Raw genomic sequence first — 44,807 nt, 5'->3', positions numbered from 1 at the left:
GTCGTAGCGCGGCTTTTCCCCCCTCGCCCGGGCGGCCTCGCGGCGCACATCGAGTTCTTCGGGAGTGCAAACGCACCGGTATGCCTTCCCCTCCTGGAGCAGGCGTTCGGCCTCTTTCCGGTACAGTTCCCTTCGTTCCGTCTGGTAAAAGGGGCCCTCGTCCCACGTCATCCCCAGCCATTTCATCCCCTCGAGGATCGCCGTCACGGACTCCGGGGTCGATCGCTCCTGGTCGGTGTCCTCGATCCGAAGGACGAACGTCCCGCCGTGGCGGCGGGCGAAGAGCCAGTTGAAAAGGGCAGTGCGGGCCCCGCCGATGTGGAGGTACCCCGTCGGGCTGGGGGCAAAGCGCGTCACGATACCGGGCATTTCCACCTCGTTGGGAGTCGTCGCGGGGGCGGCGGAACCCTACAGCAACGCGAGACCCGCGTAGCCGACGACCTGCCCCCGGTCTCCGCTCACGTCGCCGGAAGTCGAATACTGTATCAGGCGGGCGGACCCGGCGCCAAGGGCAAGGGATGCGAACAGGACGACCGTCGCGGGGATCACGCCGCACATCGAGATCCGCTCGGAGCGGACGACCCGGAACAGGCCTTCCGGGTCGAGCGCCAGGATGCGGTCGATCGCCTGGCCGTCCTTCTTCCGCGCGACGCCGTCCGGTTCGTAGTGGGACATGTCGGAGCTCGCGATGAGGAGAGGGGGGAGGGCATCCTCTCCCGCAACCCGCGCCACGGCCTCTCCCAGCGTCCGGCAATCGGAAAGGGAGAGGTTCCCGAGGGCGACGGGGACGAACCGGAACGTCTCCCGGAAACGCCGGAGGAACGGGAGCTGCACCTCCAGGGAATGCTCACCGCGATGCGCGGAGGCGTCTTCCGACAGCAGGGGGGACTCGGCAAGAAGGCGATCCGCCAGCTCCTCGTCGATCGGCACCTCCCCCCAGGGCATCCGCCAGGACCCCCGCACCATGACGGCGGCTTTGGCGCCCACCCCCGTATGGTTGGGGCAAAAGATGATGTGCCGTTCGGGGATCTCCACCGAGGAGTAGACTTCGCCCGCCACGCCGCCCGAGTAGACGTACCCCGCGTGGGGCACGACGATCCCTTTGGCCCGGGTCTTTTCCGCGTCGTCGCGGGTGTATCGGCGGACCATGCGGTCCAGTTCCCGCGCCGTCCCCGGGTAGAATTGACCCGCCACGGCAGGATTCCGGTTCATACGGTATTGTATACCACAGGAACCCCGCAGGAGGCAGATTCCCGATTGACACAAGGTGTCGGGTTTCCTATAGTGTTTCTTTTACTTTTCGGGGAAGTGCGTCTTTTGTACATACGAACGTCCGAAATCCCCCGCGAGGGGCTGGATGTCGTCGCGAGCCGGGGAAAGGCCTGGATCCCGCGGCTTTTGGAGGGGATGAATTCCTACCCCCTCCGGTCGTGCCGGATGCTTTCGGTCACCCTCCTCCTCTTTCTGGAGGGGAGGGATCTGGAGACCAGCGGGTCCTTCGCCGCCGAGGGAGAAGGCGCGTGCGACCGTTGCACGGAGCCCGTCGCACTCCGGCTGGAGAGGGAGTTTCAGACGATTTACGTCCCGGCGGACCGGGGCCCCGCCGAGGCCGGGGACCTCGAACTGCGGGCGGGAGACCTCGATATCGCCTTTTACGACGGGGCGGGGATCGAGGTGGCGGACATCTTCTGGGAGCAGGTGGCGCTCTCCCTTCCGGCCAAGGTGCTGTGCCGGGAGGATTGCCGCGGGATCTGCCCGCAATGCGGCGCGGACAGGAATCGAACGGAGTGCGATTGTTCCGGGGAAACGAGGCAAGGGCCGTTCGGCGTATTGAAGACTTTGAGGAAAGAAAAGGAGTAGGCGATGCCGAATCCGAAGCGACGCGGCTCGAAATGCCGCCGGGACAAACGCAGGACTCACAAGAAACTGGTCGATCCCGCCCGCAGCACTTGCTCGCAGTGCAAGCAGGTGAAACGGCCCCATGCCGTCTGCCCGAACTGCGGAACGTACAACGGCCGGGAAGTCATTTCCAAGGCCTGACGCCCGTTTCTTCCTGCCTCCGATGAAAATAGCGGTCGACGCGATGGGAGGGGATCACGCTCCGGCAGAGGTGGTCCGGGGAGCGGTCCATGCGTCCCGGGAGTTCCATCTTCCCATCGTTCTCGTCGGCCGGGAGGAACGGATCCGGGAGGAGTTGCGCCGGGCGGGAGCGGGGGCGGACGAACTGGAAGTGGAAAACGCTACCGAGGCCGTGGAGATGCAGGACGCCCCGGGCGTGGCCCTCCGGAAGAAGAAGGACTCCTCCATCCGCGTGGGGCTCAACCTCGTGGCGGACGGGAAGGCTTCCTCCTTCGTGAGCGCGGGGAATTCCGGCGCGGTGATGGGCGGGGCGCTCATGATCCTCCGGAAGATCCGGGGGGTCGACCGGCCGGCGATCGCCGCGACGATCCCGACCCCCACGGGCCCCATCGTCCTCATCGACGCGGGGGCGAACGTGGGGTGCAAGCCGGTGCATCTGTTGCAGTTCGGGTGCATGGGCGAAGCGTATGCGCGGAAGATCCTCGGAATTCCTCGCCCCCGCGTAGGGGTATTGAGCATCGGGGAAGAAGAGACCAAGGGAACGGACCTCACCCGGGAGACGGCCGCCCTCTTCCGGAAGACCGGCCTGGCCTTCGTGGGAAACGTGGAGGGGAGGGATTTCTTTGTCGGCAAGGCCGACGTGTTCGTCTGCGACGGGTTTGTGGGAAACGTCGTCCTGAAGACCATGGAGGGGATGGCGACGGCCCTGGTCGATTTCCTGAAGGAGGAGATCCTCAAGTCCCAGATGGCGAAGGTGGGGGCCCTGCTGGCAGGGGGGGCGATCCGGCGGGTCAAGACGAGGCTGGACTACGCGGAATACGGGGGTGCGCCACTGCTCGGGGTGAAGGGGGGGGTCGTGATCTGCCACGGGTTGTCGGACGCGCGAGCGATGAAAAACGCGATTCGCGCCGCGGGATCGCTTCACCAGTGCGGCGTGGAAGAGGAAATCGCCCGGGCGATTTCCTGAAAGGAAGGGATGTCCCGTCCGCATGGGGGAGTTCGAAAGACGGATCGCAGGCGGGACGTCGGAAAAAAGGGGGGGGGAAGATCGTGGGATCCAGGATGATCGGGCTGGGGATGCATGCCCCGCCGAAAACGCTGACCAATAAAACACTGGAGACGATGGTCGATACGTCCGACTCGTGGATCCTGGATCGGACGGGGATCAAGCTGCGGCGTCTCGCCGAACCGGGAAGCGCGACGTCCGACCTCTGCCTGGAGGCGTCCCGGCGCGCACTGGCCGACGCGGGCGTAAGCCCCTCCGAGATCGACATCATCGTCGTCGGGACCTGCACTCCCGACATGCCGCTGCCGTCCACCGCATGCTTTCTGCAGATGAAGCTGGGCGCCTCGCGGGCCTTCGCGCTGGATCTGAACGCCGCATGCTCCGGTTTCCTCTATTCCCTTTCCACGGCGGACGCGATGATCCGCGCCGGCCGCGGCAAGAAGGCGCTCGTCGTGGGAGGCGAGATCCTCTCGACCGTCACCGACTACACGGACCGGAACACCTGCATCCTCTTCGGGGACGGGGCGGGAGCGGTGGTCCTCTCGGAGTGCCCGGAGGGGGAGGGGGTGCTGAGCTGCCATCTCCACTCCGACGGGAACCTCTGGGAGCTGATCTACGCCCCGGGAGGGGGGACGGTCCACCCGTTCGGGCCGGAGGTCGCGGAAAACCGGATGCATGCGATCCGCATGGCGGGCAATGAGACGTTCAAGCAGGCGGTGACCAAAATGGTCGAGGTTTCCCTCGAAGCCCTCAAGCACAACAACGTGGAGATATCGGACGTCGCCCTCTTCGTGCCGCACCAGGCGAACATGCGCATCATCAATGCGGTCGGCAAACGCCTCGGCATCCCCGGGGAAAAGGTGTTCATCAACCTCGAGCGGTACGGGAACACCTCCGCCGCATCGGTCCCGATCGCTCTCGCGGAAGCCCGCGAGGAGGGCAGATTCAAGAAAGGGGACCTTCTGCTCCTCGCGTCCTTCGGCGCGGGACTGACGTGGGGATCCGCCCTCGTGCGGATGTAAAGGGGGGAGGGATGGGGATCGGACTGCTTTTTCCCGGCCAGGCGTCCCAGTTCCCCGGGATGGGGAAAGAGCTCCACGACGCCTACCCGGTTGCCCGGGAGGTGTTCCGAGAGGCCTCGGAAGCGCTCGGCTTCTCTTTGGCCGACCTGTGCTTCCGCGGGTCGGAGGAGGATCTCCGGCGGACCGAGAACACCCAGCCTTCCATCTTCACCGTGAGCGTCGCCGCGTACCGCGTCCTCGCGGAGGAGGCCGGGATCCGTCCCCTTTGCGCGGCGGGGCACTCGCTCGGGGAATATTCGGCCCTTGTGGCCGCAGGCGCCCTGTCCCTCAAAGACGCCGTCTTGCTCCTCCGGTCGCGGGGAAAGTACATGCAGGAAGCCGTCCCGCTGGGGGAGGGGGCGATGGCGGCTGTGATCGGCCTTTCGCCGGAAACCGTAGCGGCGGTTTGCCGCGAGGCCGGACGCGAAGGGGTGGTCGAGCCGGCGAACTACAACGGCGGAGGCCAGATCGTGATTTCCGGGAGCGCGGCTGCGGTGGCCGCCGCGTGCGAGGCGGCGAAATCGGCCGGCGCGAAGATGGTGATGCCGCTCCCGGTGAGCGCTCCGTTTCACTGCTCGCTGATGGAGCCCGCCGCGTTGCGGCTCGCCCCCGAACTGCGGGCGGCGAAGGCCGGGATGTTCGCCTTCCCGGTGGTCGCCAACGTGACGGCGGAAGCCTATCCGCAGGGGGAGGGGGTGGCGGAAACCCTTCTGCGTCAGATCGTGTCGCCCGTTCGCTGGGAGGAGGGCGTGCGCAGGATGCGCGCCATGGGGGTGACGTCGTTTCTGGAAGTGGGGCCGGGGAAGGTCCTCTCCGGACTGGTGCGCAGGATCGAGAGGGATCTCCCGGTGGCTGCTTTCTGCGCGCCCGCGGACCTGTCCGCCGTCCGGGGCCTGGCCGGAAGAAGTTTTTCCTTGTACGGTCGCTGAGTTTGAGGGTATGAACTTCGGGGAGGGAGGGGGCAAGATGCGGCTTTCCGGCAAAGTGGCATTGGTCACGGGCTCTGCGCGGGGCATCGGGAAGACCATCGTGGAACGATTCGCCGCGGAGGGCGCCGTCGTGGTGTTAAGCGATGTCACCAACGAGGCGGCAGCGGCGGAGACGCTTGCCGCCATTGTGGGCGCGGGGGGGAAGGGAATGGTGGAAATGTTCGACGTGGGCGACGCCGCCCAGGTCGACGCCGCAGTCCAGCGCATTCTCGCGGAGCAGGGCCGTATCGACATCCTCGTGAACAACGCCGGGATCACTCGGGACAATTTGCTGATGCGCCTGTCGGAGGAGGATTTCGACGCCGTCCTGCGGACGAATCTCAAGGGGACGTTTCTACTGACGAAGGCCGTATCGAGACATATGATGAAGCAGCGCAGCGGCCGGATCGTCAACCTGAGTTCCGTCGTGGGGCAGATGGGCAATGCCGGGCAGTCGAATTATTCCGCGGCGAAGGCCGGCATCATCGGGTTCACGAAGTCGATGGCGCGCGAGCTGGCCTCGCGAGGCGTTACCGTAAACGCGATCGCGCCGGGGTTCATCATGACGGCCATGACGGCGGCGTTGCCGGAGAACGTCCGGAATGGGTTTCTCAATCAGATCCCGATGGGAAAATTCGGCACCCCAGAAGACGTAGCAGAACTCACGGTCTACCTTGCCTCCGATGGCGCCTCGTACGTCACCGGGCAGGTGATCGGGATTAACGGCGGGTTATACATGTGAAGGATATACTACCTGGAGGGAGGGCGCGCGATGTCGGTAGAGAAAAAAGTGAAGGAGATCGTGGCCGAGCAGCTCGGAAGGGACGTGAACGAAGTGACCAACGAGGCGTCGTTCATCGACGACCTGGGCGCGGATTCCCTCGACATCGTGGAGCTGGTGATGGCGATGGAGGACGAGTTCGGGATCGAGATCCCGGACGAAGAGGCGGAAAAGATCAAGACCGTCAAGGATGTCATCGAATACATCAAGGCGAACGCGAAGTAGCCGGGGGGGAGGGGGTTCCCTTGGACGGCGTCTCCCGCGCGAGGCGCCGCGACCGGTTACCGGGAGGTACGGATGCGGAGGGTGGTAGTCACGGGGCTGGGGGCCGTCACGCCGCTGGGAGTCGGCGTGGGACCCACCTGGGAGGCGATCCTCGCGGGCAAATCGGGGGTGGGGCGGATCACGAAGTTCGACCCGTCGGGTTTTCCCACCACGATCGCAGCCGAGGTCAAGGAGTTCGCGCCCGAGGACTATGTCGATAAGAAAGAGGTCAAACGGATGGACCCTTTCATCCATCTGGCCATGGCTTCCGCCCAATTCGCGATGAGCGACTCCGGGTTGACGATCGACGAGAAGCTGGCGCCGCGCGTCGGTGTGTACATGGGCAGCGGCCTGGGGGGCCTCTCGACGCTGGAGCGATACCACCAGGCCTATCTCGAGGAGGGGGTTCGCAAGATCAGCCCGTTCTTCATCCCCATGCTCATCTCCAATCTCGCCCCCGGGCACATCGCGATCCGGTACGGCGCGAAGGGGCCGAACATCACGACGACCACCGCGTGCGCCGCGTCCAGCCACGCGATCGGGGAAGCGTTGCTGGCGATCCGCCGAGGCGTCTGTGACGCGGTAATCGCAGGGGGAACCGAGGCGACCATCACTCCCATGGCATTGGGGGGATTCTGCGCGATGAAGGCCCTCTCCACGCGCAACGACGACCCCACGGGCGCATCGAGGCCTTTCGACAAGGACCGGGACGGGTTCGTCATGGGGGAGGGGGCGGCGATCCTCATCCTCGAGGAGCTCGAGTTCGCCAGAAAGCGGGGAGCGAAAATCTACGCGGAGCTGTGCGGCTACGGCGCATCGGGCGACGCGCACCATATCACGGCGCCCGCGCCGGGCGGGGAAGGTGCCGCGCGCTGCATGCAGGCGGCGGTCTCCGATGCGCGGGTGAATCCCGCGGAGGTCGATATCATCAACGCCCACGGGACGTCCACGCCCTACAACGACATGTTCGAAACCATGGCGATCAAGACCGTGTTCGGGGACCACGCGTATCAAATGATGGTGAGCTCCACGAAGTCGATGACCGGACATCTCCTCGGCGCGGCCGGAGCCATCGAGGGGGTCTTCTCCGTCCTGTCGATCCACGACGGGGTCGTTCCCCCGACGATCAACTACGAGATGCCCGACCCCGAATGCGACCTGGACTACGTGCCCAACGAGGCGCGCCGGGCGGAGGTCCGGTACGCCCTCTCCAACTCGTTCGGCTTCGGGGGAACGAACTCGTGCCTGCTGTTCGGGGCTTTCACGGGATGATCCGGTGACGGGGGAACGCCCTCTCATCGTCCTGGCGTCGGACCACGCCGGGGTGGAAATGCGAAGGAGGATCCGGGACGAGCTTCTCGCATGGGGATACCGGGTCGAGGACCTGGGCCCGGAGACGGCCGATCCCGTGGATTACCCCGAGTATGCGGAGGCGGTGGCGGGACGCGTTTCCCGGGGGGAGGCCCGGTTCGGGGTCCTCGTCTGCGGGACCGGCATCGGGATGTCGATCGCGGCGAACCGGTTCCCCGGCGTCCGGGCCGCTCTCCTGTATGACGAGTTCGCGGCGCGGCACGCCCGGCTGCACAACGACGCCAACGTCGCGGTCTTCGGGGCCCGAACGATGAGGGCCGACGAGGCCGCGTCCCGGCTCAAGGTCTTCCTGGCCGAACCGTTCGAGGGAGGCCGTCATGCCGTCCGGCTGGAGAAGATCCGCCGGATCGAGAACCGACCGGGGCAACAGGCCCCGTAGAGGAGCGGAAGCATGTCTTCCTTACGAACCGTCGACCCGGAGATCTACGAGGTGATCCGCAAGGAGACCGAACGCCAGGCCTTCGGGCTCGAGTTGATCCCCTCGGAGAACTTCGTGAGCGAGGCCGTGCTCGAGGCGACGGGCTCCGTGCTCACGAACAAGTACGCCGAAGGGTATCCCGGGAAACGGTATTACGGGGGCTGCGAGTTCGTAGACCAGGCGGAGGAACTGGCGATCGAACGGGCGAAGAAGCTTTTCGGCGCCGAGCACGCGAACGTCCAGCCCCATTCGGGGTCCCAGGCGAACATGGCCGTGTACCTGGCGGTGATGAACCCGGGGGACACGATCCTCGGGATGAACCTCTCCCATGGGGGGCACCTGACCCACGGAAGCCCGGTCAATTTCTCCGGGAAGCTGTTCCAGGTGGTCGCGTACGGCGTCCGTCCCGACACGGAGACGATCGATTTCGACCAGGTACGCGACCTGGCGCTCGCGCACCGACCGAAGCTGATCGTCGTGGGGGCGTCCGCCTACCCCCGGATCATCGACTTCGAACCCTTCCGGAAGATCGCGGACGAGGCGGGATGCATGGTGATGGCGGACATCGCCCACGTCGCGGGCCTCGTCGCGGCCGGGCTGCACCCCAACCCCGTCCCGTACTGCGAATTTGTGACCACGACGACCCACAAGACGCTCCGGGGCCCGCGGGCGGGGATGATCCTGTGCCGGGCGGAGATGGCGAAGAAGCTCAACTCCTCGATCTTCCCCGGGATCCAGGGCGGCCCGCTCATGCACGTCATCGCGGCAAAGGCCGTCGCGTTCCAAGAGGCCATGACCCCCGAGTGGCGGGAGTACCAGGCCCGGATCGTCCGGAACGCGAAGGCGCTGGCGGCGACGCTCGCGAACCGGGGGCTCCGGCTCGTCTCCGGAGGGACGGACAACCACCTGATGCTCGTGAACCTTACGGACACCCCCCTGACGGGCAAGGACGCCCAGGAGGCCCTCGACCGGGTGATGATCACCGTCAACAAGAACACCATCCCCTTCGAGACGCGGAGCCCCTTCATCACCAGCGGGATCCGCCTCGGGACGCCGGGGGTCACCACGAGGGGGATGGGAGAAAAGGAGATGGCGAGAATCGGGGACATCATCGCGGATGTTCTCTCCGCACCGGGGGACGCGCAGATGGAGAAACGGGTCGCCGCGGAGGTGCGCGACCTCTGCGAGTCCTTCCCCCTCTACCCGGAGCGGATCGCCGCCTACGCAGGAAGGTAACGGAATGAAGACCGCTTCGCGGGTCCGGCCGGACTGGGACGTCTACTTCATGGACATGGCGAAGCTCGCCGCGCGCCGCTCCTCCTGCCTCCGCCGGGCGGTCGGCGCGGTGCTGGTGAAGGACCGGCGCCTGCTGGCCACCGGTTACAACGGCGTCCCCTCCGGCGTCACCCATTGCGAGGTCACCGGCTGCCTGCGGGAAAAGTTCGCCGTTCCGTCCGGGGAGCGGCACGAGCTCTGCCGGGGCCTGCACGCCGAGCAGAACGCGATCATCCAGGCGGCCCTCCACGGTGTTTCCACCCGGGACGCCGTCCTCTACTGCACGAATCTTCCCTGCATCATCTGCGCGAAGATGCTGATCAACTCGGGGGTCCGGCGCGTGGTCTACCTCGACGGGTACTGCGACCCCCTCACGGAACAGATGCTTTCCGAGGTGGGGGTGGAGCTGGTGCGGATGGAGGGAGGCGACCCTTGAAATGCCCCCGGTGCGGCCACGGGGACAACCGGGTGGTCGATTCCCGGGCGGGGAGGGACGGGGACGTGATCCGGAGAAGGAGGGAGTGCCTCTCCTGCCGCCGCCGGTTCACCACCTACGAGCGCGTCGAGGAGGAGCTTCCTCTCGTGGTCAAGCGGGACGGGCGCCGCGAGCCATTCGACCGCCAGAAGATCATGACGGGCATCCTGAAGGCGTGCGAGAAGCGTCCGGTGAGCTATGCCGCCACCGAGCAGGTCGTGGACGCGCTGGAGGCGGAGTTCCAGGCGTCCGGGGAGAAAGAGGTGTCGTCGGTGCAGATCGGGGAGCGGGTGATGGCCGAGCTGCTCCGGATGGACGACGTGGCCTACGTGCGGTTCGCCTCCGTGTACCGCCAGTTCAAGGACATCAGCCAGTTCGTGGAGGAGATCAAAACGCTGATCGCGGAGACTCCCGAACGTCCGCCGAAGCCTTAGTGCGATGCTTCATGAATACGGCAACGTACGTGTGCGTCGCTTCCGGTGCCAAGAGACGCAACGGGTGCGATGACCGCCCCCGAAGCGGGGCATCCGCGAGCGGAGCAGCCGGTCAGGGCCCCGAACCCCGGGGCATCCGGCGGCCGGTGCAGGTGGCGGTCGCGATCGCAGCGAAGAGGAAGCCGCCCGCGAGCCCCGGGCACCGGGAGGGGGAACGCATTAGGGCATCGGCCCGATACGATACCGTATTTATGAGACGCGGCACGTAGAAAGGTGCGCCGGATGTCCTTCCCTCGTCCCGAGTTCATGCGGCTGGCCCTCCGCCTCGCGCGCAAGGGTGCCGGAAGGACCTCGCCGAACCCGGCCGTCGGGGCCGTCCTGGTGCGGGGGGGCAAGGTGGTGGGGCAGGGGTATCATCGGGCGGCCGGGTTGCCGCATGCGGAGGTGATCGCCCTCCGCGCGGCAGGGAGTGCCGCCCGGGATGCGGACCTGTACGTGACGCTGGAGCCGTGCGCCCACACGGGACGAACCGGCCCCTGCACCGGCGCGATCATCGCCGCCGGGGTGAAACGGGTGGCGGCGGCGATGCGGGATCCGAACCCGCTCGTCGCCGGGAGGGGGTTCCGGGCCCTTCGAAAGGCCGGCGTGACCGTCGTCAGCGGGTTGATGGAGGAGGAGGCGAGATCCCTCAATAGGCCCTATTGCCGGTGGATGGAATCCGGAAAGCCGTTCGTCACGTTGAAGCTGGCCGTCTCGATGGACGGCCAGATCGCCGCCTCCTCGGGAGAATCCCGGTGGATAAGCGGCGAAGCGGCGCGTAAGATGGTCCACAGAATGCGGGCGGAGGCGGATGCCGTTCTGGTCGGCGGGAGGACGTTTCGCCAGGACGCCCCGATGCTCACGGCGAGGGTTCCCCGCGGGAGAAACCCGAAGAGAGTCATCCTTACGTCCCGGCTCGACCGGGTCGCCCGAAGCAGGCGGTTTTTCGAGGAGGGAGGGGAGGTCATCGTCGCGGCTCCCCGCGGCGTTCCCCGGAAGGATGCGGACCGCCTCCGGGCACGCGGCGCCCGGGTCCTGCTCCTTCCTGCGAGAAAGGGACGGATCGGGGCGGACGCGTTTCTTGCCGCTTTGGGAAGCGTCGGGATCACCTCCCTCCTCGTGGAGGGGGGAGGCAAAACGGCAGGGTGGCTCGTCGAGGCGGGCGCTGTGGACCGGTACGTGTTTTTCCTCGCTCCGCTCCTTCTCGGCGAAGGGATCCGATCGGTCGCCGGGTTCGCCGCCCGGCGCGTGAACGAGGGGAGACGTCTGGTGATCACGAAGGTGGCGAGGGCCGACGGCGACATCGTCCTGGTCGCGGACGCCCTCCCTGGCGAGTGAGGGGAGATGTTCTCCGGCATCGTGGAAGACATCGGCTCGGTCGTTTCGGTGGTTCCCCGCGGAAAGGGCGTCGTCCTTTGCGTATCCACCGGGCTCCCCCTGGAGGAGATCCGTGTCGGCGACTCTCTCTCGGTCTCCGGGGTGTGTCTTTCGGTCACCGCGAAGGAGAAAGGGCGGTTTTTCGCGGATGTCTCCGCGGAAACGCTCTCCCGGACGACGTTCCGGGCGATCACGGCCGGGGCGCGGGTGAACCTGGAGCGCGCCCTTTCCCTCTCCGGGCGCCTGGACGGCCACCTGGTGTACGGGCACGTCGACGGGACCGGGACGGTCCGCGAAGTACGGCACGCGGGCGAATCCCGGGTATTCCATATACGGACCGATCCCTCTATAATGAAATACATTGTTTTCAAAGGGGCCGTGGCCCTGGACGGAATCAGCCTGACCGTAAGTTCCGTCCATCCCGAGGGATTCGAAGTCGCGCTGATCCCTCTCACGCTGGGAAAAACGACGTGGGGGGGGCTGCGCCCCGGGGACGCGGTCAACGTGGAGACGGACATCGTCGGGAAATATATCCTGAAACAGCTGGAAGGACGGGGAAGCGGAATTTCCCTGGAGTTCCTCAAAAAACAAGGGTTTGCGTAGAAAGGCGGCGGGCGGGATGACCCTCGCGAAGATCGAGGAGGTACTCGAGGACATTCGGGCGGGAAAGATGATCGTCCTGGTCGACGATGAAGACCGGGAGAACGAGGGCGATCTTACCATTGCGGCCGAGCACGTCACGCCCGAGACGATCAACTTCATGGCCCGCCACGGCCGGGGGCTCATCTGTCTGAGCATCACGGAGGAGCGGGCGAGGCAGCTCCATCTGCCTCCCATGGTGCAGGATAACTCCTCGCCGTTCGGGACCGCCTTCACGGTTTCCATCGAGGCCCGCAAGGGCGTCACCACGGGGATTTCGGCGCACGATCGGGCGACCACCATCCGGGTGGCGATCGCCCCGAACGCCCGGCCCGAGGACGTTGTCCGCCCGGGTCACGTCTTCCCGGTCGTGGCGAAGAAGGGCGGCGTTCTCGTGCGGACGGGGCAGACCGAGGGGTCCGTCGACCTGGCCCGTCTCGCCGGCTGCACCCCGGCGGGCGTCATCTGCGAGGTCATGAACGAGGACGGCTCGATGGCCCGCATGCCCGACCTTCGGAAGTTCGCGGAGGAGCACGGGCTCCGGATCGCCTCCGTCCGGGACCTTGTCGAATACCGCATGCACCGCGAGCGGCTGGTCAAGCGGGTGGGCGAGACCCGCATGCCCCTCCGGTCGGGCGGGGAGTTCACGGCGATCGCCTACCGGAACACGATGAACGGCGACACCCACATCGCCATGGTCAAGGGGGAGATCCGGTCGGACGTCCCGGTGCTTGTCCGCGTGCATTCCGAGTGCCTGACGGGCGACGTGTTCGGGTCGGTCCGGTGCGACTGCGGGGAGCAGCTCCGCAACGCGCTGCAGAGGATCGAGGCCGAAGGAACGGGGATTCTGCTCTACATGAGGCAGGAGGGACGGGGAATCGGGCTGGAAAACAAGATCCGCGCCTACCGGCTGCAGGACCGGGGGTTCGACACGGTCCAGGCGAACCAGCGCCTCGGATTCAAGCCGGACCTGCGAGATTACGGGGTGGGCGCCCAGATCCTCGTGGACCTCGGGGTCCGGGAAATCCGGCTGCTGACGAACAACCCGAAGAAAATCATCGGACTCGAGGGGTACGGCCTGCGCGTGGTCGAGCGGGTTGCCGTCGAGGTCCCGCCGAACGACGCGAACATCAAGTACCTGAAGACCAAGAAGAAGAAGATGGGGCACATCCTGAGCGTGGAATAAGGGAGGGGAGATGGTGCGGACAATCGAGGGCGACCTCCAGGGTCAGGGCTTGAAAGTCGCGATCGTGGCCACGCGGTTCAACGGTTTCATCACCGACCGCCTGGTGGAGGGAGCGTTGGATGCCCTGCGCCGGCACGGGGTGCAGGAGAAGGACATCACCCTCGTGAAAGTCCCCGGCTCCTTCGAGCTGCCGCTGGCGGTCCGGCGAGCCTCCGCGGGGAAGGTCGACGCGGTGATCGCCCTTGGCGCGCTCATCCGCGGAGGGACCCCCCACTTCGATTATTTGAGCGCCGAGGTCACAAAAGGGATCGCGCAGGTGACGCTCGACTCGGGCGTCCCGGTCTCCTTCGGGGTGCTTACGACCGATACCTTGGAACAGGCGATCGAGAGGGCGGGGACCAAGGCGGGGAACAAGGGGTTCGAGGCGGCCCTCTCCGCGATCGAGATGGCGAAGCTGTTGCGACAGATGTAGCGGACGCTTGTGTACCGTCTCGTAAATAGCTTGACGCACCGAGAGCGTCGATGCGCCGCGCCAGCAAGGCGCGCGACTGAGGCATACCGTTGAGTATGGCGAAGAAGCGCAACGAAGCGGGAGCGGATGCAGCGGCGCTCGAATGCCAAGGTATTTGCGAGACGGTGCACTAACGCAAGGGGCTTTGGAGGAATTGCGCCGGGAATCTCGGGAGAAGGTCTTTCAAACGCTGTTCATGATGGATTTTCTGGGGGTTGGCCCGGACGAGGCCATCCCCCTTTTTGCTCTGGTCTCCTCCCCCGCCCCGGACGAGGAATATTTCCAAGGGACGGTCCGGGGCGTGTGGGAGAACCGGGAGGAGATCGACGGCCTGATCCGCCGTGCGGCCGAGCACTGGCGGCTGGAGAGGATGACGCTCGTCGACCGGAACATCCTCCGCCTGGGGGTGTTCGAGATCTGCCTGTCCCGCGACATCCCGTTCGTGGTGGCGATCAACGAGGCGGTCGATCTCGGCAAGCGCTTCGGCTCCGAGGAGTCCGGGGCGTTCATCAACGGGATCCTGGACAAGGTTTCGGAGATCACGAGGAAAAAGGTGGTGCCGTGAGATACCAGCCGAAGGCGATCGAGGGGAAGTGGCAGAAGCGGTGGGAGGAGGAGGGGGTCTTCCGCTGCCCGGACGAGATCACCGCCCCGAAATTCTACTGCCTCGAGATGTTCCCCTACCCGTCCGGGCGCATCCACATGGGCCACGTCCGCGTGTACACCATCGGGGACCTGATCGCGCGCTTCCAACGGATGCGGGGGTTCCAGGTCCTGCACCCGATCGGATGGGACGCCTTCGGGCTGCCCGCGGAAAACGCCGCACACCGACACGGCACCCACCCCGCGCAATGGACGTGGGAGAACATCGGCTTCATGAGGCAACAGCTTCGCGAGCTCGGGATCTCCTACGACTGGGAACGCGAGTTCGCCACCTGCTCCCCCGAGTACTACCGATGGGAGCAGCTGTTCTTCCTCTGGATGCTCGACGACGGGCTCGCCTACCGGAAGCGGGCGCAGCTCAACTGGTGCGACGAGTGCCAGACCGTCCTTGCCAACGAGCAGGTGAACCGGGACGGAACCTGCTTCATTCACGACCAGGAGCGCGTTACCCAACGGGAGCTCGACCAGTGGTTTCTCGCCACCACGAAGTACGCGGAGGAGCTTCTCTCCGGACACGAGGAGCTCCGGGGGGGGTGGCCGGACAACGTCCTCGAGATGCAGCGGAACTGGATCGGGCGAAGCGAAGGCGCGGAGATCGACTTTCCCCTGGAAAACGGGGACCGTAAGATCACGGTGTTCACCACGCGCCCCGACACGATCTACGGGGCGACGTTCATGAGCATGGCGCCCGAGCATCCGCTCGTCCTCGAGTTCGCCCGAAACGCGGGGAGGGAGGTCGAGGTGGCCGCGTTCGTCGATCGGGTGGCGACGCAGGACAAGCTCGTCCGGTCCAGCGAGGAGGCGGAAAAGGAGGGGATCTTCACCGGCGGAACCTGCCGGAATCCCCTGACCGGAGTCAAAATCCCCATCTACGCCGCCAATTTCGTCCTGGCCGAATACGGAACCGGAGCGGTGATGGCGGTCCCGGCCCACGACCAGCGGGATTTCGAGTTCGCGAGGAAGTACGGGCTTCCCGTCGTGGCCGTCATCCAGCCCGACGGGGAGGAGCTGTCTCCCGGCACGATGACCTCTGCCTACGAGGGGCCCGGGCGCATGGTCCACTCCGGCACGTTCAGCGGCATGCCGAGCGAGGAGGGGAAGACAAGGATCACGGCGTATTTCGAGGAGCAGGGGATCGGCAAAGGAAAAGTCCAATATCGCCTTCGCGACTGGGGGGTGAGCCGGCAGCGCTACTGGGGATGCCCCATCCCGGTCATCCACTGTGAAGCATGCGGCGTCGTGCCCGTTCCCGCCCGGGATCTTCCGGTGGTTCTTCCCGAAGACCTGCCTTACACCCGGGAGAAAGGGAACCCGCTGAGCGGCGCCGAGGAATGGATCCGGGTCGACTGCCCGTCGTGCGGCAGCCCGGCCAGGCGGGAGACGGACACCTTCGACACCTTCTTCGAGTCGAGCTGGTATTTCCTCCGGTACATCGACCCGAAGAACGACAAGGAGCCGCTCGACCCGAAGAAGATGCGCGACTGGATGCCCGTGGACCAGTACATCGGCGGGGTGGAGCATGCCTGCATGCACCTCATCTACGCCCGGTTCTTCCACAAATACCTCCGGGACCGCGGGCTCGCCCCCGGGAACGAGCCGTTCCGCCGGCTCCTGTCCCAGGGGATGGTGTGCATGCAGACGATGGAGTGCCCCAAGCACGGGTGGCGGTATCCGGAGGAAGTCGACGGGGAGGGGAAATGCCGGCAGTGCGGTGATGTGGTGGCGGTCGGGCGCTCGATGAAGATGTCGAAGTCGAAGCGCAACGTCGTGGAGCCCTCCCTCCTCATCGAACGGTACGGCGCGGACACGGCGAGGCTGTTCTCCCTGTTCGCGTCGCCCCCCGAAAAAGACCTCGACTGGAGCGAGCAGGGGGTCGAGGGGGCGTTCCGGTTCCTCGGGCGGGTGTTCCGCCTGATCGTCCCGCGGTACGAGGAACTCTCCCGGGCCGGGGGGACGTGGGAAGATTCGCCCGAGACCCGGCGGATCCGCAGGATGACCCACATGACCCTCAAGAAGGTGACCGGGGATGTGGAGGAGCGGTATCACTTCAACACGGCGATTTCCGCGATCATGGAGATGGTCAACTTCCTGTACCTGGTCGAAGACTCCGCCTGGAAGTCCCCGGGGACGGCCCCTGCGCTTGCGGAGGCGGTAGAGACGCTTCTCCTCATGCTCTCCCCCTTCGCGCCCCATCTGAGCGAGGAACTCTGGGAGGGGATCGGGAAGGGCGGGCTGGCGTGCGCAATGCCATGGCCGCAGGTCGACCGGGAAGTGGCGCGGGCGGAGGAGATCCTGGTGGTCGTGCAGATCAACGGGAAGCTCAGGTCGCGGATCACCGTGGACGCCGAGGCGACCGAGGAGGAGATCCGTTCGATGGTCATGGCCGATCCCCGCGTGCGGGAATACACGGCGGGGCATACGATCCGGAAGATGGTATACGTTCCCAAGAAACTCGTGAGCATCGTCCTCTAGTGTTGCGTCTCGTAAATACATCGACCACAGAGTCCGACGCACGGGCTTGCGGGGGGCTTCCTCTCCGCTACGCTCGCGACCTTGCGCCCGCTCGCTGCCGGTTTCGCTCGACGCAATTCCTCCCTCGCTCCACAGGCCGCGTTGAGGAACCCCCCGCTGCGCCCTGTGCGCGGAATGGCCGCCTGTCCCGGGCGATCCCGGCGGCGGATCGATGCGTCAAGCCATTTACTAGACGCTGCATTAGGCGCATGCGATCCGTCCGGGCGTCCTTGCGGAGGGGGCCGCTCCTTCCGCCCGGCCGCTCGGCGTTCCGCGGCCTCCTCCTTTTCCTAGCCGTTTTTCTCCCCGCGTGCGGCTACACCCTCCAGGGAAGCCCGGGCTCCCGATTTACCGATCCCGGGATCCGGGTGGACCTGCGTCCCTTCCTGAACGAGTCGTTCGTCCCGGACGCCGGTGCGTTCCTCGCGTCGAAACTGCGGGAGGAGATGCAGCGGAACGGATTCCGGGGAACGTACGAGCGGAGCATGGCGGACTATCTCATCGAGGGGACGGTGCGGGAAATCCGCGAGGATGTGTCCTCGCACGGGACGGACCAGTTTGCCCTCGAGTACCGCATGACGATCATCGTGGACATCCGCGTGGTCGAGGTCAAAGGGGGACGGCTTCTCTGGAAGGAGGATGGGCTTTCCGATGCGGCATCCTACTTCGCCGGTCCCGACTTCCAGTACACGGAGTCCAACCGCCGGATGGCGTTTGAGGAAGTCTGCCGTCGCATCGGTCGGAAAATCGGCCAGACCCTGAAGGTGATCCTGTGAGCGCGGGTTCCCTTTCCTCCCTGTTCCGTTCCTGGGCTTCGGGCAAGCCGGTCCCCGCATACGTCCTGGGGGGGGAGGGGGCGAGGCTCGCGGAGATGCTGGCGGAAGGACTCGTGTCCCGGTTCCGCAAGGAAGGGGAAACGGCGGAACTCATCCACTGGAGCGCCACGGACCTGGAAAAAGAGTCTCCCGCAGCCGTCTGGCGATCCCCCTCCTTCTTCGTCCGGTGGCGCGTCTTTCTCCTCCCCGACGCGGGGGACTGGAAGCAGGCGCCCCGCAAGGAGATATTGTCCTACCTTGCGTCCCCCGACCCTGACGTTTTGCTCGTGGTCCCCTGTTCCGAGCGCAAGGCGATGACCGGGTTCTCCTCCGTGGGCGGCATACGGTCTGCCTCCCCCGGCGAGGAGGATGTGGTTGCCGCTCTGGCGGAGTTCGCCGTGGCACGGGCGGCCGAGGGAGGAAAAACCCTTTCCGGGGAAGCCGCCGTTTTCCTGGCGCGGTGGATCGGTGCCGATTTCCCCCGGTTCCGGGCGGAACTGGGGAAGCTTCTTTCCTTTGCCGCGTCGCGCGGCGAGATCGGCGAGGAGGAGATCCGTGCGGTGTGCGTCCCGGGAGGATCGGTGGACCCGTTCCGGCTGGCGGACGACCTGATGTCCCGGAACCGGAAGGGGTGCATCGAAAAGTTCCGCCGGTTTTCCGCGTCCGCCGAATCCGCCGATTACCACGCGCTGGTCGGGGCGATCGCCTGGTCGGTCCGGAGAAGGTTGGCCGCAGCCGCATCGCGGGGAAAGGGGATGCGGCCGGAGGGAAGGGGCGGGCCGTTCACGGCCGAGCGAGGAGCGGAGATCCTTCAGGCGTTGTCGCGGATCGACCGGGGCCTCAAAGGGGGGAGCGGCCTCACCCCCGAGCAGGTTTTCGAGATCCAGCTTCTGAAGCTACTTGCCTGAGGAGGGATCCTTCGGCGTTTCTCTTCCCGGGGACCCTGGCTTGCGGGGGCTTCCTCTCAGCTACGCTCGCGACCTCCGCCCGCTCGCTGCCGATTCCGCTCGACGCAATTACCCCCCAGCGTTGAGGAGTGTCCCCGCACATCGGAAGGGATTACTTGCCGCCCGCGGCCGCCTTGTGGATCGCCCTGGAAAGCCTGGCCACTTTCCGGGCGACGTTCTTCCTGTGCAGGACGCCCTTCGAGCCGGCCCGGGAAATGGCGGAAGATGCCTTCGAGAGGACCTTCGCCGCCTCCTCGACGCCCTTGCTTTCGAGGGTGGATCGTACTTCCTTGATGGCGGTCTTCACCGAGGAGCGGATGTGCCGGTTCCTCGTCCGTCGTTTCAAACTCTGCTTGTGCCGCTTGATCGCGGACTTGGTCTTGGCCAAAAGGTTCCTCCTGAGAGAACTGGAAAAATGCGGTAAACCAGCAATCTAATGCGTAGAGGGAAGAAATGTCAAAGGAAAAGAAGGGACAGGGAAGGCCGCGACGAGCGAACGGGCGCGAATCGTTCGTGGTGAGAGGGGGGAATCGGTCACTTCGTCATCTTTTTCGCTTTTTCCCAAAACAGGTCGAGCGTGGACGGATCCGTCTGCTCGATGGAACGGCCTGATTCCTCGGCGATTTTTTCCATCGCTTCGAACCGGCGCTCGAACCGCTTGTTGGCCGCGGCCATGGCGACCTCCGGGTTGACATTGAGGAACCGGGCAAGGTTGACCAGCGCGAAGAACGTGTCCCCCAACTCGTGCTCCATCTCCTCGGGGTCTCCCGCGGCAATCGCTTCTTTGAGCTCCTCGATCTCCTCCCCGACCTTTTTTTCGACCTGGCCGGTGTTTTCCCAGTCGAATCCAGCTCGAGCCGCCTTTTTCGTGATCTTGGCTGCCCGGAGAAGGGAGGGGAAACTCTCGGGGACGCCCCCGATGCGGGAGGCATGATTCCGGTTTTCCTTTGTTTTCTTGATATGTTCCCACTGAAGGGAAACCGCTTCCGGTGTTGCCGCACTGGCATCGGAGAAGACGTGCGGGTGCCTCCGCACCATCTTCTGCGAGATCGATTCGATCACGTCGGCGATGGTGAACTCCCCCTTCTCGCTGGCGATCTGGGCGTGGAAGAGGATCTGAAGGAGGAGGTCCCCCAGTTCCTCGCACAGAAGCGCCGGGTCCTTCCGGGAGATGGCGTCCACGACCTCGTGAGCCTCCTCGAGGAGGTACGGGCGAAGGGTGGCTTGCGTCTGGGCCCGATCCCATTCGCAGCCGCCTTCCCCCCGAAGCCGCGCCATGATCTGCACAAGGGACGAGAAATTGCCCATATCGAATTTTCCTTTGAGGAATGATAACATGCAATGTTTATGATGATCGAGGTTCCCAGCGGCCGTGTCCGGTCCTCTCCTGCGATGATCCTTTTCTTTTTCCTCGTCTTCCTCCTGGGGTTTCCGGTGCGTAGCGGGGCGGACGATCTTTTTCCCGGGTACGCCCCCGAGGTGCGGGCGCAGGCCCTTCGCGTGGTGGAGGCAGCGGGCCCGGGCAAGGAGGAGGAGCTGGCAATCGAGGTCCGGGGGCTCCGGAAGAAAATGTACTCCCATGGCATCCTGTCCGTCAACGCCATCCCGGAACTCGTCTTCCGCCGGGCGGACCGGGAAGGATGGAAGAACGGGCTGGGACCCGCATTCCGGCTCATCGCGGAGATTTCCCCTCTTTCGGCCACGATGTGGGCCTGGATGGTCATGGAGGATATTCGCGGCCTGCGGTTTTCGGACCTCTTCCCCGACCTCGCGGATTTGTCGGGGGCGGTTCGGCGGTTCGGCCCGGCCCGGCTGGGGTATGCCGTCTGGCTCGTCTCCTTTGCATTGGCGGCCGCATGCTGGTTCGTGGTGTGGACCTCGATCGCCCTCTTCCTCCGGGCGCGTCCCTCCCTGGAATTGGACATCCCGAGGGTCTTGCGGCTTCCCTATCGGGACTACCTGTCCCCCCTGGCGGTCGCCGTTCTTTTTCTTCTGCCCCTGTTCGCAGGGTTCGGGCTCGCGGTCGTGGCGTGCTACTGGATGGTGCTTTCGGTTGCGTATCTTCGCCGGGGGGAACTGATGCTGATGGCGATCGCGATCCTCCTCATCGTGGGGATTTTCTTCGGGGGAAGCATGCTGCATCTCGCAAGCAGGGTGGCGGGCGATGCGCCGGGGGAAGGGTATTTAGGGGTCGACGGATCGATCTCCCGCACGTGGCCTTCGGAATCCGGGGAAGGGGTAGCGCAGGGGAACGGGGCGGCGCCCTCCTGGCTGGTCCTGTTTTCCCGGGCGCGCGCGAAGATGCAGGCGGGAGATCACGCGGGCGCGGAGCGGCTCTGGACGGAACTCATCGAGGCGGGACAGGATCTTCCCGAGGCGAGAAACAACAGGGGGATCACCAGGGCGAAACAGGGAAGGATGAGGGCGGCCCTTTCCGACTTCGAGGCCGCGTTCGTGAAGCGGCCCGGAGAGGGAGCGGCCCTGTGGAACGTCTATCAGGGGTACCTCCAGCTGTTCAATTTTGAGCGCGCGCGGATGATCCAGCCGCTGGCATGGGACCGGGTGCAGAAGCTCTCTCCCTTCCGTTTCCGACCCTCCGACATGGAGGCCGGGGAATGGGTGGGCTCCCCCCTTCCCGTGGACGAGCTTGTCTGGGCGACCTTGCAACGGGGGCATGATCTCTATCGGGAGGCGGGCGAGGGGGAGGTTTACCGGATGTTCTTCCGCCCGCTTTCGCCCGGCGTCGCTCTCCTCTTTCTCTTCGCCGTCTGGCTTACCTCGGTGATCTGGAAGTTTTTTTCCCTCCGGGTGTGGGTCCATACCGCCTGCCGGGGTTGCGGCACCCGAACCCTCATCGTGGGGATCCGGGAAGCCTCCGATTTCTGCAACATGTGCCGGATGCAGGTCGGGTGGGGGATCCGGGAGGGGGAGGAGAAGGAACGGAGAATCCAGGGGATCCGGATGCATCGGAACACCGTCAGGGCGGGTTCGGTCGTGGTGCCCGGCTCCGGGGGATTGTGGTCCGGGAAGGAGGGGTGGACGATGCTGTACGTCGTGCTTCTATGCCTGTCCCTGGCAGCGGTATCGGTGTCCATCGGCGCCCGGGGGACAGGGGACATCCTCTCCGATCTCGAGTCGATCGTCGCCCGGTGGGCCTTCCTCGTCACGGGGGTCCTGTGGATCGTCGGGGCGGCATGGGGGATCCGGTCGTTCGGAAGGATGCAGCAAACACTGAAGATCAGCGGAAAAAGAGGGTAAGGCGTGCAGGGAAAGATCGCCGACTTCGGCATCCCGGAAATTTTCCAGCTGGTGACCAGCCAGCAAAAGAGCGGGGCCCTCACGATCCGGGGGGACGATAGGGAGACGATCTTTCTTTTTTCGAACGGAATGATCGTAGACGTCCAGCCCGACCGGCAGAAGGCCCCATCCACCCTGATCGGGAACATGCTGGTGGACGCCGGGTACCTGACCGCGGAGGAGCTCCGCCGGATTCTTTCCATCCAGGAGAAGGGGAAAAAAAAGATCGGGGAGATCCTGGTGGAGAAGGGAAAGATCTCCCGGGAGAAGCTCGCCCAGTACCTCTACCTGCAGGTCAAGGACAGTCTCTACTTCTCGCTGCGGATCAAGGAAGGAGATTACCGGTTCGAGGTCTTTTCGGTGCGACCCCCCGCCTGGATGGCCACTCCCATCCACGGGGATAGATTGCTCATGGAAGGGATGCAGTTTCTGGATGAATATGCCTGGATTCGCGAGAAATTTCCACCCGAAAGGTTCAAGGTCGTCCGAAAGTGGGGCGTGAAGATCGATCCGATGGCTCTCCCCCCCCAGGAAAGGGAGGTCTGGGGGGCGGTCTATTTCTCCTCCGACCCGTACCAGGTGTTCCGGAAAGCCTGCCTCACCTGGCACGAGGGGCTGAAGGCGTTGTGGGGGCTCTGGGACCGGGGGCTGGTGGAGATCTCCCCGGTGGACTCGGAGACCCAGGACACGGGGCGTGCCGTCCGGGAGGACATGGCGCGCAGATTCTCGATCGGCTGCGTCCGGGCGGCGATATGGTCGCTTGCGGCGATCGTGGCGGGATTCTGGGTGTACAGGATCCTTTTGTCCCCCCCGGCGAGGCACCTCCTCGCAGGCTGGGCGGAGTTCTACCGTTAACGGAAAGGCGGGAAGACGGATGGAGACGGGTAAGCGGAGGGAAGAGACGGTCCGTTTCGACGACCCCGCGGTCCTCGCGGACCTGTTCGGGAGCCAGGACGACCATCTGAAAATCGTGGAAAAGTTCCTCGGTGTCACGATCCTCCCGAAGGGGAACGTGCTGACCCTGGCCGGCGACCCGCTCTCGGTGGAGATTTCCGTGAAGGTCCTCACGGGCCTGTACCGCGTCCTCCGCAAGGGGATTCCCATCACGTCCAACGATGTCGTGGCCGCGGTGAAGATCGTCCGTTCGGACCGGCACGCCGAGGTGGCGAGCGTTTTCGAGGACGTGGTGTTCAAGTCCTCCCGCAACAAGATCATCACGCCCAAGAGCGTCGCGCAGAAGAAGTACCTCGACGCCATGCGCGATTGCGACATCGTCTTCGGAATCGGGCCCGCCGGAACGGGCAAGACCTTTCTCGCCATGGCGATGGCGGTCGGTTTTCTCCTGCGAAAAGAGGTCAAACGGATCGTCCTCGCCCGCCCGGCGGTCGAGGCGGGGGAGAAACTCGGCTTCCTCCCGGGGGACATGGCGGAGAAGGTCAATCCCTATCTCCGGCCGCTTCACGACGCCCTGTACACGATGCTCGAATACGAGCAGGCGGCCAAGATGATGGAGCGGGGCGTCATCGAGGTCGCCCCCCTGGCGTTCATGCGGGGGAGGACGCTCAACGACTCCTTCGTGATCCTCGACGAGGCGCAGAACACCACGTCCGAGCAGATGAAGATGTTCCTGACCCGGATCGGGTTCGGCTCCAAGGCGGTGATCACGGGGGACATCACCCAGACGGACCTCCCGTCGGGGCGCATCTCCGGGTTGAACGAGGCGCTCTCGATCCTCAAGGAAATGGAGGGGATCCGGTTCTGCTGGTTCACCGAGATCGATGTGGTCAGGCACCCGATCGTGCAGGAGATCATCAAGGCCTATGAACGATACGAAAAAAGGGTCCCGGAGTAACCGTCCCCCCGATCCCGCTCCGGGGACGCGGAGGGACCGCTCGCTGAAAGAGGGGGCGTTGGGGCTGTTCTCCGCGGCGGTGTTCGTTGTCCTCTTCTACCTGTGGGGGGAGGAGCTGCTTCCCCGCGCGGCCGGGCGGTACGGGAAGATGTTCCCCTTCGTCGGTGCGGTGGCCCTGACCCTGGCGGTCGCCCTCTTTCTGACGGAATGGTTCGGGTTCGCGGGGCGGGAGGTCCGGAAGGTTCGGCTGGCCGCGAGGGATTTCCTTTTCCTTTGCTCGCTGGCGCTGGCCCTTTTCTTCCTCGCGAAAACGGTGATGGATGTTCTTCCCGCCGGTTTTTCCGCCTGGGGAGGAGCCTTCCCGTCGCACCTCTACGTCTACCTCATCCCGTTGCCCGCCTTCGCCATGGTGGTCCGGGTCCTCCTGAATTCGGAGGTGGCGATCCTGTTCACGGTCGCCGCTTCCGTGCTTTCCGCCGCCGCCGCCCAGGGGAGGTGGTCGACCCTCCTCTTTCTGCTCCTCGCCGGGACGGCGGGGGCCTCCCGGTCGGGGCGGATTCCGGACCGATACCGGATGCTCTGGGCGGGGGTCCTCACTTCCGCCGTGTGCGCCCTTGCCGCCGTCTCGCTCGAGTTCGCCTTTTACGGGGAATCCGGAATCGTATGGGCGGGGATCTTCGGGGTTGTGAGCGGGCTGGTCGCCGGCCCGATCGCCCTCGCCATCCTCCCGGTGGCCGAATACGCCTTCGGATACACGAGCGACATCCGTCTCATGGAACTGGGGAGCACCGGGCATCCCCTCCTGCGGCGCCTCATGATCGAGGCTCCCGGGACGTTCCACCACAGCGTCGTGGTGGGGACCCTCGCCGAGGCGGGCGCCGAGGCGATCGGCGCCAACCCCCTCCTGTGCCGGGTGGCGGCGTTGTTTCACGACGTGGGGAAGATCGCGAAGCCCGAATATTTCTCCGAAAACCAGGTCGGCGCGGGGAATATTCACGATACTCTCACCCCGGGAATGAGCCGGCTCGTCATCCTCAACCACGTAAAGGAGGGGGTCCGCCTCGCCAACGAGCACCGGCTCGGGGAGCGAATCGCCGAGATCATCTCCCAGCACCACGGCACCAGTCTCCTCTACTTTTTCCTGGACAAGGCGCAGCCCATGATCCGGGAGCGGAAGGCGTCCGAGGAGAGTTTCCGCTACCCGGGTCCCCGGCCCAGAACGCGCGAGGCCGCCATCATCATGCTCGCGGATGCCGCCGAAGCCGCCAGCCGGAGCCTCCGGAACCCTTCCCCCGAGGAGATCGAGGAGACGGTGACCCGCATCGTGAACCGGGCCTACCTCGACGGACAGCTCAACGAGTGCGACATGACGCTGCGCGACCTCCATGCGGTCGGAACATCCTTCAGCAGGGTCCTTTCCGCCGTTTCCCACACCCGCGTCGAATATCCGAAAACCCCCGCGAGCGGGAGACCGTGAGCCGGGGGGCGCAAAGGTACCGGATCAGCATCCGGCAGCACATCCGGCCGGCCCCCTTTCGCGGCGAGGTTCTCCGCGCCCTTGTCCGGCGGTCCCTCCGTTTCCTGCATCTGTCCGGGGCGAACTTGAGGATCCTCGTGGTGGGGGACGAGGAGATGGAGCGTTGGAACCGGGAATTCCTCGGACGGCCGGGGACGACGAACGTAATCTCGTTTCCCGAGGAAGACGCCGGGCAAGGGCCTTCTTCCCGGGTCGCGGGGGACATCCTCCTTTCCGCGCCCGCCTGCCTCTCGCAGACCAGCGACTGGCCATGCTCGAAGGAGGAGAGGGTCTTCTTCTTCATCGTCCACGGAGTGGCGCACCTTTTGGGGCACGATCACGAAAAGGGAAGGGTCGAGGCGGCCAGGATGCGCAGGGAGGAAATCCGCGTGTACCGCTCCTGCCTGAAAGAGGGGAGAAGCCCCATTTGAAGGGCGAATTTTCCGGGGGCGACGCGTTCGACTTCCCTTTTCCGGTGGCCGCGTTTTCCGGAACGGCGGCACTCTGCGCAGCCTTCGCCGCCCTGTACGCGCTGGGGATGCCCGGATACGACGTTCCGGGGCTTCCGTTTGCGTGCCTCGTGCCGCTCCTGATCCTGTCCACCTCCTCCGGTAACGCCCGCCAGGCCGCGCGCAGGGGGTTTGTCGCGGGCACCCTCGGCAATCTGCTCCTCATGTATTGGATCGCCTACACGGTGGCCGTGCAAGGGAATCTGGGATGGGCTCTGGGGTCGCTTTCCGCCCTGCTGGTCTCGGCCTATCTCGGGGTCTACGTATCCGTCGCCGCGGCGATTGCCCACCGGCTTCGCAGACGCTTCGGCATCGCAGGTCTATGGGTGTTTCCCGCGGCATGGGTGTGCGTCGAGTACCTGAGGGCCGTCCTGTTCACCGGGTTCCCCTGGCTTCTTTTGGGGTACAGTCTCTCCGGCCATTCCTTCCTCCGCCAGGCAGCCGACCTGGCGGGCGTCTACGGACTGGGATTCCTCCTGGCGACGGCGAACGTATGTCTGTACCGGGCAGGGGCGGAGGCTGCCCGCGGGAAACGCAGGGGAGTTCTCGTGCATCTCGCCGGCGCGGCCGCGGTCGCCGCGTTTCTCTTCGCGTACGGCGCCTCGGGAAAGGGGCCGGAGGATGCGGAATCGAACGGGGAGACCGTCCGGGTCGGGATTGCACAGGGGGGGATCGATCAGTCGGTCAAGTGGTCCCCCTCGCACCAGAAGAAGACGCTTGCAATATACGGGGACCTGACAAAGGAGGCGAGGGAAAAGGGCGCCGAGGTGGTCGTTTGGCCGGAGACGGCCGCGCCGTTTTTCTACGGATGGGAACCGGAGATGAGCGCAGTGGTGGATGCCGCGGCGATGGAGAACCGGATACCGATCATCTTCGGCGCTCCCTGGTTCGACCCCTCCGCGGGGGGAAAGTATTACAACAGCGTGTTCCACCTTGATGAAAGAGGGATCGCCAACGGTCGGTACGACAAGAGGCATCTCGTTCCGTTCGGGGAATACATTCCTCTCAAGCGCCTTCTCTTCTTCCTCCGGAAACTGACGGCGGGGGAGGAGGATTTTTCCGCCGGGGTCGGGCCGGCCTTGTTCACCGTGCGGGGGGAACCCGTCGGGGCCTCCGTCTGCTACGAGGCGGTCTTCCCGGAAATCATCCGGGATAGCGTCCGGGAGGGCGCCCGGTGGCTGGTGAACGTCACCAACGACGCCTGGTTCGGGGACACGGTCGCCCCCCATCAGCACCTCGCCATGGCGAGGATGAGGACGGTCGAGTTCCGAAGGCCGATGGTGCGCGCCGCGAACTCGGGCGTAAGCGCGGTGATCGACGAGAGGGGGGAGGTGGTGGCCCGGCTGGGGCTTTTCCGCAAAGGGACGCTGGTGGCGCAAATCCACCCGCGAAGGGAAGAGACGACATACGCGAAAACGGGGGATCTATTCGCAATTTCATGTACTATAATAGCTTTTTTAATCCTGATCATTCCCGGGAGAGAAACCGATGGCCGTAGGAGTCCTGGCAGAAAAGACCGCCGTGCTTGAGTCTCGCGTCAACGATCTCAGGGGCTACCTTTGAGGTAGACCGCAAGAGGGCCCGCCTGAACGAACTCGAGGAAGCCGCGGCCAGGGAAGGATTCTGGGATTCCCCCGAAAAGGCGGAGTCTTTCCTGAAGGAGCGGAAAGTTCTCGAGACATTCCTCGCGAAATGGACCGAGATTGCAAACACCCTGGAGGACCTCCGCGCATACCTCGAGCTGGCCGACGAGTCGGAGGATGACTCCCTCGCCGCCGAGATCGAGGAACATGCCCGTTCCTTGGCGGACCGCCTCGACGATCTGGAGATGGAACGGATGCTCGGCGGGGAGAGCGACGACCGGAACGCCATCATGACGATCCATGCCGGCGCCGGGGGAACGGAGTCCCAGGACTGGGCGGAGATGCTTCTCCGGATGTACACCCGATTCGCCGACCGGAGCGGGTTCGAGGTCGAAATGGTCGAGCGGCAGGAGGGGGAGGAGGCCGGGATCAAGAGCGTGACATTCCTCGTGTCCGGTGACCACCCGTACGGATACCTGAAGGCGGAAAGCGGCGTGCACCGGCTCGTGCGCATCTCCCCGTTCGACGCGAACAAGCGGCGCCACACGTCGTTCGCCTCGGTCTTCGTCTCTCCCGAGATCGACGACGACGTCCAGATCCAGATCAACGATTCGGACCTGAAAGTCGACACCCTCCGGTCGGGAGGGGCGGGGGGGCAGCACGTGAACAAGGTCGAGTCCGCGGTCCGGATCACCCACGAGCCGAGCGGGGTCACGGTGTTGTGCCAGCAGGAGCGGTCCCAGCACAAGAACCGGGCCATGGCGATGAAGATCCTCCGGTCGAAACTGTACGAGCTCGAAATGCGCCAGAGGGCGGAAAAGGCCGCGGAAGCGCACAAGACCAAGAAAGACATCGCCTGGGGGTCCCAGATCCGGTCGTACGTCCTTGCCCCGTACCGCATGGTGAAGGACCACCGGACGGGGCACGAAACGGGAAACGTGGACGCCGTCCTCGACGGCGACATCATGGAACTCATCCGGAAATACCTTCTTTCCGCGAGTGCGGAAGGGGAGCAACGGTCCGCATAACCGGGCAATGCGCAAGCGTGCCGGGCGGGACGGCAGTCTCCCGGAAGCTGCGCGGAAAACCAACGGAGGGACCGCGTGAAGGAAGAGTGGAACGACCTCGTCAGGGAGCGGATCCGCAAAGCGGACGAGGTCCGGCGCGGCGGGGAGAACCCGTACCCGAACGACCAGCGGGTGGGCTGGACGGCGGCCGCAGCGAAACAAGCCGCCGAAGGCCGGGAGGGGGAGGATCTGGCGAAGGCGCAGATCCAGGTCGACATCGCCGGCCGGATCGTTGCCGCGCGGCACTTCGGGAAGGCCGTGTTCCTGGTGATCGCCGACCGCACGGGGAGGCTTCAGGCGTATCTCAGACAGGACCGGATCGGAGAAGAAGCGTATTCGCGATTCCGGGACACGACGGACATCGGGGACATCGTCTGGGTGGAAGGTTTCCTCTTCCTCACCCGCACGGGGGAGCTGACGATCCAGGGAGAGCGGATCCGCCTCCTCGCCAAGTCGCTCAGGCCTCTTCCCGAGAAATGGCACGGGCTCTCCGACGTGGAGACCCGCTACCGTCAGAGGTACGTGGACCTCATCGTCAATGACGGGTCCCGGGAGGTATTCCGGCGGCGCAGCCAGATCATATCGTTTCTGCGGAACTTTCTGACGTCGCGGGACTTCCTCGAGGTGGAGACCCCGATGATGCAGCCGGTGGCGGGCGGGGCGGCCGCCCGGCCGTTCATCACCCACCACAACACCCTGGACATGGACCTGTATCTGCGGATCGCGCCCGAACTGTATCTCAAGCGGCTTCTTGTGGGGGGGATCGAGCGCGTATTCGAGATCAACCGGAACTTCCGCAACGAGGGGATCTCCACCCAGCACAACCCCGAGTTCACGATGCTCGAATTCTACCAGGCGCACGCGACCTACGAGGATTTCATGCGGCTCACGGAGGAGATGCTGTCCTCCCTCGCGCTCTCCCTCTTCGGGAAAACCGTCGTGTCCGTTCAGGGGGAGACGATCGATTTCGCCCCTCCCTGGGAGCGCATGACGGTCGCCGAAGCGGTCTCCCGGTACGCGAACGTCCCCGCGGAGCGGCTTTCCGACCCGGGGTTCCTGCGGGAAATGGCTCGCGGTCTGGAACTTCCCGTGAAGGAGGACGCGACCGCGGGCGCTCTCCTGGCCGCGATCTTCGAAGAAGTCGCCGAGTCGAAGATCCAGGGGCCCACGTTCGTCACGGAGTATCCCATCGAGGTGTCGCCCCTTTCCCGCGCGAACGATTCCCGTCCCCACGTCGTGGACCGATTCGAGCTGATCGTCCGGGGAAGGGAGATCGCCAACGCGTTCTCCGAGCTGAACGACCCCCTGGAGCAGAGACGAAGGTTCGAGCAGCAGCAGCGCGCGCGGGAAAAGGGGGACGAGTCGGCGCATGCGATGGACGAGGATTACCTCCGTGCGCTCGAATACGGGATGCCGCCGGCGGCGGGCGAAGGGATCGGGGTCGATCGTCTGGTGATGCTGTTCACCGACTCCCCCTCCATCCGGGACGTCATCCTCTTCCCGCAGCTCCGGAAGGAGGGGTAGCGCAGGGTGGAGCTCCCGGTGGAATATTTCATCGGCCTGAAATACCTCCGGGCCAAGCGGAAGCAGACGTTCATCTCCATCATCACCGTGATCTCGATTCTGGGGGTGACGGTCGGGGTGATGGCCCTCATCATCGTCCTGGCCGTGATGAGCGGGTTCGAGAAGGAGCTGAAAGACCGCATTCTCGGAGCCACGGCCCACGTTCACGTCACCAGTCTCGAGGGGAGCATCGCGGACCCGTTCGCCCTTGCCCGGCGGGTCGGGTCGGTGGAGGGCGTGGAAGCGACGAGCCCGTACCTCTTCTCCCCGGTGATGATCTCCTCCGGTACCGGATCGACGGGGGGGGTCCTGCGCGGCGTGGACGTCGCCACCATCGGGAAGGTGACGCGGATATCCCGGGACGTCCGCAAGGGGAGGATCGAGGATCTCGAGAAGAGGACGGAGAAAGGGATTCCGGGGGTGATCCTCGGGAAGGAGCTTGCCGGCAATTTGGGGGTGTCCGTGGGAGACCTCGTGGAGGTCCTGGCCCCCGGGGGGAACGTGACTCCGATGGGGGCGTTCCCGGGTGTGGCGAGGTTCCGCGTGGTGGGGCTCGCCGAATCGGGGATGTACGAGTACGACTCCTCGTTCGCCTACGTGTCCCTGGAAGAGGCGGGCAGGCTCCTGGGGATGGAGGGGCGGGCCACGGGGGTAGAGGTGAAGGTCGGCGACATCTACCAGGCGGGGCGGATCGCGAACCGAATCCGGGAGGAGCTCGGCTACCCTTACTGGGCGAAGGACTGGATGCAGAGCAACCGGAACCTGTTCTCGGCGCTGAAGCTGGAGAAGGTGGTGATGTTCGTCATCCTCGTCCTGATCGTGATGGTCGCCGCGTTCAACATCATCAGCACGCTCATCATGGTCGTCATGGACAAGAACAAGGACATCGCCGTGCTGATGACCCTCGGCGCCAGCCGGAGGATGATCCGGAAGATCTTCGCCCTCGAGGGGCTCCTGATCGGAGTGGCGGGAACCACCGCGGGGACATTGTTCGGAGGTCTCCTCTGCTTCCTCCTCCGCCGGTACGAGTTCATCCATCTGCCGAGCGACGTCTATTACATCTCCACCCTTCCGGTGGCCCTTTCCCCCGGGATCCTGATCCTGGTCGGAGTGAGCTCCATCGTGATCTGTTTCCTGGCGACCCTGTACCCCGCGCGGCAGGCATCCCTCGTCGACCCGGCGGAGGCGATCCGGTATGAATAGCGTCGATTTCCTCCGCGTCGAAAACCTCCGGAAGGAATTCCGGAAGAAGGGGGGAATGCTCGAGGTGCTCAAGGGGATCTCGTTCACGCTGGGCCGGGGGGAGATGCTCAGCGTCGTGGGGGTGTCGGGAGCCGGCAAGACGACCCTTCTCCAGATTGTGGGAACCCTCGACCGGGCGACTTCCGGGAACGTGCTCTATGACGGGGAGGACGTGACATCCTTGCCCGAGGAGAAGCTTGCCGGGTTCCGGAACCGGAAAGTGGGCTTCGTTTTCCAGTTCCATCACCTGCTGCCGGAATTCGACGCCCGGGAAAACGTCATGCTCCCCTGCCTGATCGCCGGGACGGGGCGGGAGGAGGCCCGGAAGAGGGCGGAGGAGCTTCTCTCGGAAGTCGGACTTTCCGGGAGGGCCACGCACCGGGTCGGGGAACTCTCCGGGGGGGAACAGCAGAGGGTGGCCATCTGCCGGGCGTTGGCGATGGGCCCCGAAATCCTCCTTGCCGATGAACCGACCGGGAACCTGGACAAGGAGACCGCGATGGGGGTCGCGGACCTTCTCGTCGATCTGAACAGGAAAAGGGGGCTTTCCCTTGTGGTCGTCACGCACAACGAGGGACTGGCCGGGAGAATGCACCGGGTACTGAAAATCGACGACGGGCGGATCGTACGTTGACCCCCTTGCGGGTTGCCGCTTCCGCCGTTGCAGCCCTCCTGGCGATCGCGGCAATCCGTCCTTTCCCCGCCGGTTCCGCCGGTTTTCCCGTTTTGAAGATCCGGGTGGAAGGGGCGAACCGGGTGGGAGCCGACGCGATCCTCGGGGTCATGGGGACCCGTGTCGGAGAAGAGTTCGCCCCCGCCCGGATCCGGGAGGATGTGAAGGCGATTTACCGCATGGGGTATTTCTCCGACGTGAAGATCGACGCGGAGGATGCTCCCGGCGGGCTGCATCTGACCGTGCTCGTCACCGAGAAGCCGATCGTCTCCTCGATCTCCATCGCGGGGAACAAGGAGGTGGACACCGCCGACCTCAAGGCGGCCCTCACCGTCAAGGAGCGGACCCTTTTCCAGGAGGAGAAGGTCAAGGAGTCCGGGCGCAAGATGGTCGAGGTCTGCCAGAACAAGGGGTTTTACGACGCGACCGTCGATTCCTCCTTCGAGGAGGAGGCGGACGGCTCCATCCGCGTCTTCTTTCGCGTATCGGAAGGGGAAAAGCTCAAGATCGGCAAGATCCGGATCACCGGGAACCGGTATCTGGGAGTGAAGGAAATCCGGAAGACGATGGAGACGAAAGAGAAGGGGCTCTTCTCGTTTCTTACCGACTCGGGGGCATTGAAGAAAGACGTAATCGAGAACGACATCCGGCGGATCGAGGCCCTGTACCAGAACAACGGGTTTCTGGACTCCAAGGTTTCCGATCCCGAGATCGGGAGGTTGCCGAAGGGACTGCTGTTGACGATCCACGTGTTCGAGGGGCGGCAGTACCGCGTAGGGGAGATCCGCTTTTCCGGGGAATCCGGGCTGACCGAGAAGGAGATACGAGAGAAGGGTAAGCTGAAAAGCGGAGACGTGTTCAGCCGGGACACCCTGCTTGCGGACGTCCTCTCCCTGACCAATGTCCTGAACGACCAGGGGTACGCCCTTGCACTCGTCTCCCCCCTCGTAGAGAAGCGGAAGGAATACCCCCTCGCCGACGTGACGTACAAGATGGCGCGGGGGGAGAAATTCCGTTTCGGGAAGGTGGAGGTGGTCGGCAACACCAAGACGCTCGACCGCGTGATCCGCCGCAACCTGGACGTGAGCGACGGCAGGACGTACACCGCCACCGGGCTCAAGAAGAGCAAGGAGAACCTCACCCGCCTTTCCTACTTCAAGGACATCAAGATCAGCACGGCGCCCTCGGTGGTGTCCCAGGAAATGGACGTCAAGGTGGAGATCCAGGAGGGCCCGACGGGCACCCTGTCGGGCGGGATGGGTTTCAGCTCCGTGGACAAGCTGTTCGGGGTGGTCCAGGTGACCGAGAACAACCTCCTGGGGAGGGGCTGGAAAGCTTCTCTCATTTCGCAGTTCGGCGCCCGGAGGACGTTGTTCAGCTTGGATTTCCGGGACCCCTATTTCCTCGATACCGACCTCAGCCTCCTCCTGAATGCGTACAAGACGGATACGAAGTACACCGACTTCAACCGGAAGTCGGTGGGGGGAAAGGTGGGCATCGGGTACTCGTTCACGAGGGACACGTCCGCCAGCATGGCCTTCCGGGTCGACTCCATCCGGATCTCCGACCCGGGGGAGGCGGTCTCCCAGATCCTGAAGGAGGAGTTCAGCAAGGGGGCCCAGCAGACCCGGAGCATCGCGTTCAACGTCAACCGGAACACCACGGACAAGCACATCGACCCGTCTCGCGGAACCGTGGAGTCCGCGACGGTGGAGTACGCCGGCGGTCCGCTGGGCGGGGACTCCGACTTCGTGAAATACTTCCTGAGCGGGAAGGTCTTTTATCCCGTGACGACGTCGACCGTCCTCTCCGGGAACATTTTGTGGGGGCACGTGATCAGCACGGTGGGGGGGAGAGTGCCGATCTTCGAACGGTTCTTCCTCGGAGGGCCCTACAGCATCCGGGGATTTAAATCGCTGACCATTTCTCCGACCGACCCGAACACCGGCGAGCGGATCGGCGGGAACAAGGAACTGGTGGCGAACGTGGAGTACCTCTTTCCCCTGTTCGGCGAGTTCGGGTTCAAGGGGGTCCTGTTTTTCGACGCGGGCAACACCTGGAGGCAGGGGGATTGGCCTTGGGACGGCGAGGCGCTAAAGTATGCGGCAGGATTGGGCATCCGCTGGTACTCCCCCATGGGACCGTTGCGGTTCGAGTGGGGATGGAATCTCAACCCTGCCCCCGGCGAGGCGAAACGGGTGATGGAGTTCACGATCGGCACGGCATTCTAACCAGGAGGTTTTGCGATGAACGGGAGGGTTCTCTGGATCTTGGCGGTGTTGCTCGCGGCAGCCGTACTGGCCGCAAGTTCGTCGTTCGCGGAAGGACTCAAAGTGGCGGTGATCGACGTCAACAAGGTCATGAACGAATCCGAGGCCGGGAAGGCCGCGAGAAAGAAGATGGAGGACAGGTACGAGGAGCTGAAGAAGAAGATCGACGCGAGGGGCGAGGAAGCCCGGAAGATGAAGGAGGAGCTGGACAAGCAGAAGATTCTCCTGGGAAAGGAGAAATTGAAGGAAAGGGAGGACGCGCTCAACGCGAAGGTCGCCGAACTTCGCCAACTCACCCAGGAGGCGGAAAAGGAGATGCAGAACCGTCAGGGCGAACTTACGCGCGGGGTCTTGAAGATCGTGGAGGGGCAGTGGGAAAAGGTTGTGGAGCAGGAAAAGATCGACCTGCTGCTGGAGAGGAGCAGCGGGGTGGTCTATTCCAACCCCTCGCTGGACATCACCTCCAAGGTGCTCGATCTGGTGAACAAGGAGAAGCCCGGTGGGAAATGAGTTCCGCCTCTCCGACCTCGCGGACCGGATCGGGGCGCGGCTGGTCGGAGACGGGGAGAGGGTCGTCGCCGGTATCGCCCCGATCGAGGAGGCGGGTCCGGGTCAGGTGACGTTTCTCGCGAACCCGAAGTACGCCCGCTTCGCGAAGGATTCGAAGGCCACGGCGATCATCGCGAAGGAAGTCGTGCCTGGGGCGCAGACGGCGTTTCTCCTTTCCGATAATCCGTACTTCGCATTCGCGTGCGCCATGGAAGCGTTTCACCCGCCCGCGCGCCCCGCCCCGGGGATATCGGACAAAGCGGTGGTCGACCCGTCCGCCCGTCTCGGACGGGATGTCGCCGTCGCGCCGTTCGTGGTCATCCAGGAAGGCGCCGAGGTGGGGGACCGCACCGCGCTGTTCCCCGGGGTTTATGTCGGGAAGGGGGTGAGCATCGGTCCGGACTGCCTGGCGTATCCCCATGTCGTGTTGTACCACGACGTCAAGGTGGGCTCCCGGGTGATTCTGCACGCGGGATGCGTCATCGGGAGCGACGGGTTCGGTTTCGCTCCGACCGCCGAAGGGTTCCGGAAGATCCCCCAGGTGGGGACGGTCGAGATCGGGGACGATGTGGAGATCGGGGCGAACACCACCATCGACAGGGCGGCGCTCGGCGTCACCCGGATATCCCGGGGGACGAAGCTGGACAATCTCGTCCAGGTCGGACACAACGTGGTCATCGGAAGCGACACGGTGATCGCGGCGCAGGCCGGAATCTCCGGGAGCGTGCGGATCGGCAATCGCGTCATGATCGGGGGGCAAGCGGGTCTCGCGGGCCATCTCGAGGTGGAGGACGGCATCCTGCTGGGGGCGAAAAGCGGCGTTCCCGTTTCCCTGCGCGTCTCGGAAGCACGGGCCTGGTCGGGGATTCCGGCGATGCCGCATCCGGTCTGGCTCCGGATGGCGACCCTGCTTCCGAAGCTCCCGGAACTCTTCCGCCGCGTGAAGCGGCTGGAAGAAGGGAATAACCCAAGGAGGGGATAGAGACATGTTCACTGCCCGGGAGATCATGAAGTTGCTGCCCCACCGGTTTCCTTTTCTTCTGCTGGACCGGATCGTCGAGCTGGAGCCGGGCCGGCGCGTGGTCGGGTTGAAGAACGTTACCATCGATGAGCCCTTCTTCGCGGGGCACTTCCCCGACTACCCCATCATGCCCGGGGTGCTCATCATCGAGGCGTTGGCCCAGGCGGGAGGGTTCCTCGCCCTCAAGGCGATGGGCAACGAGGGAAAAATCGCCTTTTTTGCCGGAATCGACAAATGCAAATTCCGCCGGCCCGTCGTCCCGGGAGACCAGCTCCGCCTCGAGTGTACCGTCATCGGCCGCAAGGGATCGGTCTGGAAAATGCACGGAGAGGCCACCGTGGACGGTGTCCTCGCCGCGGTGGCCGACCTGACGGCGTCCCTCGCCCACCCGCGGAACGAGCGGGACCTGGAAGGAGCGGGCCGATGATTCATCCGACGGCGATCATCGATCCCGGAGCGGTGCTGGGGGAAGGGGTGGAGGTCGGGGCGTACGCCATGATCGGACCCCGGGTGACACTGAGGGAAGGGTGCAGGGTCGGTGCGCACGCGATCATCGAGTCCCATGCCCGGGTCGGGAAAGATACCCGGGTGTATTCCTTCGCGTCGATCGGCTCTCCGCCCCAGGACCTGAAGTACCGGGGGGAGGAAACCTGGGTGGAGATCGGCGAGGGGTGCACCATCCGGGAATACGTCACGGTGAACCGGGGGACCGCCGCCGGGGGGGGCGTAACGCGTGTAGGAAACGGCGTGCTCCTGATGGCGTACTGCCACGTCGCCCACGACTGTCATGTCGGCGACCGTGTGATCGTTGCCAACGCGGCCACGCTGGCCGGGCACGTGGAGGTCGGGGCGAAGGCGATCATCGGCGGTCTCGTGGGGGTCCATCAATTCGTCCGCATCGGCTCCTTCGCCATGGTCGGGGCGCTGTCGGGCCTTCCCCTCGACATCCCCCCGTACGTGACGGCGGTCGTGGCCCGGGGGCAAAAGGGGAGGGGCCTGTACGGGCTGAACCTCATCGGGCTCCGAAGGAACGGTTTTTCGGAGGAGACGATCGCGGAGTTGAAGAAGGCGTACCGGATCCTCTTCCGTTCGGGTCTTCCCATGCGGGAGGCGCTCGCCCGGGCGGCGGCGGAAACGGCCCCGCTCCCCGAAATCCGGCATCTTCTCGATTTCGTCCAGTCCAGCAAACGGGGAGTGCAGAGGTAGGGCATGCTGCGCGTGGGCGTCATCGGCGTCGGATACCTCGGAAGGCTGCACACCCAGAAATTGGCGTCCTTCGACGACGTCGCTCTCGTCGGGGTATGCGACGCCGACCGGGAACGGGGGGAGAGGGTCGCGGAGGAGTTCGGGACCTCCTTCCGTGCGGGCAGCCGGGAGCTGCTCCGGGAGATCGATGCGGTATCCATCGCGGTGCCCACGACCGCCCATTACCGGGTGGCGAAGGAGGCGATGCGCGCGGGGGTCCACGTCCTTCTCGAAAAGCCGATCGCGGCGACCGTCCGGGAGGGTCGCGCCCTGGTCCGGGAGGCCGAGGTGCGCCGTCTCGTCTTCCAGATCGGGCACCTGGAGAGGTTCAACTCCGCGGTCCTCTCCGCCGCGTCCGTTCTGAAGGAGCCGAGGTTCGTCGAATGCCATCGGCTCGGGCCCTTCGGGGCCCGAGGCACGGACGTGGATGTGGTGCTCGACCTGATGATCCACGACATCGATCTCCTCCTCTCGTTCGTCCGGTCACCCGTCGTCCGGATCAGCGCCGTCGGGATCCCGGTAATCTCCCCGAACATCGATATCGCGAACGCCCGGCTCTCCTTCGCCAACGGATGCGTGGCCAACATGACGGCGAGCAGGGTCTCCGCGCGCAAGCAGCGCAAGATACGGATCTTCCAGGAAGAAGCCTACGTGTCGATGGACTTCGTCGAGAACTCCATCCAGATTTTCCGAAGGACTTTCCCGCAGGGGCCGCGGGGGATGCCGGAGATCACCGGGGAACTGCTGGAAACGGAAAAGGGGGACGCCCTCCGCGACGAGATCCGCTCCTTCGTGGATTGCGTGAGGACCGGCGCACGTCCCCGCGTTTCCGGAGCGGACGGACTCGCGGCGCTGGAGGTGGCCTTCCGCATCCTTCGGAAGATGAGGAGACGTTGACCCCCGGGAGAAAGACCCTGTTCATCGTCTGCGGGGAGCCCTCCGGGGAGACGTACGCGGTTCGGGTTGCCCGGGCGTTCCGGAAGAGGTTTCCCGAGGTCCCGATGGAGGGGATCGGGAGCGTCCGGCTGGCGAGCGAGGGGGTGCGCCTCCTGCTGGATTACGGGGAGATCTCCGTGGTCGGGTTGACCGAGGTGGCCCGCCACTTGCCTGCGATCGTCCGGGCGCTGCGCGCCGCGGTGCAAAGGGCCACGCGCCCCGACGTGGGCGCTCTGCTTCTCGTCGATTTTCCCGAATTCAACTTCCGGGTCGGGAAAAAGGGGAACGAGCATGGGATCCCCGTGATCTACTACATTCCCCCGCAGCTGTGGGCGTGGAGGGCGGGACGGGCCGGGGAACTGGCCCGATTCACGAGGGGCGTGGTGGTCCCCTTTCCCTTCGAGGAGCCGATCCTCAGGGCGAAAGGGGTGAACGTGCGGTTTGCCGGTCATCCCCTTCTCGACGAACTGGGACCCTATTGGGACGCCGTCGCGGACCCGGGCCGGTTCGGAATCCCGGAGGGGAAGAGGGTCGTGGGGCTTCTTCCGGGGAGCCGTCCGGGGGAGATCCGTAGGCACTTCCCCCCGATGGTGGCGGCGGCGCGAAGGATCGCGGGGCGCTTCCCCGACGTGCACTTCGCCGTACCGCTTGCCGCGCCGGGGTTCCGGGACGCGATACAGGACATATTGACGGGGGTCGAGCTCCCTCTGACAATAGTGGAAAACGAACGGTTTCTGCTGTTCCGGGGGATGACGGCTGCGATTTGCGCATCCGGCACGGCAACGCTCGAACTGGCGCTCCTCGGCGTGCCGGCCGTGATCGTCTACCGCACGTCCTCGATGACCTACCGGATCAGCAGGAAGCTGGCCTCGGTGACGTGCATCGGGCTGCCCAACATCGTGGCGGGACGGAAGTTCCTTCCGGAGCTGATTCAGGACGCATGCCGTTCCGAGACGATGGCCGGGGAGATCGAAGGACTGCTGGCCGACGACAAGCGTCGGGAGGAACTGGGGGAGCAGTGCCGTGCCCTTCGGGAAGTCCTGGCGGGGACGGGTCCGTCGGAGGCGGTGGTGGAGATGCTTGCGCAGGAGGCGGGTGAGGCATGGGGTTGACCATCTACCGGCGCATGCTCGCCTACGTTCGCCCCTACCAGGGTCGTCTTCTGTGCGCGATGCTGTTCATGATCGTCGTCTCCTCCTTCCGGGGCGCGATCGCCTTTCTCGTCAAGCCCGCGCTGGACGACATCTTCATCAACAAGGACACCACCCGTCTCGCCATCATCCCCGTGCTTGTCCTGGCGGTCTACTTGCTCAAGGGAGTCTTCGAGTTCGCGCAGAGCTACCTGATGAGCGGCGTAGGCCAGCGGGTGATCCGGGATATCCGGGACCACCTGTATCGCCATATGCAGTCCCTCTCCCTTTCCTTCTACATGAGGCACCCCACCGGCGTGCTGATGTCCCGCGTGACCAACGATGTCGGGCTCATGCAGGGAGCGGTGACGGAGGCGGTCACGGGCCTCATCAAGGACGTTTTTTCCGCGCTCTTCCTGGTGGGGGTCATCTTTTACCGCGACTGGAAGCTGGCGCTGGTCGCCCTCGTGGCATTCCCTCTCGCCTTCTGGCCCATCGCGCGGTTCGGCCGAAAGCTCCGCAGGACAAGTATCCGGACCCAGGAGGTCACCGGCGGGCTGACCTCCCACTTGCAGGAAACGATCAGCGGCGCGAAGCTCGTGAAATCCTTCGGTGCCGAGGAGTACGAGGTGGACCGGTTCGCCTCCCGCAACGCCCAACTGTTCCGCCTGAGCATGAAGGTGGTGAAGGTGCAGGCGCTGACCTCCCCCCTCTCGGAGATGTTCGCGGGGGTGGGCGCGGCGGCGGTCATCTTCTACGGCGGCTACAGCGTCGTGAAAGGACAGAGCACCCCCGGGAACTTCTTCTCCTTCATGACGGCTCTCTTCATGCTGTACGAGCCGATCAAGAGCCTTTCCCGGATCAACAACGTGATCCAGCAGGGGATCGCCGCGGCCACCCGCGTGTTCGAGGTCCTCGACACGCTGCCCGATGTCGAGGAAAAAAAGGGGGCGCCCGACCTTGCGGGCATCGAACGCGAGATCGAGTTCGACCACGTCGATTTCCGGTATTCCGCGGGGGGGGAGTACATCCTGAAGGACATCGCCTTCCGGGTGCCTCTCGGCACGCTGGTGGCGGTCGTCGGCTCGAGCGGGGCGGGCAAGACGACCCTTGTGGACCTGCTTCCGCGGTTCTACGATCCGCAGAACGGGGCGATCCGGATCGACGGCACGGATATCCGGGACGTCTCGCTTGCCTCGCTCCGTTCGCAGATCGGGATTGTCAGCCAGCACACGATCCTGTTCAACGACACGGTGAGAAACAACATCTCCTACGGGGCCGCGGACGCCCCGAGGGAGAAAGTCGAGGAGGCCGCGCGCAAGGCGAACGCGCACGGATTCATCACCAGGCTCCCCGAGGGGTACGACACCGTCGTCGGCGAACAGGGGCTGAAGCTGTCGGGGGGCGAAAGGCAGCGCGTGGCCATCGCCCGGGCTCTTCTCAAGGACGCCCCGGTCCTGGTCCTGGACGAGGCCACATCGGCCCTCGACTCCGAGTCGGAAAGCGTGGTCCAGGAGGCGCTCGAGCACCTCATGCGGGGCCGGACCACCTTCGTGATCGCCCACAGGCTCTCCACGGTCCGCAACGCCGACATGATTCTTGTGGTGGAGGACGGGCGGATCGTCGAGAGCGGGCGGCACGAGGAGCTGCTCTCCCGGGAGTCCCGATATCGCTTGTTCTACCTCAAGCAGTTCGAGGAGAGGAAGCCCGGTGCGGAAAGCCGACCCGGCAGCGCCTGACGGGGGGGGCAAAGGGTTCCACCCGGGCAGCCAGGCGCATTTCCTTTACAACCTGGCCCTCAAGGGCGCCCTGATCCTTGCGGCGCCGGGCTGGATCCCCTGGATGGCGCTCTCCCGGAAACGGAGAAGGAATTTCCCGGACCGGCTCGGGGTTCATCTCGGGCGCATTCCGCCGAAGGGAGGAAAGCGCAGGATCCTGATTCACGCGGTCTCGGTGGGGGAAACCCTCTCGGCGGTCCCCCTCGTCCGCATGCTCCGGAGTCTGCTCCCTTCCGTGGAACTGTTCTTCTCCACGGTTACGCTCACCGGGCAGGAGGTGGCCGGAAGGGCGCTTGCCGGCCAGATCGAGGCGACGCTTTTCTTTCCTTTCGACTTTCCCGGCATCGCGGGGAAATTTCTCGACAGGGTCGGTCCGGACGTCGTGGCGATTCTCGAAACGGAGATCTGGCCGAATTTCCTGGGGGAGTGCGCGAGACGGGGGATTCCCGTCGTCATCCTGAACGGGAGAATCTCGGAACGCTCGCTGCGCGGCTACGGCCGGGTGAAATCCCTCTTCGGGAGGGTCCTCTCGTGCGTGACCGCCGTCGCCATGCAGACGGAGGAGGACGCCCGCCGGATCATCTCCCTGGGTGCACCCCCGGAGAAGGTATCGGTCACCGGAAACATGAAGTTCGACGTCGCTCCTCCCCCCGAAACCGATACCCCCTTTTTCTCCTGGCTGCGCGGCGAAAAGGACCGGGGGTCCTCATGGTTCGTCGCCGGATCGACCCACGAGGGAGAGGAAGAGGCGGTGCTGTCCGCATTCGGCGGTGCGCGGTCGATCAACCGGTCCGTTCGGCTTCTTCTCGCGCCGCGCCACCCTGAACGTTTCGACGCCGTCGCGGAGCTGTGCGGCCGGCGGGGGTGGGAGGTGGAGCGAAAAACCAAGATCGCGCAGGAAGGGGAAGAGCGGTCCGCCCCCGTCGTTCTCCTGGACACCGTCGGGGAACTGCTCTCCGCGTATGCCATGGCGGATATCGCCTTCGTCGGGGGAAGCATCGTCCCGAAGGGGGGACACAACATCCTCGAGCCCGCCCTGTTCGGAGTGCCCATCGTCGCCGGGACCCACATGGGCAATTTTCGGGAGATCACCGAGATCTTCACCCGGGGGGAGGCGGTGACCCTGGTGCGGGACGCGGCCGATCTTTCCCGGGTTCTTTCGCAGTGGGCGGCCGACCGCACCCCGTTCCTGGAAAGGGGGAAGCGCGCCCGGCGATTGCTGGAAGGACTGCGGGGCGCCACCGGGGAAAACGTCGCCCTCGTGGTCCGCGAACTCTCCCGGCGAGAGGGAGGAACGCCTTGATCGGGACCGTCGCCCGGTGGAAAAGGACCCTCTACGGTGCGGGAATCCTCCGGTCCTTATCCCTGCCCCGGCCCGTGGTGAGCGTGGGCAACCTGACCGTGGGGGGATCGGGAAAGACGCCGCACGTGCAGTTCCTTGCCGGATGGCTTTCCGGCCTGGGGGTGAAGGTCGCGATCCTGAGCCGCGGGTACGGAAGGAAGACGAGCGGCGTCGTCTGGGCTTCGCGGGGGGCGGGGGGAGGACCTGCGAGCGGGTTCGGAGCCGGCGCGGCGGAGCGGGTGGGAGATGAGCCGGCCCTTCTCGCGTCGACCCTCCCCGGGGTTCCCGTGCTCGTGGGCGAATCCCGGTTTGCCGCGGGGACCGAATGTCTCCGGGTTCTCGAGGTGGATGCGTTCCTGCTCGACGACGGGTTCCAGCACCTATCCCTCCGCCGGGACGCCGATCTCCTCCTGGTCGACGCCGTCCGGGGGCTGGGGAACCGGCGGACCCTACCGTTCGGACCGCTCCGGGAGCTTCCGGACCAGGCCCGGTTCGCGGACGCCCTGGTCGTTACCCGATGCGAAAGCCTCGAACACGGCAGGCGGGCGATCGGAGGCATACCGTTTCCGCCGGGCAAGACCGCGGCTTTTACCCGTCTTGTCCCGCGCGCGCTCGTCGACCGCGACGGTGCGGAAAGTCCGCTTCCCACGGGGGAGCAACCGATCGTGGCTTTTTCGGGGGTCGCGCAAAACGACCGATTCGAGGAAACTCTCCGCGCGTCCGGCTTTCTCGTGCAACGGTTCCTCGGATTCCGGGACCACCACCCGTACCGCGCGGCCGACCTCGAGAGGATCCGTGCCGCGGCCGCCGGCCTTCCCGTCGTCACCACCGAAAAGGACATGGTCCGGCTTCCGGCCGAGGTGCCGTTTCCGGTCGCGGCGCTGCGCGTCGGGGTGGAATTTCTTTCCGGGTGGGAAGTCCTGTCCCGTCTCCTCCTGGAGAGGATCGGGAGAGGAAAAGGGCGATGAGGGAAAAGGCGTACCGGGCGATCCTGCGCCTGGCGGAAGCGCTCCCGCTGCCGGTCCGGTCCGCTTTGTTCGAACTGGCGATGCTGCTTGTCTGGGCCGTGGACGGAAAGCACCGGAAGATCGCCCGGATCAACCTCCGGATCGCCTTCCCGGGAATGGGGGACAAGGAAGCCGCCCGGATCGTCCGTCTCTGCTACGCGAGGATGGGCACGGCGGCGGCCGAATTCATCCACATCCCGAAGATGGACCGAACGTATGTCGAGGAGCACATCCGGATCGAGGGTCTCGAGCATCTCCGGCGGAGCGAACAGGAACGGGGCTTGGGTGTGCTCGGGCTCACGGGGCATTTCGGGAACTGGGAACTCGCCTCGCACGCGTACGGCACGCTCGTCGCTCCCATGGCGTTCATCGTCCGCCCGCTTTCGGATCCGGCGTGGGACCGGATCGTTTCGGAGCGGAGGGAATGGGTCGGGAACCGGGTGATCCGGAAGTTCGACTCCGCGAAGGAGGTGATGCGGGAGGTGCGCCGGGGGACCATGGTCGGGATCCTGATCGACCAGAACGTGGACCGTCCCCAGGGGGTGCTGGTCGACTTCTTTTCGAAGAAGGCGTACACGAGCTACGGAATCGCACGGATGGCCCTCGCGCTCCGCACGAATATCCACTCCGCGTTCATCTTCCGGGATTCGCGGAGAAAATACCACCACACCCTGCGGTTCGGGCCGGCGATCCCGATGGACCCGTCCGCGCCGCGGGAGGAGGAGGTGGTGCGTCTCACGCGCCGGTGCAACGAGGAACTGGAGAAGGTGATCCGGGAAGACCCCGCGCATTGGCTCTGGTTACACCGCAGGTGGAAGACGAGGCCGCCTGGGGAACCGGATCTGTACCGGGAGGTCCGATGAGGGGGATCGTGTTCCTCGACCGGGACGGCACGCTGATCGAGGAGGTGGGGTACCTCTCCGACCCCCGGGAGGTGCGCGAGATTCCCGGGGCGGCTAAGTCCCTCCTGCGCCTTTCGGGGGAGGGATTCGCCCTCGCGGTCCTCTCCAACCAGGCGGGACTCGCGAAGGGGAAGTTCCAAGAGGATCAGATGGAAGCGGTTCACCGGGCGTTCGTCGAACTTTTCCGCGCGAAGGGGGTCGAGTTCGCCGCTGTGGAGTATTGCCCCCACCATCCGGAAGGGTCGGTGGAAAAGTATCGCGCCGTATGCGACTGCCGGAAACCTTCCCCCGGGATGGCGCAAAAGGTGCTGGCGCGCATCGGGAAACCGGCCTCGTATACGATGTGGATCGTCGGTGATAAAATGACCGATGTGACGATGGGCCGCAGTCTGCGGGCGAAAACCATTCTGGTGGCCACAGGATACGGGGAATCGGAGCGCCGGGAGGGGGAGCGCCGCGGTGTCCGGCCCGACGTGTTCCTCCCCAGCATAAGGGAAGCGGCGGA

General features: G+C 65.1%; 45 protein-coding genes. 41 read left to right on the top strand and 4 right to left on the bottom strand.

What is annotated here, in order from left to right:
- Together VJ307_03485 and amrB are read right to left on the bottom strand one after the other, a co-directional pair.
- The coding region (locus VJ307_03485) for a glutamate--tRNA ligase family protein (protein HJX73195.1) at positions 1-357 on the bottom strand (357 nt) is incomplete at its 3' end.
- Between the two features lie 51 nt (positions 358-408).
- A complete protein-coding gene (amrB, locus tag VJ307_03480; protein ID HJX73194.1) occupies positions 409-1,194 on the bottom strand; it encodes an AmmeMemoRadiSam system protein B in 786 nt (261 codons plus the stop codon).
- A gap of 213 nt (positions 1,195-1,407) precedes the next feature.
- Between amrB and VJ307_03475 the strand changes: the two genes are divergently transcribed.
- From VJ307_03475 to VJ307_03385, 19 genes are all read left to right on the top strand, one after another.
- Positions 1,408-1,860, top strand: a complete 453-nt coding sequence (locus tag VJ307_03475; GenBank protein HJX73193.1) for a DUF177 domain-containing protein — start codon at positions 1,408-1,410, stop codon at positions 1,858-1,860.
- Between the two features lie 202 nt (positions 1,861-2,062).
- Positions 2,063-3,046: a phosphate acyltransferase PlsX gene (gene plsX, locus VJ307_03470; GenBank protein HJX73192.1), complete on the top strand. Its 984-nt coding sequence runs from the start codon at positions 2,063-2,065 to the stop codon at positions 3,044-3,046.
- Positions 3,047-3,129: 83 nt separating this feature from the next.
- Positions 3,130-4,107 carry a beta-ketoacyl-ACP synthase III gene (locus VJ307_03465; GenBank protein ID HJX73191.1) on the top strand — a complete coding sequence of 326 codons (978 nt, stop codon included), beginning with the start codon at positions 3,130-3,132 and terminating at the stop codon, positions 4,105-4,107.
- Positions 4,108-4,118: 11 nt separating this feature from the next.
- On the top strand, positions 4,119-5,075 hold the full coding sequence (fabD, locus tag VJ307_03460; GenBank protein HJX73190.1) for an ACP S-malonyltransferase: 957 nt from the start codon (positions 4,119-4,121) through the stop codon (positions 5,073-5,075).
- A gap of 37 nt (positions 5,076-5,112) precedes the next feature.
- The gene (gene fabG, locus VJ307_03455; protein HJX73189.1) at positions 5,113-5,856 is read left to right on the top strand and encodes a 3-oxoacyl-[acyl-carrier-protein] reductase; all 744 of its coding nucleotides are present in this window, start codon (positions 5,113-5,115) and stop codon (positions 5,854-5,856) included.
- Between the two features lie 30 nt (positions 5,857-5,886).
- Positions 5,887-6,120, top strand: coding sequence for an acyl carrier protein (acpP, locus tag VJ307_03450; GenBank protein ID HJX73188.1), 234 nt, complete (start codon positions 5,887-5,889; stop codon positions 6,118-6,120).
- 72 nt (positions 6,121-6,192) lie between these two features.
- A complete protein-coding gene (gene fabF / locus VJ307_03445; GenBank protein ID HJX73187.1) occupies positions 6,193-7,431 on the top strand; it encodes a beta-ketoacyl-ACP synthase II in 1,239 nt (412 codons plus the stop codon).
- 4 nt (positions 7,432-7,435) lie between these two features.
- Positions 7,436-7,909 (top strand): ribose 5-phosphate isomerase B, encoded by a 474-nt coding sequence (gene rpiB / locus VJ307_03440; protein HJX73186.1) that lies wholly within the window; start codon positions 7,436-7,438, stop codon positions 7,907-7,909.
- Positions 7,910-7,921: 12 nt separating this feature from the next.
- The gene (gene glyA / locus VJ307_03435) at positions 7,922-9,184 is read left to right on the top strand and encodes a serine hydroxymethyltransferase (protein HJX73185.1); all 1,263 of its coding nucleotides are present in this window, start codon (positions 7,922-7,924) and stop codon (positions 9,182-9,184) included.
- A gap of 4 nt (positions 9,185-9,188) precedes the next feature.
- The gene (locus tag VJ307_03430; protein ID HJX73184.1) at positions 9,189-9,659 is read left to right on the top strand and encodes a cytidine/deoxycytidylate deaminase family protein; all 471 of its coding nucleotides are present in this window, start codon (positions 9,189-9,191) and stop codon (positions 9,657-9,659) included.
- Positions 9,656-10,132 carry a transcriptional regulator NrdR gene (gene nrdR / locus VJ307_03425; GenBank protein HJX73183.1) on the top strand — a complete coding sequence of 159 codons (477 nt, stop codon included), beginning with the start codon at positions 9,656-9,658 and terminating at the stop codon, positions 10,130-10,132. Before VJ307_03430 ends, nrdR begins: the two co-directional genes overlap by 4 nt.
- Before the next feature lie 282 nt (positions 10,133-10,414).
- Positions 10,415-11,509: a bifunctional diaminohydroxyphosphoribosylaminopyrimidine deaminase/5-amino-6-(5-phosphoribosylamino)uracil reductase RibD gene (ribD, locus tag VJ307_03420; protein ID HJX73182.1), complete on the top strand. Its 1,095-nt coding sequence runs from the start codon at positions 10,415-10,417 to the stop codon at positions 11,507-11,509.
- A gap of 6 nt (positions 11,510-11,515) precedes the next feature.
- Complete coding sequence (locus VJ307_03415) at positions 11,516-12,151, top strand: riboflavin synthase (protein ID HJX73181.1); 636 nt, start codon at positions 11,516-11,518, stop codon at positions 12,149-12,151.
- A complete protein-coding gene (locus VJ307_03410; GenBank protein ID HJX73180.1) occupies positions 12,144-13,373 on the top strand; it encodes a bifunctional 3,4-dihydroxy-2-butanone-4-phosphate synthase/GTP cyclohydrolase II in 1,230 nt (409 codons plus the stop codon). The genes VJ307_03415 and VJ307_03410 overlap by 8 nt, the downstream gene beginning before the upstream one ends.
- A 10-nt stretch (positions 13,374-13,383) precedes the next feature.
- A complete protein-coding gene (gene ribE, locus VJ307_03405) occupies positions 13,384-13,845 on the top strand; it encodes a 6,7-dimethyl-8-ribityllumazine synthase (GenBank protein ID HJX73179.1) in 462 nt (153 codons plus the stop codon).
- A gap of 142 nt (positions 13,846-13,987) precedes the next feature.
- Positions 13,988-14,449, top strand: coding sequence for a transcription antitermination factor NusB (gene nusB, locus VJ307_03400; protein HJX73178.1), 462 nt, complete (start codon positions 13,988-13,990; stop codon positions 14,447-14,449).
- Positions 14,446-17,019 (top strand): leucine--tRNA ligase, encoded by a 2,574-nt coding sequence (gene leuS, locus VJ307_03395; protein ID HJX73177.1) that lies wholly within the window; start codon positions 14,446-14,448, stop codon positions 17,017-17,019. Before nusB ends, leuS begins: the two co-directional genes overlap by 4 nt.
- A 248-nt stretch (positions 17,020-17,267) precedes the next feature.
- A complete protein-coding gene (locus VJ307_03390) occupies positions 17,268-17,834 on the top strand; it encodes an LptE family protein (GenBank protein HJX73176.1) in 567 nt (188 codons plus the stop codon).
- Positions 17,831-18,781, top strand: a complete 951-nt coding sequence (locus VJ307_03385; protein ID HJX73175.1) for a hypothetical protein — start codon at positions 17,831-17,833, stop codon at positions 18,779-18,781. Before VJ307_03390 ends, VJ307_03385 begins: the two co-directional genes overlap by 4 nt.
- A gap of 151 nt (positions 18,782-18,932) precedes the next feature.
- On the opposite strand, the gene rpsT is transcribed toward VJ307_03385, so the two are convergent.
- Positions 18,933-19,208, bottom strand: coding sequence for a 30S ribosomal protein S20 (gene rpsT / locus VJ307_03380; GenBank protein ID HJX73174.1), 276 nt, complete (start codon positions 19,206-19,208; stop codon positions 18,933-18,935).
- 146 nt (positions 19,209-19,354) lie between these two features.
- Positions 19,355-20,128 carry a nucleoside triphosphate pyrophosphohydrolase gene (gene mazG, locus VJ307_03375; protein HJX73173.1) on the bottom strand — a complete coding sequence of 258 codons (774 nt, stop codon included), beginning with the start codon at positions 20,126-20,128 and terminating at the stop codon, positions 19,355-19,357.
- A gap of 84 nt (positions 20,129-20,212) precedes the next feature.
- Between mazG and VJ307_03370 the strand changes: the two genes are divergently transcribed.
- The 22 genes from VJ307_03370 to VJ307_03265 all read left to right on the top strand — a co-directional run.
- A complete protein-coding gene (locus VJ307_03370) occupies positions 20,213-22,078 on the top strand; it encodes a tetratricopeptide repeat protein (GenBank protein ID HJX73172.1) in 1,866 nt (621 codons plus the stop codon).
- Positions 22,079-22,081: 3 nt separating this feature from the next.
- The gene (locus tag VJ307_03365; protein HJX73171.1) at positions 22,082-22,972 is read left to right on the top strand and encodes a DUF4388 domain-containing protein; all 891 of its coding nucleotides are present in this window, start codon (positions 22,082-22,084) and stop codon (positions 22,970-22,972) included.
- Between the two features lie 19 nt (positions 22,973-22,991).
- Entirely contained in the window at positions 22,992-23,969 is a 978-nt protein-coding gene (locus tag VJ307_03360; GenBank protein ID HJX73170.1) for a PhoH family protein, read from the top strand.
- 58 nt (positions 23,970-24,027) lie between these two features.
- Entirely contained in the window at positions 24,028-25,446 is a 1,419-nt protein-coding gene (locus tag VJ307_03355; GenBank protein HJX73169.1) for an HDIG domain-containing protein, read from the top strand.
- A complete protein-coding gene (gene ybeY, locus VJ307_03350; GenBank protein HJX73168.1) occupies positions 25,443-25,916 on the top strand; it encodes an rRNA maturation RNase YbeY in 474 nt (157 codons plus the stop codon). The genes VJ307_03355 and ybeY overlap by 4 nt, the downstream gene beginning before the upstream one ends.
- A complete protein-coding gene (gene lnt, locus VJ307_03345) occupies positions 25,913-27,523 on the top strand; it encodes an apolipoprotein N-acyltransferase (protein HJX73167.1) in 1,611 nt (536 codons plus the stop codon). Before ybeY ends, lnt begins: the two co-directional genes overlap by 4 nt.
- Complete coding sequence (prfB, locus tag VJ307_03340; protein HJX73166.1) at positions 27,520-28,605, top strand: peptide chain release factor 2; 1,086 nt, start codon at positions 27,520-27,522, stop codon at positions 28,603-28,605. Before lnt ends, prfB begins: the two co-directional genes overlap by 4 nt.
- Positions 28,606-28,680: 75 nt before the next feature.
- Entirely contained in the window at positions 28,681-30,168 is a 1,488-nt protein-coding gene (gene lysS / locus VJ307_03335) for a lysine--tRNA ligase (GenBank protein ID HJX73165.1), read from the top strand.
- A 6-nt stretch (positions 30,169-30,174) separates the two neighbouring features.
- Positions 30,175-31,410 (top strand): lipoprotein-releasing ABC transporter permease subunit, encoded by a 1,236-nt coding sequence (locus VJ307_03330; protein HJX73164.1) that lies wholly within the window; start codon positions 30,175-30,177, stop codon positions 31,408-31,410.
- Entirely contained in the window at positions 31,403-32,083 is a 681-nt protein-coding gene (locus tag VJ307_03325; protein HJX73163.1) for an ABC transporter ATP-binding protein, read from the top strand. The genes VJ307_03330 and VJ307_03325 overlap by 8 nt, the downstream gene beginning before the upstream one ends.
- A 92-nt stretch (positions 32,084-32,175) precedes the next feature.
- Entirely contained in the window at positions 32,176-34,353 is a 2,178-nt protein-coding gene (gene bamA / locus VJ307_03320) for an outer membrane protein assembly factor BamA (GenBank protein ID HJX73162.1), read from the top strand.
- 15 nt (positions 34,354-34,368) lie between these two features.
- Positions 34,369-34,902 carry an OmpH family outer membrane protein gene (locus tag VJ307_03315; GenBank protein ID HJX73161.1) on the top strand — a complete coding sequence of 178 codons (534 nt, stop codon included), beginning with the start codon at positions 34,369-34,371 and terminating at the stop codon, positions 34,900-34,902.
- Positions 34,892-35,923: a UDP-3-O-(3-hydroxymyristoyl)glucosamine N-acyltransferase gene (gene lpxD, locus VJ307_03310; GenBank protein HJX73160.1), complete on the top strand. Its 1,032-nt coding sequence runs from the start codon at positions 34,892-34,894 to the stop codon at positions 35,921-35,923. Before VJ307_03315 ends, lpxD begins: the two co-directional genes overlap by 11 nt.
- A 4-nt stretch (positions 35,924-35,927) precedes the next feature.
- Complete coding sequence (fabZ, locus tag VJ307_03305) at positions 35,928-36,389, top strand: 3-hydroxyacyl-ACP dehydratase FabZ (GenBank protein HJX73159.1); 462 nt, start codon at positions 35,928-35,930, stop codon at positions 36,387-36,389.
- Entirely contained in the window at positions 36,386-37,168 is a 783-nt protein-coding gene (gene lpxA / locus VJ307_03300; GenBank protein HJX73158.1) for an acyl-ACP--UDP-N-acetylglucosamine O-acyltransferase, read from the top strand. Before fabZ ends, lpxA begins: the two co-directional genes overlap by 4 nt.
- Positions 37,169-37,171: 3 nt before the next feature.
- A complete protein-coding gene (locus VJ307_03295) occupies positions 37,172-38,104 on the top strand; it encodes a Gfo/Idh/MocA family oxidoreductase (protein ID HJX73157.1) in 933 nt (310 codons plus the stop codon).
- On the top strand, positions 38,101-39,255 hold the full coding sequence (gene lpxB, locus VJ307_03290) for a lipid-A-disaccharide synthase (protein ID HJX73156.1): 1,155 nt from the start codon (positions 38,101-38,103) through the stop codon (positions 39,253-39,255). Before VJ307_03295 ends, lpxB begins: the two co-directional genes overlap by 4 nt.
- Positions 39,246-41,012, top strand: a complete 1,767-nt coding sequence (msbA, locus tag VJ307_03285; GenBank protein HJX73155.1) for a lipid A export permease/ATP-binding protein MsbA — start codon at positions 39,246-39,248, stop codon at positions 41,010-41,012. Before lpxB ends, msbA begins: the two co-directional genes overlap by 10 nt.
- Positions 40,984-42,354 carry a 3-deoxy-D-manno-octulosonic acid transferase gene (locus tag VJ307_03280; protein HJX73154.1) on the top strand — a complete coding sequence of 457 codons (1,371 nt, stop codon included), beginning with the start codon at positions 40,984-40,986 and terminating at the stop codon, positions 42,352-42,354. The genes msbA and VJ307_03280 overlap by 29 nt, the downstream gene beginning before the upstream one ends.
- Entirely contained in the window at positions 42,351-43,361 is a 1,011-nt protein-coding gene (lpxK, locus tag VJ307_03275) for a tetraacyldisaccharide 4'-kinase (GenBank protein HJX73153.1), read from the top strand. Before VJ307_03280 ends, lpxK begins: the two co-directional genes overlap by 4 nt.
- Positions 43,358-44,263 carry a lysophospholipid acyltransferase family protein gene (locus VJ307_03270; GenBank protein ID HJX73152.1) on the top strand — a complete coding sequence of 302 codons (906 nt, stop codon included), beginning with the start codon at positions 43,358-43,360 and terminating at the stop codon, positions 44,261-44,263. The genes lpxK and VJ307_03270 overlap by 4 nt, the downstream gene beginning before the upstream one ends.
- The coding region (locus tag VJ307_03265) for an HAD-IIIA family hydrolase (protein ID HJX73151.1) at positions 44,260-44,807 on the top strand (548 nt) is incomplete at its 3' end. The genes VJ307_03270 and VJ307_03265, both read left to right, overlap by 4 nt.

Source organism: Candidatus Deferrimicrobiaceae bacterium (assembly GCA_035256765.1).
GTDB lineage: Bacteria > Desulfobacterota > Deferrimicrobia > Deferrimicrobiales > Deferrimicrobiaceae > CSP1-8.
This window is presented reverse-complemented; position numbering and strand designations above follow the sequence as displayed.

Bases quoted from the DNA above. Each gene is read 5' to 3' on its own strand.
- VJ307_03270 (HJX73152.1), top strand. From the start codon at position 43,358: ATGAGGGAAAAGGCGTACCGGGCGATCCTGCGCCTGGCGGAAGCGCTC.
- fabF (HJX73187.1), top strand. From the start codon at position 6,193: ATGCGGAGGGTGGTAGTCACGGGGCTGGGGGCCGTCACGCCGCTGGGA.
- VJ307_03475 (HJX73193.1), top strand. From the start codon at position 1,408: ATGAATTCCTACCCCCTCCGGTCGTGCCGGATGCTTTCGGTCACCCTC.
- VJ307_03430 (HJX73184.1), top strand. From the start codon at position 9,189: ATGAAGACCGCTTCGCGGGTCCGGCCGGACTGGGACGTCTACTTCATG.
- msbA (HJX73155.1), top strand. From the start codon at position 39,246: ATGGGGTTGACCATCTACCGGCGCATGCTCGCCTACGTTCGCCCCTAC.
- ribE (HJX73179.1), top strand. From the start codon at position 13,384: ATGGTGCGGACAATCGAGGGCGACCTCCAGGGTCAGGGCTTGAAAGTC.
- nusB (HJX73178.1), top strand. From the start codon at position 13,988: ATGCCAAGGTATTTGCGAGACGGTGCACTAACGCAAGGGGCTTTGGAG.
- VJ307_03390 (HJX73176.1), top strand. From the start codon at position 17,268: ATGCGATCCGTCCGGGCGTCCTTGCGGAGGGGGCCGCTCCTTCCGCCC.
- fabG (HJX73189.1), top strand. From the start codon at position 5,113: ATGCGGCTTTCCGGCAAAGTGGCATTGGTCACGGGCTCTGCGCGGGGC.
- acpP (HJX73188.1), top strand. From the start codon at position 5,887: ATGTCGGTAGAGAAAAAAGTGAAGGAGATCGTGGCCGAGCAGCTCGGA.
- lpxA (HJX73158.1), top strand. From the start codon at position 36,386: ATGATTCATCCGACGGCGATCATCGATCCCGGAGCGGTGCTGGGGGAA.
- VJ307_03370 (HJX73172.1), top strand. From the start codon at position 20,213: ATGATCCTTTTCTTTTTCCTCGTCTTCCTCCTGGGGTTTCCGGTGCGT.
- VJ307_03415 (HJX73181.1), top strand. From the start codon at position 11,516: ATGTTCTCCGGCATCGTGGAAGACATCGGCTCGGTCGTTTCGGTGGTT.
- fabD (HJX73190.1), top strand. From the start codon at position 4,119: ATGGGGATCGGACTGCTTTTTCCCGGCCAGGCGTCCCAGTTCCCCGGG.
- fabZ (HJX73159.1), top strand. From the start codon at position 35,928: ATGTTCACTGCCCGGGAGATCATGAAGTTGCTGCCCCACCGGTTTCCT.
- VJ307_03315 (HJX73161.1), top strand. From the start codon at position 34,369: ATGAACGGGAGGGTTCTCTGGATCTTGGCGGTGTTGCTCGCGGCAGCC.
- VJ307_03325 (HJX73163.1), top strand. From the start codon at position 31,403: ATGAATAGCGTCGATTTCCTCCGCGTCGAAAACCTCCGGAAGGAATTC.
- ribD (HJX73182.1), top strand. From the start codon at position 10,415: ATGTCCTTCCCTCGTCCCGAGTTCATGCGGCTGGCCCTCCGCCTCGCG.
- VJ307_03295 (HJX73157.1), top strand. From the start codon at position 37,172: ATGCTGCGCGTGGGCGTCATCGGCGTCGGATACCTCGGAAGGCTGCAC.
- glyA (HJX73185.1), top strand. From the start codon at position 7,922: ATGTCTTCCTTACGAACCGTCGACCCGGAGATCTACGAGGTGATCCGC.
- mazG (HJX73173.1), bottom strand. From the start codon at position 20,128: ATGGGCAATTTCTCGTCCCTTGTGCAGATCATGGCGCGGCTTCGGGGG.
- plsX (HJX73192.1), top strand. From the start codon at position 2,063: ATGAAAATAGCGGTCGACGCGATGGGAGGGGATCACGCTCCGGCAGAG.
- VJ307_03360 (HJX73170.1), top strand. From the start codon at position 22,992: ATGGAGACGGGTAAGCGGAGGGAAGAGACGGTCCGTTTCGACGACCCC.